At 73.9% G+C, this 54,656-nt stretch carries 50 protein-coding genes, 3 pseudogenes and 1 riboswitch (2 of these 54 only partly in view); of the genes and pseudogenes, 25 read left to right on the top strand and 28 right to left on the bottom strand.

Annotated elements, in window-relative coordinates; genetic code table 11:
- From pyrE to ACP7CD_RS10540, 5 genes are all read left to right on the top strand, one after another.
- Positions 1 to 485: the 3' portion of an orotate phosphoribosyltransferase gene (pyrE, locus tag ACP7CD_RS10560; protein WP_017833050.1), read on the top strand. 97 nt of this gene lie to the left of the window's left edge; 485 of the gene's 582 nt are visible here — the last part of the coding sequence; its start codon lies off the left edge, out of view; it ends in the stop codon at positions 483 to 485.
- Complete coding sequence (locus tag ACP7CD_RS10555) at positions 478 to 1,131, top strand: TrmH family RNA methyltransferase (RefSeq protein WP_109242990.1); 654 nt, start codon at positions 478 to 480, stop codon at positions 1,129 to 1,131. Before pyrE ends, ACP7CD_RS10555 begins: the two co-directional genes overlap by 8 nt.
- Positions 1,132 to 1,229: 98 nt before the next feature.
- Positions 1,230 to 2,252, top strand: a complete 1,023-nt coding sequence (gene fbaA, locus ACP7CD_RS10550) for a class II fructose-bisphosphate aldolase (RefSeq protein ID WP_426120163.1) — start codon at positions 1,230 to 1,232, stop codon at positions 2,250 to 2,252.
- 122 nt (positions 2,253 to 2,374) lie between these two features.
- Positions 2,375 to 2,794, top strand: a complete 420-nt coding sequence (locus tag ACP7CD_RS10545) for a DUF3151 domain-containing protein (RefSeq protein WP_126346908.1) — start codon at positions 2,375 to 2,377, stop codon at positions 2,792 to 2,794.
- A gap of 219 nt (positions 2,795 to 3,013) precedes the next feature.
- The gene (locus tag ACP7CD_RS10540) at positions 3,014 to 3,676 is read left to right on the top strand and encodes a GntR family transcriptional regulator (protein ID WP_035925743.1); all 663 of its coding nucleotides are present in this window, start codon (positions 3,014 to 3,016) and stop codon (positions 3,674 to 3,676) included.
- Positions 3,677 to 3,707: 31 nt separating this feature from the next.
- Here ACP7CD_RS10540 and ACP7CD_RS10535 read toward each other — a convergent pair whose 3' ends face one another.
- Positions 3,708 to 4,787 (bottom strand): trimeric intracellular cation channel family protein, encoded by a 1,080-nt coding sequence (locus ACP7CD_RS10535; RefSeq protein ID WP_241975618.1) that lies wholly within the window; start codon positions 4,785 to 4,787, stop codon positions 3,708 to 3,710.
- Positions 4,788 to 4,921: 134 nt separating this feature from the next.
- Here ACP7CD_RS10535 and ACP7CD_RS10530 point away from each other — a divergent pair.
- Positions 4,922 to 5,284: pseudogene (locus tag ACP7CD_RS10530) on the top strand (AI-2E family transporter); the annotation flags it as partial.
- A 306-nt stretch (positions 5,285 to 5,590) separates the two neighbouring features.
- Here the strand turns inward: ACP7CD_RS10530 and ACP7CD_RS10525 are convergent.
- The 3 genes from ACP7CD_RS10525 to ACP7CD_RS10515 are packed head-to-tail and all read right to left on the bottom strand — an operon-like array spanning position 5,591 to position 10,173.
- On the bottom strand, positions 5,591 to 6,841 hold the full coding sequence (locus ACP7CD_RS10525; protein ID WP_051063743.1) for a phospholipase D-like domain-containing protein: 1,251 nt from the start codon (positions 6,839 to 6,841) through the stop codon (positions 5,591 to 5,593).
- Positions 6,842 to 6,883: 42 nt separating this feature from the next.
- Positions 6,884 to 7,357, bottom strand: a complete 474-nt coding sequence (locus ACP7CD_RS10520; RefSeq protein WP_017833062.1) for an SHOCT domain-containing protein — start codon at positions 7,355 to 7,357, stop codon at positions 6,884 to 6,886.
- Complete coding sequence (locus tag ACP7CD_RS10515) at positions 7,354 to 10,173, bottom strand: LuxR C-terminal-related transcriptional regulator (RefSeq protein ID WP_426120162.1); 2,820 nt, start codon at positions 10,171 to 10,173, stop codon at positions 7,354 to 7,356. Before ACP7CD_RS10515 ends, ACP7CD_RS10520 begins: the two co-directional genes overlap by 4 nt.
- A 152-nt stretch (positions 10,174 to 10,325) precedes the next feature.
- Here ACP7CD_RS10515 and ACP7CD_RS10510 point away from each other — a divergent pair, with 152 nt between their 5' ends.
- Together ACP7CD_RS10510 and ACP7CD_RS10505 are read left to right on the top strand one after the other, a co-directional pair.
- On the top strand, positions 10,326 to 10,724 hold the full coding sequence (locus ACP7CD_RS10510; RefSeq protein ID WP_158279192.1) for a phage holin family protein: 399 nt from the start codon (positions 10,326 to 10,328) through the stop codon (positions 10,722 to 10,724).
- A gap of 44 nt (positions 10,725 to 10,768) precedes the next feature.
- Positions 10,769 to 12,484, top strand: a complete 1,716-nt coding sequence (locus ACP7CD_RS10505; RefSeq protein ID WP_426120161.1) for an alpha/beta-hydrolase family protein — start codon at positions 10,769 to 10,771, stop codon at positions 12,482 to 12,484.
- A 59-nt stretch (positions 12,485 to 12,543) separates the two neighbouring features.
- On the opposite strand, the gene ACP7CD_RS10500 is transcribed toward ACP7CD_RS10505, so the two are convergent.
- From ACP7CD_RS10500 to ACP7CD_RS10485, 4 genes are all read right to left on the bottom strand, one after another.
- Positions 12,544 to 13,839: a PLP-dependent aminotransferase family protein gene (locus ACP7CD_RS10500; RefSeq protein ID WP_241975615.1), complete on the bottom strand. Its 1,296-nt coding sequence runs from the start codon at positions 13,837 to 13,839 to the stop codon at positions 12,544 to 12,546.
- A 4-nt stretch (positions 13,840 to 13,843) separates the two neighbouring features.
- A complete protein-coding gene (locus tag ACP7CD_RS10495; RefSeq protein WP_017833067.1) occupies positions 13,844 to 15,058 on the bottom strand; it encodes a M24 family metallopeptidase in 1,215 nt (404 codons plus the stop codon).
- Positions 15,048 to 16,511, bottom strand: a complete 1,464-nt coding sequence (locus ACP7CD_RS10490; protein WP_176337434.1) for an NAD-dependent succinate-semialdehyde dehydrogenase — start codon at positions 16,509 to 16,511, stop codon at positions 15,048 to 15,050. The genes ACP7CD_RS10495 and ACP7CD_RS10490 overlap by 11 nt, the downstream gene beginning before the upstream one ends.
- 148 nt (positions 16,512 to 16,659) lie before the next feature.
- On the bottom strand, positions 16,660 to 17,931 hold the full coding sequence (locus ACP7CD_RS10485) for an aspartate aminotransferase family protein (protein WP_035925578.1): 1,272 nt from the start codon (positions 17,929 to 17,931) through the stop codon (positions 16,660 to 16,662).
- 64 nt (positions 17,932 to 17,995) lie between these two features.
- On the opposite strand from ACP7CD_RS10485, the gene ACP7CD_RS10480 reads away from it, so the two are divergent.
- A complete protein-coding gene (locus ACP7CD_RS10480; RefSeq protein ID WP_284563223.1) occupies positions 17,996 to 18,997 on the top strand; it encodes a D-2-hydroxyacid dehydrogenase in 1,002 nt (333 codons plus the stop codon).
- A 75-nt stretch (positions 18,998 to 19,072) separates the two neighbouring features.
- Entirely contained in the window at positions 19,073 to 20,167 is a 1,095-nt protein-coding gene (gene ald, locus ACP7CD_RS10475; RefSeq protein WP_095649823.1) for an alanine dehydrogenase, read from the top strand.
- Positions 20,168 to 20,192: 25 nt separating this feature from the next.
- Here ald and ACP7CD_RS10470 read toward each other — a convergent pair whose 3' ends face one another.
- Entirely contained in the window at positions 20,193 to 20,693 is a 501-nt protein-coding gene (locus ACP7CD_RS10470; protein WP_109268543.1) for a MarR family winged helix-turn-helix transcriptional regulator, read from the bottom strand.
- Between the two features lie 73 nt (positions 20,694 to 20,766).
- Here ACP7CD_RS10470 and ACP7CD_RS10465 point away from each other — a divergent pair, with 73 nt between their 5' ends.
- Entirely contained in the window at positions 20,767 to 22,701 is a 1,935-nt protein-coding gene (locus ACP7CD_RS10465; protein WP_109268542.1) for an ABC transporter ATP-binding protein, read from the top strand.
- 36 nt (positions 22,702 to 22,737) lie between these two features.
- Here ACP7CD_RS10465 and metE read toward each other — a convergent pair.
- Positions 22,738 to 25,104: pseudogene (gene metE / locus ACP7CD_RS10460) on the bottom strand (5-methyltetrahydropteroyltriglutamate--homocysteine S-methyltransferase); the annotation flags it as partial.
- A 56-nt stretch (positions 25,105 to 25,160) separates the two neighbouring features.
- Positions 25,161 to 26,087 (bottom strand): methylenetetrahydrofolate reductase, encoded by a 927-nt coding sequence (locus ACP7CD_RS10455; RefSeq protein WP_017833075.1) that lies wholly within the window; start codon positions 26,085 to 26,087, stop codon positions 25,161 to 25,163.
- Between the two features lie 70 nt (positions 26,088 to 26,157).
- Positions 26,158 to 26,264, bottom strand: a riboswitch (SAM riboswitch).
- A gap of 265 nt (positions 26,265 to 26,529) precedes the next feature.
- Here ACP7CD_RS10455 and ACP7CD_RS10450 point away from each other — a divergent pair.
- Genes ACP7CD_RS10450 through ACP7CD_RS10440 form a run of 3 tightly spaced genes read left to right on the top strand, consistent with a single transcriptional unit; the run spans position 26,530 to position 27,803 of the window.
- Positions 26,530 to 26,883, top strand: coding sequence for an ArsR/SmtB family transcription factor (locus ACP7CD_RS10450; RefSeq protein WP_095649820.1), 354 nt, complete (start codon positions 26,530 to 26,532; stop codon positions 26,881 to 26,883).
- Positions 26,884 to 26,886: 3 nt separating this feature from the next.
- Positions 26,887 to 27,384 carry an SRPBCC family protein gene (locus tag ACP7CD_RS10445; protein WP_095649819.1) on the top strand — a complete coding sequence of 166 codons (498 nt, stop codon included), beginning with the start codon at positions 26,887 to 26,889 and terminating at the stop codon, positions 27,382 to 27,384.
- 2 nt (positions 27,385 to 27,386) lie between these two features.
- Complete coding sequence (locus tag ACP7CD_RS10440) at positions 27,387 to 27,803, top strand: VOC family protein (RefSeq protein ID WP_017833078.1); 417 nt, start codon at positions 27,387 to 27,389, stop codon at positions 27,801 to 27,803.
- A gap of 82 nt (positions 27,804 to 27,885) precedes the next feature.
- On the opposite strand, the gene ACP7CD_RS10435 is transcribed toward ACP7CD_RS10440, so the two are convergent.
- Entirely contained in the window at positions 27,886 to 29,295 is a 1,410-nt protein-coding gene (locus ACP7CD_RS10435) for an amino acid permease (RefSeq protein ID WP_017833079.1), read from the bottom strand.
- 235 nt (positions 29,296 to 29,530) lie between these two features.
- Here ACP7CD_RS10435 and ACP7CD_RS10430 point away from each other — a divergent pair, with 235 nt between their 5' ends.
- Positions 29,531 to 30,817, top strand: a complete 1,287-nt coding sequence (locus tag ACP7CD_RS10430) for an adenylosuccinate synthase (RefSeq protein WP_031282833.1) — start codon at positions 29,531 to 29,533, stop codon at positions 30,815 to 30,817.
- A gap of 92 nt (positions 30,818 to 30,909) precedes the next feature.
- On the opposite strand, the gene ACP7CD_RS10425 is transcribed toward ACP7CD_RS10430, so the two are convergent.
- Both ACP7CD_RS10425 and ACP7CD_RS10420 read right to left on the bottom strand, forming a co-directional pair.
- On the bottom strand, positions 30,910 to 31,278 hold the full coding sequence (locus ACP7CD_RS10425; RefSeq protein ID WP_035927992.1) for a DUF202 domain-containing protein: 369 nt from the start codon (positions 31,276 to 31,278) through the stop codon (positions 30,910 to 30,912).
- A gap of 1 nt (position 31,279) precedes the next feature.
- Positions 31,280 to 31,666, bottom strand: coding sequence for a YidH family protein (locus ACP7CD_RS10420; protein ID WP_095649816.1), 387 nt, complete (start codon positions 31,664 to 31,666; stop codon positions 31,280 to 31,282).
- A 152-nt stretch (positions 31,667 to 31,818) separates the two neighbouring features.
- On the opposite strand from ACP7CD_RS10420, the gene ACP7CD_RS10415 reads away from it, so the two are divergent.
- Complete coding sequence (locus ACP7CD_RS10415) at positions 31,819 to 32,625, top strand: carbon-nitrogen hydrolase family protein (protein WP_284563230.1); 807 nt, start codon at positions 31,819 to 31,821, stop codon at positions 32,623 to 32,625.
- Between the two features lie 73 nt (positions 32,626 to 32,698).
- A complete protein-coding gene (locus tag ACP7CD_RS10410; RefSeq protein WP_017833084.1) occupies positions 32,699 to 33,055 on the top strand; it encodes a hypothetical protein in 357 nt (118 codons plus the stop codon).
- A 31-nt stretch (positions 33,056 to 33,086) separates the two neighbouring features.
- Here ACP7CD_RS10410 and ACP7CD_RS10405 read toward each other — a convergent pair whose 3' ends face one another.
- From ACP7CD_RS10405 to paaA, 7 genes are all read right to left on the bottom strand, one after another.
- Positions 33,087 to 35,057, bottom strand: a complete 1,971-nt coding sequence (locus ACP7CD_RS10405; protein WP_426120160.1) for a M13 family metallopeptidase — start codon at positions 35,055 to 35,057, stop codon at positions 33,087 to 33,089.
- Positions 35,058 to 35,193: 136 nt separating this feature from the next.
- Positions 35,194 to 35,970, bottom strand: coding sequence for an enoyl-CoA hydratase/isomerase family protein (locus ACP7CD_RS10400; protein ID WP_017833086.1), 777 nt, complete (start codon positions 35,968 to 35,970; stop codon positions 35,194 to 35,196).
- An 88-nt stretch (positions 35,971 to 36,058) separates the two neighbouring features.
- Positions 36,059 to 37,219 (bottom strand): 1,2-phenylacetyl-CoA epoxidase subunit PaaE, encoded by a 1,161-nt coding sequence (gene paaE / locus ACP7CD_RS10395; RefSeq protein WP_251355898.1) that lies wholly within the window; start codon positions 37,217 to 37,219, stop codon positions 36,059 to 36,061.
- Complete coding sequence (paaD, locus tag ACP7CD_RS10390) at positions 37,219 to 37,764, bottom strand: 1,2-phenylacetyl-CoA epoxidase subunit PaaD (protein WP_017833088.1); 546 nt, start codon at positions 37,762 to 37,764, stop codon at positions 37,219 to 37,221. Before paaD ends, paaE begins: the two co-directional genes overlap by 1 nt.
- 7 nt (positions 37,765 to 37,771) lie before the next feature.
- Positions 37,772 to 38,599 (bottom strand): 1,2-phenylacetyl-CoA epoxidase subunit PaaC, encoded by an 828-nt coding sequence (gene paaC / locus ACP7CD_RS10385; RefSeq protein ID WP_017833089.1) that lies wholly within the window; start codon positions 38,597 to 38,599, stop codon positions 37,772 to 37,774.
- Positions 38,596 to 38,913: a 1,2-phenylacetyl-CoA epoxidase subunit PaaB gene (gene paaB, locus ACP7CD_RS10380; RefSeq protein ID WP_017833090.1), complete on the bottom strand. Its 318-nt coding sequence runs from the start codon at positions 38,911 to 38,913 to the stop codon at positions 38,596 to 38,598. Before paaB ends, paaC begins: the two co-directional genes overlap by 4 nt.
- Before the next feature lie 2 nt (positions 38,914 to 38,915).
- A complete protein-coding gene (paaA, locus tag ACP7CD_RS10375; RefSeq protein ID WP_426120159.1) occupies positions 38,916 to 39,932 on the bottom strand; it encodes a 1,2-phenylacetyl-CoA epoxidase subunit PaaA in 1,017 nt (338 codons plus the stop codon).
- A 212-nt stretch (positions 39,933 to 40,144) separates the two neighbouring features.
- Here paaA and ACP7CD_RS10370 point away from each other — a divergent pair.
- From ACP7CD_RS10370 to ACP7CD_RS10360, 3 genes and pseudogenes are all read left to right on the top strand, one after another.
- A pseudogene (locus ACP7CD_RS10370) lies at positions 40,145 to 40,540 on the top strand (hotdog fold thioesterase); the annotation flags it as partial.
- Positions 40,541 to 40,661: 121 nt separating this feature from the next.
- Positions 40,662 to 42,005 carry a phenylacetate--CoA ligase family protein gene (locus ACP7CD_RS10365; protein ID WP_426120158.1) on the top strand — a complete coding sequence of 448 codons (1,344 nt, stop codon included), beginning with the start codon at positions 40,662 to 40,664 and terminating at the stop codon, positions 42,003 to 42,005.
- A gap of 58 nt (positions 42,006 to 42,063) precedes the next feature.
- Positions 42,064 to 42,687 carry a TetR/AcrR family transcriptional regulator gene (locus tag ACP7CD_RS10360; protein WP_426120157.1) on the top strand — a complete coding sequence of 208 codons (624 nt, stop codon included), beginning with the start codon at positions 42,064 to 42,066 and terminating at the stop codon, positions 42,685 to 42,687.
- A 144-nt stretch (positions 42,688 to 42,831) separates the two neighbouring features.
- On the opposite strand, the gene paaZ is transcribed toward ACP7CD_RS10360, so the two are convergent.
- Entirely contained in the window at positions 42,832 to 44,976 is a 2,145-nt protein-coding gene (paaZ, locus tag ACP7CD_RS10355; protein ID WP_109221761.1) for a phenylacetic acid degradation bifunctional protein PaaZ, read from the bottom strand.
- Positions 44,977 to 45,079: 103 nt separating this feature from the next.
- Between paaZ and ACP7CD_RS10350 the strand changes: the two genes are divergently transcribed.
- Entirely contained in the window at positions 45,080 to 45,517 is a 438-nt protein-coding gene (locus tag ACP7CD_RS10350; protein ID WP_017833096.1) for a PaaI family thioesterase, read from the top strand.
- A gap of 59 nt (positions 45,518 to 45,576) precedes the next feature.
- Here the strand turns inward: ACP7CD_RS10350 and ACP7CD_RS10345 are convergent, their stop codons facing one another.
- The 4 genes from ACP7CD_RS10345 to ACP7CD_RS10330 all read right to left on the bottom strand — a co-directional run bounded on the left by ACP7CD_RS10345 (position 45,577) and on the right by ACP7CD_RS10330 (position 49,242).
- The gene (locus tag ACP7CD_RS10345) at positions 45,577 to 46,287 is read right to left on the bottom strand and encodes a tyrosine-protein phosphatase (RefSeq protein ID WP_095649812.1); all 711 of its coding nucleotides are present in this window, start codon (positions 46,285 to 46,287) and stop codon (positions 45,577 to 45,579) included.
- 78 nt (positions 46,288 to 46,365) lie between these two features.
- On the bottom strand, positions 46,366 to 47,235 hold the full coding sequence (locus ACP7CD_RS10340) for a 3-hydroxyacyl-CoA dehydrogenase family protein (protein ID WP_426120156.1): 870 nt from the start codon (positions 47,233 to 47,235) through the stop codon (positions 46,366 to 46,368).
- 13 nt (positions 47,236 to 47,248) lie between these two features.
- Positions 47,249 to 48,034 (bottom strand): enoyl-CoA hydratase/isomerase family protein, encoded by a 786-nt coding sequence (locus tag ACP7CD_RS10335; RefSeq protein WP_109221759.1) that lies wholly within the window; start codon positions 48,032 to 48,034, stop codon positions 47,249 to 47,251.
- The gene (locus tag ACP7CD_RS10330) at positions 48,034 to 49,242 is read right to left on the bottom strand and encodes a thiolase family protein (protein ID WP_017833100.1); all 1,209 of its coding nucleotides are present in this window, start codon (positions 49,240 to 49,242) and stop codon (positions 48,034 to 48,036) included. The genes ACP7CD_RS10335 and ACP7CD_RS10330 overlap by 1 nt, the downstream gene beginning before the upstream one ends.
- A gap of 229 nt (positions 49,243 to 49,471) precedes the next feature.
- Between ACP7CD_RS10330 and ACP7CD_RS10325 the strand changes: the two genes are divergently transcribed.
- The 3 genes from ACP7CD_RS10325 to ACP7CD_RS10315 all read left to right on the top strand — a co-directional run bounded on the left by ACP7CD_RS10325 (position 49,472) and on the right by ACP7CD_RS10315 (position 52,652).
- Positions 49,472 to 50,440, top strand: a complete 969-nt coding sequence (locus ACP7CD_RS10325) for an MBL fold metallo-hydrolase (protein WP_017833101.1) — start codon at positions 49,472 to 49,474, stop codon at positions 50,438 to 50,440.
- A gap of 43 nt (positions 50,441 to 50,483) precedes the next feature.
- Positions 50,484 to 52,193 (top strand): FAD-dependent monooxygenase, encoded by a 1,710-nt coding sequence (locus ACP7CD_RS10320; protein ID WP_272027345.1) that lies wholly within the window; start codon positions 50,484 to 50,486, stop codon positions 52,191 to 52,193.
- Positions 52,194 to 52,271: 78 nt separating this feature from the next.
- Positions 52,272 to 52,652, top strand: coding sequence for a DUF1622 domain-containing protein (locus ACP7CD_RS10315; protein WP_035927946.1), 381 nt, complete (start codon positions 52,272 to 52,274; stop codon positions 52,650 to 52,652).
- 24 nt (positions 52,653 to 52,676) lie between these two features.
- Here the strand turns inward: ACP7CD_RS10315 and ACP7CD_RS10310 are convergent, their stop codons facing one another.
- Together ACP7CD_RS10310 and ACP7CD_RS10305 are read right to left on the bottom strand one after the other, a co-directional pair.
- Positions 52,677 to 52,949, bottom strand: coding sequence for a hypothetical protein (locus tag ACP7CD_RS10310; RefSeq protein ID WP_052132991.1), 273 nt, complete (start codon positions 52,947 to 52,949; stop codon positions 52,677 to 52,679).
- Between the two features lie 108 nt (positions 52,950 to 53,057).
- The gene (locus tag ACP7CD_RS10305; RefSeq protein WP_426120154.1) at positions 53,058 to 54,371 is read right to left on the bottom strand and encodes a condensation domain-containing protein; all 1,314 of its coding nucleotides are present in this window, start codon (positions 54,369 to 54,371) and stop codon (positions 53,058 to 53,060) included.
- Positions 54,372 to 54,457: 86 nt separating this feature from the next.
- Here ACP7CD_RS10305 and ACP7CD_RS10300 point away from each other — a divergent pair, with 86 nt between their 5' ends.
- On the top strand, positions 54,458 to 54,656 hold the 5' portion of the coding sequence (locus ACP7CD_RS10300) for an alpha/beta fold hydrolase (RefSeq protein WP_368827302.1). It continues 605 nt past the right edge of the window; the window shows 199 of its 804 coding nt (coding positions 1-199); it begins with the start codon at positions 54,458 to 54,460; its stop codon lies off the right edge, out of view.

The following is a 54,656-nucleotide window of genomic DNA, read 5'->3' as shown; positions in this document are numbered from 1 at the left end:
TCGCCAGCGGCATCGAGGCCGACTACTACGTGGACCTGCGCCGCGTGACCCTCCACCACGAGGCGTCGCGCTACGTGGGTCAGGTGATGCTGGCGCTGCTCGACGAGGCCGGGATCTCCTGCGCCGCCGTGGGCGGGCTGACCATGGGGGCGGACCCCGTGGGCCACGCGATCATGCGCACGGCGGGGGACCAGGGCCGGGCCGTCGACACGTTCGTGGTCCGCAAGGCCCAGAAGAGCTACGGGATGGGCCGCCAGGTCGAGGGCCCCCCGGTGCAGGGCCGCGACGTCGTCGTCGTGGAGGACACCTCCACGACCGGCGGGTCCGCGCTCACCGCGGTGGAGGCCCTGCAGCGGGCCGGCGCCAACGTGGTGGCCGTGGCGATCATCGTGGACCGGCGGACCGGCGCCAAGGAGCGCATCGAGGAGACGGCGGGCGTGCCGTGCCTCTACGCCTTCACGAAGGACGAGCTCGGGCTTGACTGACCCCGTCGACGGGACCGGCGCCGCGGGACCGGGCCCCGCGGTGGGCGTCGGCCCCTGGGCGGGCCCGTGGCCCGAGGGGGAGCAGTGGGATCCGGAGCTGCTCGAGCACGGGGACCGGCGCAACGTCGTGGACGCCTATAGGTACTGGACGATGGACGCGATCGTGGCCGATCTGGACACCCGCCGGCACGGGTTCCACGTGGCGGTCGAGAACTGGCAGCACGACCTGAACATCGGCTCGGTGGTGCGCACCGCCAACGCGTTTCTCGCCCGGGAGGTGCACATCGTCGGCAGACGGCGCTGGAACCGCAGGGGCGCGATGGTCACCGACCGGTACCAGCACCTGCGCCACCACGCGAGCGTCGAGGAGTTCGCCGCCTGGGCGGACGCCGAGGGCCTGCCCGTGATCGGGATCGACAACTTCCCCGACTCGCAGCGGCTCGAGACCTACGACCTGCCCGAGCGCTGCGTGCTGGTGCTCGGCCAGGAGGGGCCGGGGCTGAGCCCCGAGATGCACGCCGCGGCCGGGGCCACCCTGTCGATCGCCCAGTTCGGCTCGACCCGCTCCATCAACGCCTCCGCGGCGGCCGCGGTGGCGATGCACGCCTGGATCCGGCGCCACGTCTTCGGCCAGCCGGTCGCCTGACGGGCGACCCGCCGCGTCCACCCGCCGTCCCCCGTCGTCCCGCGGCGCGGCTTTGGCTAGAGTGGGAGCCAGGCCACACCCGAACCGAAGGAGCCAGCATGCCCATCGCAACCCCTGATGTCTACGCCGAGATGATCGACCGGGCCAAGGAGAAGGGTTTCGCCTACCCGGCGATCAACGTCACCTCCTCCCAGACCCTCAACGCCGCCATCCGCGGCTTCGCCGAGGCCGGCTCGGACGGCATCATCCAGGCCTCCACCGGCGGCGCCGCCTACTGGTCCGGGGCCTCCGTCAAGGACATGGTCAACGGCTCGCTCGCGATGGCCGCCTTCGCCCGCGAGGTCGCCAAGAACTACGACGTCAACATCGCCCTGCACACCGACCACTGCCCGCAGGACAAGCTCGAGGGCTTCGTGCTGCCGCTGCTCGAGGAGTCGGAGCGGGCCGTGGCCCGCGGGGAGGACCCGATCTTCCAGTCCCACATGTGGGACGGCTCCGCCATCGAGCTCGACGAGAACCTCAGGATCGCCCAGGACCTGCTGGCCCGCACGAACAAGGCCAAGATCATCCTCGAGGTCGAGATCGGCGCGGTCGGCGGCGAGGAGGACGGCGTCGAGAACGAGATCAACGAGAAGCTGTACTCCACCGTCGAGGACGGTCTCGCCACGGTCGAGGCCCTCGGCGCCGGCGAGAACGGCCGCTACCTCACCGCCCTGACCTTCGGCAACGTGCACGGCGTGTACAAGCCCGGCGGGGTCAAGCTGCGCCCCGAGCTGCTGCAGCAGATCCAGGCCGAGGTCGGCAAGAAGCTCGGCCAGGACCGCCCGTTCGACCTCGTCTTCCACGGCGGCTCCGGCTCCTCCGCCCAGGAGATCGCCGACGCCGTCTCCTACGGCGTGGTCAAGATGAACGTGGACACCGACACCCAGTACGCCTTCACCCGCCCCATCGCCGGGTTCATGTTCGCCAACTACGACGGCGTCCTGAAGATCGACGGCGAGGTCGGCAACAAGAAGAAGTACGACCCGCGCGTGTGGGGGGCCCTGGCCGAGGAGTCCATGGCCGCCCGCGTGGTCGAGGCCTGCCAGAACCTCGGCTCCGCCGGGACCTCCGTCAAGTAGCCGCCCCTCCGCGGCTGCGGAGCACGACGGCGGCGTCCTGCCCGAGCGGGGCGCCGCCGTCGTTCCCGCGCCCGTCCCGCACGCCCCCGAAGTCCCGCGCACCGAAAGGACCCCCGTCCCCCATGAGTCTCACCGGCAAGAACCTGCTCGGCGGCCCCGAGCCCACCTTCCTCACCGAGGACCCGGGCCTGGTCGAGCGCATCGAGGCGGGCGACGAGGCGGAGGACCTCGCCGCGCGCTTCCCGAAGGCATCCCTCGCGTGGGCCATGTGCGCCGAGGACGCCCTCGCCGAGGGCCGCGTCCTCGAGGGCTACGCCTTCGCCCGCGTGGGCTACCACCGTGGCCTCGACGCCCTGCGCGGCCACGGGTGGAAGGGCCACGGGCCCGTCCCGTTCTCCCACGAGCCCAACCGCGGCTTCCTGCGGGCGCTCGCGGCCCTGGGCCGGGCCGCCGCGGCCATCGGCGAGTTCGACGAGGCCGAGCGGATCCAGAAGTTCCTCAACGACTCGGACCCCACCGCCGCGGAGCAGCTGCAGCGCTGACCCGGCGGTCGCCAGGGCCCGGGGGACGTCGGAGGACGGCTCCCGGGCCCTCGTCGTGTCCGCGTCCTTCCCCGGAGGCCTCCGTCGAGCGCCGCCTCGGACCTGAGGAGTTGGATCTCGTCCGGCACCGGCTTACAGTTTGATTGTCGACAATCAAGCCGCACCGGGTCCACTCGCCCCGGGCCGGAGGAGAGACCCGGACGAGAGATGGAGAGCAGCATGGCAGCCCGGTCGGCCCTTCCCCCCGTGGTCCAGGAGTCGACCCCTGCGCTCATCGCCAGGATCCTGCGGGAGGCCATCGCCGACGGCCGCTTCCCGCCCGGGAGCCAGCTCGTGGAGCAGGAGCTGGCCAGGGAGCTCAACGTGAGCCGGGGACCCCTGCGCGAGGCCATGCAGCGGCTCACGCAGGAGGGCCTGCTCGTGGGCCACCGCAACCGCGGGCTGTTCGTGATGGAGCTGACCGAGGACGCGGTCCGGGACATGTACCTCGCCCGGGAGGCCGTGGAGTGCGCGGCCGTGCGCCGGATCGTGGCCACGGGCACCGGGCCCCGGGCCGCCGAGGCGCTGGCCGTGCCGCTGGCCGAGATGCGGGCCGCCGCCCCGGAGCCGAACGGGCGCGCGATGTCGGAGGCGGACCTGCACTTCCACGAGCTGCTCGTGGAGCTCGCCGGCAGCCCCCGGCTGCTCGGCATGCACCGGACGCTGCTCACCCAGATCCGGATGTCCCTGACCGGCATGCAGGGGACCTACGGGTCCGCCGACGCCCGCCTCCGGGAGCACACCGAGATCGCGGAGGCGCTCGACGCGCAGGACGCGGACCGTGCGGACACGCTGCTGCGGGCCCACATGCAGGACGGACTCGAGCGGGTCCTGGGCGCCTGACCGGGCCGCGCCCCTGCCCGCGCGCGGGGCGTCAGGACGCGCCGGGCTCCTCGCCGCGGCCGGGGCCGCCGGGCCGGCGCGGACGCCACATCGGGCGGGGCCAGTCCCTGCGGGGCAGGCGCACGTTCCACTCGCCCGCCCCGGGCAGCCGCCACCCCCGGCGCCGGGCCACCACGGTGACCGTGGCGGCGGTGAGGATCGCCGCGGCCATGCCCCAGTTGGGGTAGCCCAGGCCGTGCAGCACCGCCATCTCGGCGCTGCCGATCACTGCCCCGGTCGCGTAGAGGGTGTTGCCGCCGAAAATCATCGGCACCCGCCCCACCGCGATGTCGCGGATCATCCCGCCGCCCACGGCGGTGATCACCCCGATCATGACGGCCGGCAGCCAGGTCAGTCCCACGTCGAGGGCCTTGCCCGTGCCCGTCGCCGCCCAGCAGCCCAGGGCCAGGGCGTCGGCCACCACCAGCACGCGGTTGGTCCACTTCCCCCGGAACTGCAGGAAGAACGCGATGGTGGCGCCGGCGATCGCCGTGATCAGGTACGCGGGGTTGGTCAGGGCCACGGGGAAACCGACCTGCAGGAGGGTGTCGCGCAGCAGCCCCCCGCCGAGCGCGGAGACGACGGCCAGGAACGCGAAGCCGACGGGGTCCATCTTCAGCTGGCGCGCCACCACCCCGCCCAGGACGCCGTTGGTCAGCACGCCGAGCAGGTCGACGGCGTCGAAGGCCGCGCTCGGGTCGAGATCCTCCACGGCCACCACGACCACCACCGCCTCTCCCGCGTCACGCCGACGCCCGAGGGTAGCACCGTCTCCCGCGCCCCTGCTGGCCACCGCGGCGGCGTTCCTGGGCATCCTCGCTCTGGTGGGCGGGGTGGTGACGGGCATCGTGCTCGCGGTCCGCAGCGAGTGGGACAACCTCTCGGCCTCGGCCGTGGAGGGGTGGGAGGAGCTGCAGTGCGTGATCATGTCCGGGCCCCTGCCCGTGGACACCGCCTCCCTGGACGCGCTGCTCCAGCGGGCCACCGACTTCCTCACGTCCAGCGCGTTCGCCGGGGGAGCCATCAGCGGGCTCACGGCCGCCACCGAGTTCCTCGCCGGCGTGGTGCTCATGACCGTCGTCCTGTTCTTCTTCCTGAAGGACGGCGCGAAGATGTGGAACTTCACGCTGCGCTGGTTCCACGGCGGGACCCGGGCGCGGCTCGCCGAGTCCGGGGACCGGGCGGTCCAGGTGCCCGGCGGTCCAGGTGCTCGGCGGCTACGTGCGCGGCGGCTACGTGCGCGGCACCGCGGTCGTCGCCGCCGTCGACGCGGTGTTCATCGGGGTGCCCCTGGCCCTGCTCGGGGTGCCCTTGGCGCTGCCGCTGGCCGTCATCGTGTTCATCGGCGGGTTCGTCCCGATCGTCGGCGCCACGGCCGCGGGGATCCGGGCCGCCCTGGTCGCGCTCGTGACCAACGGCCCGTGGACCGCCCTGATCGTGGCCGGCGTCGTCGTCGTCAACCAGATCGAGGGCGACCTCCTCCAGCCCGTGGTGATGGGCCGGACCCTGAGCCTGCACGCGATCGTCGTGCTGCTGGCCCTCACGGTGGGCACCATCGTCGGCGGGATCTTCGGGGCCATCCTCGCCGTGCCGATCACCGCGGTGGGCTGGGCCGTGATCCAGGTGTGGAGCGACCGGTACCAGGCGGGGGAGGACCCGGTGCTGGGACCGGACCCGCTCGACCCCCAGGACACCGCCCGGTCCAAGGCGAGCATGGCGGAGCGGTGGAAGTACCAGCGGATGCGCTACCAGCACCGTCCCGGCGGCCGGCTCGGGGCCACGGGGCACGACGCCCGCGGGCGGCCGCACGACGGGCCCGCCCGGCCGGGGACGAGCCGGACGCGCAGGCCTGAGCGGCCCCGGAGGGCCACGGCGTCACAGGAAGGGGCGCAGCGGCACCAGGACGGTCTCGGCGAACCAGGCCGCGGGGGACCGCTCGTCCCACCGGCCCGCGGTCAGCTCCCGGCAGTTCTCGCTGTCGGCGGCGAAGACCGCCTCCATGTCCGCGGCGACGTCCCGGTCGTGGATCTCGAGGTTCGTCTCGTAGTTGAAGCCCAGGCTCAGCCGGTCGATGTTGGCGGTGCCGACGATCGACCACTGCCCGTCGATCGTCGCGGTCTTGGCGTGGATCATGGCGTGGCGGTAGAGCAGCACGGTGATGTCCGCGGCCAGCAGGGTCGAGTAGAAGCCGCGGGAGAGCCAGTCGGCGAGCACGTGGTTGGAGTCCTCGGGCAGGATGACGCGCACGTCCACGCCCCGCCGGGACGCCTCGATCAGGGCGGAGAGGATCTGCTGGTCGGGGATGAAGTAGGCGGTGGTCAGGTAGATGTGGTCCGTGGCCCGGTGGATCGCGTCGAGGTAGACGCTGCGGATCGGGTACACGAGGCTGGCCGGGATGTTGTTGATCGCGCGCACCCGCGAGTCCCAGGAGCCGGGGTTCACGTGCGGGAGCTTCGGCCGCCGCGCCGAGGGGTGGTTCCACACCGCGGCGAAGGAGTGGCCCAGCTCGAAGGCGGCGGGGCCGGTGAGCCGCACGTGGGTGTCCCGCCACTGCGTGGCGTAGAGCGAGCCGAGGTTGTAGCCGCCCACGAACCCGACCTCGTCGTCGACCACCAGCAGCTTGCGGTGGGTCAGCCCGGTCGCCTGCAGCGGGCTCAGCAGCAGGCGCGGGCGCAGGACGGGGAACCGGAAGACGTGCACGTCCGGGTGGAAGCGGTAGAAGCCGCGGGGCACCACGAGGTTGCCGAAGCCGTCGTACATGACGTGCACCTCGACACCGCGGGCGGCGGCGTCGTTGACGGCGTCCAGGAACTCGCGCCCGACCTCGTCGTCCTTCCAGATGAAGGTCTCCAGCAGCACCCGGTGCCGGGCGCCGCGGATCGCGGCGAGCATGTCCCGGTAGAGGTCCTCGCCGTAGGTGTAGATCGTGGTGCCGGTCTCCGCGACCGTGTGCTCGAACGTGCCCGGGCGGGGGAACCCGGAGCGCCTCGAGCGGCTCCGGCGCTTGATCGCGTCGGTGGCCACCAGGGTGGCCACCACCGCCGCCTGCACGGCCACCATGCCCAGGGCGGAGCGGACGGCGAACGAACGGAGCAGGCGGGGCCCGGAGGAACGAGGAATTCTCATCCGCGAAGCCTACCCGGGCGCCGCCGGCGGTGCGGGGCGGCCTCAGACCGTCCGCGCCGCCGCCCGGCCCGCGGCGTCGTCCTCCGCACCGTCCTCCGCGCCGCCACCCGTCGACGACGACGGTGCTGCGGTCGTGCCGCCGGCGGTCGGCCCGTCCGCGCCCGGGGAGCCGTCGCCCAGGAGCCGGGCCTTCTCGGCCTCGAACTCCCCGGCGGTCAGCGCGCCGCGGTCCCGGAGGTCCGCCAGGAGCGTCAGCTGGTGGGCACGGCCCCCGTCACCCGGCCCCGGACGCGACCGGGCCGCCGCGAGGCGCTGCTCCTCGGCGGCGCCGACGGACCGGGTGAGGAGATAGACCAGCGGTCCCACGAACGGCAGCAGGACGATCACGAGCGCCCACAGCACCTTCGTCCCGCCCCTGATGTCCTCACGGCGGGTGATGTCGACCAGCGCCACGCCCCAGAGCAGGGCCAGCGGCGTCCAGATCACCAGCAGCCACAGAAACTCCCAGAAGTTCATGAGGTCCTCCCCGGTCCGGCGGGGCTCTCGGCGTCCCCGGGTTCACCTCCAGGGTCCCGCTCCGCCGCGGGCCGGGCCTCACCCGGCGCGGGTGATCCGGGGGACCCGTCGAGGGTCGTGTGCTCCAGGAGGCCGAGCGTCCGGGCGCGGAGCACGGCCTCCCGCCGGGTGCTGACGCCGAGCTTGCGGTACAGGGACTTCAGGTGCGCCTTGATGGTGTTCACCGACAGGTACAGCTCGGCGCCGACCTCCGTGTTGCTCATCATCGTCGGCAGCAGCAGGAGCACGCTGCGCTCGCGGCTGGTCAGCGACTCCAGCACGGCCGGTGCGCGGGTGGGGGTGCTGCCGCCGAGGAGGTCCAGGACGGTCCCGACGAACTCCCGGTGCGTGCCCACGGCCCGCCGGTGCAGCTCCAGCAGTCTCCTGACCCGCTGCCCGTCCACGAGCAGGAAGGGGCGCACGATGTGCTCGGGGGCCGCCACGGCCAGACAACGCCCGAGGCAGGCGTGGGCCTGCACCTCGTCGCGGAGCCGGTCGTGGGCGAGGGCCGCCAGCAGCCAGGCCTCGACGGCGGGTCCTCCGTCCACCTCGGTCTCCCGGAACAGGTGCTGCAGCTGCCGCAGGCACTGCGCGGGGTCGTTGGTCTCCAGCAGGGCCCGGGCCCGCAGGACGATCCGGTGCCCGTGGGGCCGCCCCCGGGACGGGGCGGTGACGGGCGGGTCGCCGAGCAGCGCCGGGACGGCGGCGGGCCGTCCCTCCGCCAGGAGGATCTCGGCCCGGACCAGCTCGCACCACTGGGCGAGGAAGTCCGGCATCGCCCAGTCCTGCGTGCTCCCGCGCAGTCGCCCCAGGAGGTGCCGGGCCGCGGTCACGTCCCCCTTCGAGAGCTCGAGCCGCACGCCCACCAGGGCCAGGCCGGTCTCCGCGTAGCGGTCCGGCACCCGGCCCACGCACGCCCTCCCGCGGTCGAGGGCGGCGGCGCAGGCCCCGACGTCGTGCTCCAGGAGCCGGATCACCGCCTCCGCCAGGAACGCCGTGGCCGTCAGCGGGAGGAAGGTCCAGCCGGACTCCTCCGCGACGGCCAGTGCGACGTCCACCTCGCGGCGAGCCTCCCGCAGCTGGCCGCGCATCGCCTTCAGGGCGGCGAGGTTCCCGTGCAGGTGCAGCGCGAGCACCGGGGTCATGGCGGAGCGGTCCGCGAGAGCTGCCACCGTCCGGGTGAGGGTGGTCTCGGCGGCGCCGAGCTCACCGGTCCACAGGAGGCCCATGGCCAGCACCGTGGCGGTGGCGATGCGGTACACGGGGGCGGCCGGGAGCTCCTCGGGGAGCACCTCGTCCAGCTGCCGGATCGCGGTCCTGGAACGGCGGACCTGCTCGGTGGCGTCCGCGTGCATCCACGCCAGAACGGCGTCGAGCGTGGAGAGCACCACCGTGGTCAGCCGGGCGTCCTGCGCGGACAGCCGGAGCAGCAGCTCGCGGGCGCGCGCGGCGTGGGAGGCGACCCCCACCGGGTCGTAGGCGGCGTAGCGCACGGCGGCGACCGCGGCGGCCACCTCGCAGTCCCGGGCGACCAGCTCGTCCGGCACGCCGCTGAGCAGCGCGACGACGGCCGCGCGGTCCGTGCCCAGGACCTCCGCGCCGGCGCTGCGCAGGACGAACCGGGCCAGCGCCGGCCAGTCCTGCGCCGCGCGCAGGTGCCGGGCCGCTTCGAGCAGCTCCCCGTGGGCCGCGAACCAGCCCGCGGCGCGCCGGTGCAGGACGGCCTGCCGCGCGGGGTCCTCCGCCCTGAGCCGGTGGCGCAGCAGGTCGGCGAAGAGGTGGTGGTAGCGGTACCACTCCCGCCGGTCGTCGAGGGCGACCACGAAGAGGTTCTCGTGCTCGAGCCTGGCCAGCAGCCGCTGGCCGTCGCTGCGGCCCGTCAGGGTGTCGGCGAGCTCGCCCGAGACGCGCCGGACCACGCAGGTGTCGAGCAGGAACCGGGTCAGCGCGGGCTCCTGCTGCGCGAGGACCTCCTCGGTGAAGTAGTCGGCGGGACCGCGCTGGTCCCCGGCCAGTCCGCGGACGGCCGCGTCCACGTCCTCGGCGCCCTCGAGGGCCAGCGCGGCGAGACGGAGCCCTGCCGCCCAGCCCTCCGTCCTCGTCAGCAGCACGGCCAGCTGCGGCGGTGTGGGGGCGACCTCTTGGGCGGCGAGGAGCTCCAGGGCCTCCGCGGGGTCGAAGCGGAGGTCGTCGGCGCGGAGCTCCGTCAGCCGGCCGCTCAGCCGCAGCCGCTGCAGCGGCAGGTCCGGGTCGCTGCGGGTGGCGATCACCGGGCGGAGGGCGCCGAGGTCCTTCCGGGCCGCCCCGGCCAGGGTCTCCTCGGCGGGCGAGCCCGCGATGCGGTGCAGGTCGTCGAGCACGAGCACCCGCGGCGCCGGGAGCAGCCCGCAGGCCTCCACCAGGAGGTCGACGAAGCGGGGATCGTGGGTCGGCGGGGCGCGCAGACCGGCCAGGGCGCTCCCGGGGCCGACGTCGGGCGCGGCCTGCAGGGACGCCAGGACGCGGGCCCAGAGCTGCTGGGGGTCCCGGTCCTCGGGCTCCACCGACAGCCAGGCCACGGGCGGGCGGCGCGGTGCGGCCCACCCCGACACGAGCAGCGTCTTGCCCGCCCCCGCCGGGGCGGAGACGACCACGGTGCCGGCGGCCACCCCGGCGTCGAGCATCCGCTCGAGACGCGGGCGGCGCACCGTCCTGGCGGGCACCCGGGGGATCGAGGAGCGCGTGGCGGACAGCGGTTCCGGCGGCGGTGGACGAGCCCCGCTCCGTTCGCCCGTCATGCTTGGAGGCTACTCCAGGAGCCCGGATGCCGGAATTGTGTCCGGCCGGCCCGCCGCATCACCCGTCGCGGGTGATGCGGGGCCCGGCCGTGGGCGCGACAGTGGGAGCACCGTCCGGCAGGCAGCGGGGCGCAGCAGGACAGGAGACAGCCATGGTCGTGTCGCTTCTCGTGCGGTGGGCGGTGCTGGCGGGGGCGGTCGAGCTCACCGCGTGGTTGCTCCCGGGGTTCTCCATCCAGGGCGGTCTGCTCTCCCACCTGGTGGTGGCGCTGTTCATCGGCCTCTGCAACGTGCTCGTGCCGCTCGTCACCGCCCGGCTGCCCCAGCCGGGGTCGGTGGTGCTGCTGGCGCTGCTCACCCTGGCGGTGAACGCGGTGCTCATCTGGGTCTTCTCCGCCCTGACGGGCCTGCTGGCCGTCTCCGGGCTGCTCGTCGCCGCGCTGGCGGCGCTGCTCATCTCGGTCTTCGCCGCCGTGCTGTCCCTGGTGGCCGATCGGCTCCTGGCCGCGCGCGCCCAGCGCACCGGTCCGGCCCCCGCCACTCGCGGGTGAAGCGCCCCGCAGGCGCCGGGAGGGGCGGCGACTACGCTCGTGCCATGGACCCCGGTTCCAGCGCCCCCGCCGTGGCGCGCTCGATCGGCCTCGTGCTCGGGCTCGGCCTCTCCGTGACGGCGGTGACGCCCTCCCTGCTGCCGCGGCCGCCCGTCTTCCAGGGCTTTCTCGCCGGGGTCGGTTTCACGCTCGGCCACGGCCTGGGGGTCCTGCTCGTGGGGCTCGTGCTCCGGGCCGCTGCCGCCCGCCGCACCGGCGGACTCCCACCGGCCCGGGGCTCCGGGCGCGGCTCCCGCCGGACCGCCGTGCGGGAGTGGGCGGCGACCGCCGTCCTCGTGGTCCTGGGCTCGCTGGCCCTGTCCGCCCTGGTGGTCGAGTGGCAGAACGACGTCCGCGCGAACGTGGACATGCCCCCTCGGGCCGCCGCCGGGCTGGGCCCGTTCCTGCTGTCCTGGGCGCTGACCTCCGCGGCGGGACTGGGGCTCCTGGGCGCGCTGGGCGCCGTGCGGCGGCGCGCCCGCGACCTCGCCCGCCGTCGCGGCGCCGGCGCGGGCGCGGCCTCGGCCGTCTCCGTGGCCGCCGCGGGCACGGCCGTCCTCCTGGCCGTCCTGCTCGTGGTGCTCGGCGTGCTGGCCGCGGCGGACCGGGTCTACGCGGCACGGGACGCGACGACCCCCGAGGGCGTGGCCGAGCCCGGCTCCCGGTGGCGCTCGGCGGGCGGGGACTCGCCGGTGCGCTGGGAGGCGCTCGGCATGCAGGGCCGCGCCTTCGTCGGCGGCGGGCCCACCCCGGCGCAGATCGAGGAGGTCACGGGCCGTCCCGCGGCGGAGCCGGTGCGGGTCTACGTGGGGCTGGACCAGGCCGAGACGGCCGAGGAGCGCGCCGCCCTGGCCGTGGACGAGCTGCGCCGCACCGGCGGCTTCGAGCGGGAGGTGCTGGTGGTGGCCGCGCCCACCGGGTCGGGCTGGCTCGAGCGCCAGTCCGTGGACACCGTGGAGTACCTCAACGCGGGGCGCACGGCGATCGTGGCCACGCAGTACTCCTACCAGCCCAGCTGGGTCTCCTTCCTCTTCGCCCCGGAGCTGCCCCGCGCCTCGAGCCGGGCGCTGTTCGACGCCGTGCACGCCGAGTGGGCGCGGATGCCGGCGGGGGACCGTCCCCGGCTGGTGGTGTACGGGCTGAGCCTCGGCGCCTCCGGGATGCAGTCCGTGTTCGCCGACGTCCCGGAGATGACCCGCCGCACGGACGGCGCCGTGTTCACCGGCCCGCCGAACAACGCCCAGCCCTGGCGGAGCCTGCAGGAGGGCCGCGACCCCGGCAGCCCCGTGTGGCAGCCGGTCCTGGACCAGGGCCGGACCGTGCGCTGGCTCTCCGTCCCGGGGGACTTCGACGCCGTGCCCGGGCCGTGGGAGCGCCCGCGGATCGCCTACCTCCAGCACGCCACGGACCCCATCACCTGGCTGGACCCCGCCGTGATCTGGCAGCGGCCGGAGTGGCTGGCGGGATCGCAGGCCGAGGGCGGGCGCGCCGCGGACGTGAGCGACGCGATGGTGTGGATCCCGCTCCTGACCTACCTCCAGCTGGCCGTGGACATGGTCCTGGGCGAGGCCGTCCCGGCCGGCCACGGGCACAACTACGGGGACGTCGCCGTGGACGCGTGGGCCGCCGTCCTGCCGGAGCACGGCCTGGACGGGCCGGCCCTGGACCGCGTCCGGGAGGTCATCGCCGCCTACCCCTACGAGGACGCCGGGGCGGACTGAGGCCGGCGGCCGGGCGGGGCGCGGTCGTCCCGGCCGCCGGGTCCCGGGCCGGCCCGGTGCTACCGCCCCGTCAGCTCCGCCCGGGCGAGGTCCAGGGCCCGGGCCAGGCGCTGCACGCCCACCTCCGTGCGCTCCGGGCTGGTGGAGGCGAAGCACAGCCTGAAGGCGTCCTGGAACCGGCCCGAGGGGGACAGCGCGGGACCGGGGATGAAGGCGACCCCCTCGGCGAGGGCGATCTCGAACAGCCGGGGCGTGGCCACGGCCGCGTCGTCGCCCTGCAGGGTCACCCACAGGAAGAAGCCGCCCTCGGGGTCGGTCGTGACCACCCGGGAGCCCAGGTGACGGGCGATCGAGGCGTCCATGGCCTGTTTGCGCCGCCGGTACTCCGTGCGCAGGCCGGCCAGGTGGTCGTCGTAGCCGCCCTGGCGCACGAACCGCTCCACGATGTGCTGACCGGGGACGTTCGTGCAGGTGTCCATGGCCTGCTTGCCTGCGATCAGCAGCCTCCGCAGCCGAGGGTCGGCGTCCACCCACCCCACGCGCAGTCCCGGGGCGAGGACCTTGGAGAAGGTCCGCACCGAGAACACGAGCGGGTCGTCCGGGCTGATCTCCCGGAACCCGGGGACGTCCTCGCCGGCGAAGCGCAGGCCCCCGTACGGGTCGTCGTCGATGATCACGGAGCCCCACCGGTGCGCGAGGTCCAGGAGGCGCCGCCGGCGCGGCTCGCTCAGCGTGGTGCCGGAGGGGTTCTGGAAGTTCGGGATCGTGTAGACCGCCCGCGGGGTGCGCCCGGTCTCGGCGACCAGCGTCTCCAGCGCGTCCACGTCCATGCCGTCCTCGTCGACGGGGACCTCGAGCAGGTCCGCGCCGTAGCTGAGGGCGGTGCCGGAGCCGTTCGTGTAGGTGGGGGACTCGACCACCACGAGGTCGCCAGGGTCCACGAAGAGCTTGAACGCGAGGTCGAGGCCCTGCATGCCGCCGGAGGTGATGACGAGCCGTTCGGGCCGGGTCGGCTCCGGGGTCGTGGAGTGGTGGGCCACGACGGTCTCGAGCAGACCGGGCTCGCCCTCCGTGGCCCCGTACGTGAACGAGCCGGCGCCGAGGACCTCGGCGGCGATCCGCCGGAACTGCTCCGTGGGGATCACCTCGGCGGCCGGGGCGCCCATCGCGAAGCGGACGATGTCGTGGGTCTGGGCGGCGAGCAGGGACGTCGAGGAGTCGATGACCGACCCCACGAGCCCGTCCGCCCGGCGGGCCAGGGGCAGCAGGCCCCGGGCGGGGTCGCCGCCCACCCCCGCGGTGGGGGTGGTGCGCAGGCCGGCCACGGTGGTGAGGGAGGCGGCGGTGGTGGTCATGGGATCACTTCCTGATGAGGGCTCGGGGGAAGGAGGTCAGGGCCTCCGTCCCGGTGGCGGTGATGCGGATCGACTCGGAGACCTCGTAGCCGTACCCGGTCATCCACATGCCGCAGATGAGGTGGAACGTCATGTTCTCGGCGAGCACGCTCTCGTCCTCCGAGCGGATGCTGATGGTGCGCTCGCCCCAGTCGGGGGGATAGCCGATGCCCACGGAGTAGCCGAGCCGGCTGGGCTTCTCGAGCCCGAACTCCGCGAGCGCCCAGTTCCAGGTGCTCGCGAGCTCGCGCACCGGGACGCCCGCGGCGGTGACGTCGAGCACGGCCTCGAGCCCCGAGGCCACGGCCTCCTCGAGCAGGCCCAGCTCGGCCGTGGGCGGGCCGAGCATCACCGTGCGGGCCAGCGGCACGTGGTAGCGCCGGTGCACCCCGGCGAGCTCCACCACCACGGCGTCGCCCTCCCGCAGCACCCGGTCCGACCACGTGAGGTGCGGGGTGTCGGCGGAGGCCCCGGTGGGGAGCATCGGGACCATGGCCGGGAAGTCCCCCCACGCGTCGTCGACCCCCTCGACCTGGGCCCGGGCCACCTGCGCCGCGACGAGGTGCTGCGGGACCCCGGGCTCGATCGTGTCGATCGCGGCCTGCATCGCGGCCGTCGTGACGCGGGCGGCCGTGCGCAGGTACTGGATCTCCGCCGGGGACTTCACGGCGCGCACCCAGTTCACGAGGTCGAAGGCGTCCACGAGGGTCCACTCCGGGAGGGCGTTGACGAGCGAGCGGTAGCCCTTGGGGGAGAAGAAGTGGGAGTCCATCTCCAGGCCCACGCACCCCCGGGCGGCCGGGGCGACCCGGCCGCGGCGGCGCAGGGCGAAGGCCACCCAGTCGAAGGGGTGCAGGTGCGGGCGGTGCACGTAGCGCTCGGGGTAGCCGACGATCTGCCCGGGGTCCAGCCGGGCCGTGCGGAACGCGCCGTTGGCGTCCATCTCCCGCAGGAACAGCAGCAGCTCGCCCTCCGCCGGCACGAACAGCAGCTGCGGGGTGTAGAAGGACCAGGCGTCGTAGCCCGTCAGGTAGAACAGGTTCGCGGGGTCGGTCACCAGCAGCGCGCCCAGGCCCTGCTCCGCCATCCGCCCCCGCACCGCGCGCAGCCGGGCGGCGTACTCCGCGTCGGGGAACAGCGCGGGGCGGACGTCCGGACCGGCCACGGTGTCATCGGCCACGGGGCACCGCCGTGTACTTCGTCTCGAGGAACTCCTCGATCCCCGTGCGGCCGCCCTCGCGCCCGAGGCCCGAGGCCTTGACCCCGCCGAAGGGCGCCGCCGGGTTGGAGACCAGCCCCGTGTTGATCCCGACCATGCCGACCTCGAGGGCCTCGCTGACGCGGAAGCTGCGGTCCACGTCGCGGGTGAAGAGGTAGCCCACGAGCCCCCACGGGGTGTCGTTGGCCCACCCGAGCACCTGCTCCTCGGAGTCGAACGCCACCACGGGCGCCACCGGCCCGAAGATCTCCTGGGACATGAGCGCGGCCTCGGGGCTGACCCCGGACAGCACGGTGGGGGCGTAGAACCAGCCCCGGCCCCCGGCCCGGCGTCCCCCGCACAGCACGGACGCCCCCCGGGCCAGGGCGTCGTCCACGAGCTCCTCCACCTTGGCCAGAGCCTTCTCCTCGACGAGGGGGCCCACCTGGGTGCCCTGGGCCACGCCGTGGCCCACGGTGAGGGAGCCCATGCGCTCCGCGAGGCGTGCGGAGAACTCCCCGGCCACGGAGCGGTGGACGAACAGGCGGTTGGCCGCCGTGCAGGCCTCGCCCATGTTGCGCATCTTCGCGGTCATCGCGGCCTCGACCGCCACGTCGAGGTCGGCGTCCTCGAACACGATGAAGGGGGCGTTGCCGCCCAGCTCCATGGACGAGCGCATGACGTGCTGGGCCGCCTGCTCGAGCAGCCGCACCCCCACCTCGGTGGAGCCGGTGAAGGAGATCTTGCGGGCGATCCCCGAGGACATCCAGGGCCCGACCACCGAGGAGGCCCTCGAGGTGCACACGACGTTGAGCACCCCCGCCGGCAGTCCGGCCTCCACCAGGACGTCCACGAGGGCCAGGGAGGACAGCGGCGTGAGGTTCGCGGGCTTGAAGACCATCGTGCAGCCGGCCGCGACGGCCGGGCCGATCTTGCGGGTGCCCATGGCCAGCGGGAAGTTCCACGGGGTGACCAGCACGCAGGGTCCCACCGGCTCCTTGGAGACCAGGATCCGGGTCCTCCCGTCCCCCGAGAGGGTCATGTCCCCGCCGATCCGCACGGCCTCTTCGGAGAACCAGCGGAAGAACTCGGCGGCGTAGGCGACCTCCCCGCGGGCCTCGGCGAGGGGCTTGCCCATCTCCGTGGACATCACCAGCGCGAGCTCGTCCCGGCGGGCCATGATGAGGTCGTGGGAGCGGCGCAGGATCTCGCCGCGCTCGCGGGGCGCGGTCCGCGCCCAGTCCTTCTGGGCCCGCCCCGCGGCCTCGATCGCCCGGACGGCGTCCTCCGGGCCGCCGTCCGCCACCGTGGCGACGACCTCCTCGGTGGCCGGGTCCACCACGTCGAAGCGGCGCCCGGAGGCGGCCTCGGTCCACTCGCCGTCGACGAAGACCCCAGTGCTGACCCCGGCGACGGCCTCCCGGGACCGGCGCAGGACGTCCTCGGAGGCGGTGATGGGGGCGGTGGTGGGGGCGGCGGAGTCGGTCACGGGGTGTCCTTCCGGTCGGGATCGGCGCGGGATGCGGCGCGGGGTCCGAGGCGGGATCCGGTGCGTCCGGGCGCGGTGCGGGACGGGGCGGGGCTCATGCGGTCGCCGCCGCCCCGGCGAGGACCTCGGCCAGGGCGGCCTCGAAGCGCTCGAGGCCCGTGCGGATCTCCTGCTCGGAGACCACCAGCGCGGGGATCAGCCGGACCACGTTGCCGGCCGGCCCGCAGGTCAGGGTGAGCAGCCCGTGGCCGGTGGTGGCCTGCTGCACGGCGAGCGCGGCGGCGGCGTCCGGGGAGCCGTCCTCCTGTGCGAACTCGACGCCCTGCATCAGCCCGCGGCCGCGGACGTCGCTGATCCCGGGGTAGCGCTGCTGCAGGGGCCGCAGCCCCGCCTGCAGCTGGTCCCCGCGGACCCGCGCGTTCTCCACCAGGTGCTCGTCGCGGACCACGTCCAGGGTGGCGCAGGCCGCCGCGGCGGCCACGGCGTTGCCGCCGTAGGTCCCGCCCTGCGAGCCGGGCCAGCCCCGCTCCATCAGCGCGGTCGGCGCCGCGATCGCGGAGATCGGGAAGCCCGAGGCGAGGCCCTTCGCGGTGATCAGCACGTCCGGTACCACGTCCGCGAACTGGTGGCCCCAGAACCGCCCGGTCCGCCCCACCCCGGCCTGCACCTCGTCCAGCACCAGCAGGATCCCGTGCCGGTCCGCCCGCTCCCGCAGCCCCTCGAGGAAGGCCGGCGGGGTGGGCAGGTAGCCGCCGTCGCCGAGCACGGGCTCGATCAGGAGGGCCGCGGTGTCCTCGGGCGCCGTCCTGGTCACCAGGAGGTAGTCCAGCTCCCGCAGGGCGAAGTCGACCGCCGTCCGCTCGTCCCACCCGTAGCGGTGGGCGTAGGGGAACGGGGCCATGTGCACCCCGCCCATGAGCGGGGAGAAGCCGGCGGAGAACCGGGTGCCCGCTGTGGTGAGGGTCGCCGCGGCCACCGTGCGGCCGTGGAAGCCGCCCTGGAAGACCACCACGTTGGGCCGGCCCGTGGCCATCCGGGCCAGCCGCACCGCGGCCTCGACCGCCTCGGAGCCGGAGTTGGCGTAGAACACGGAGTCCAGGCCCGGCGGCAGGACCTCGCCCAGCTTCTCGGTGAGCTCGAGCAGCGGGGGGTGCAGCACGGTCGTGTACTGGGCGTGGATGACCCGGCCGACCTGCTCGCGGGCCGCCTCGACCACCCGGGGGTGGCAGTGGCCCGTGCTGGTCACCCCGATCCCGGTGGTGAAGTCCAGGTACTCGCGCCCGTCCGTGCCGGAGATCCAGCAGCCCCGGGCGGAGTCGACGACGACCGGGGTCGCCTGCTTCAGGAGCGGACTCAGTGAGGTCATGGCCCATCATGGGAACAGCCCGTGCAGATTGTCAACAATCGGACCGCCCCCGTAGGGTGGCCCCATGAGCACCGTGCGCGAGCCGCCCCGAGTCGTCGTGCTGACCGCCGAGGGCACGCCACCGCCCGGCAACGAGGACGCCCTCCGGGCCCTCGCCGACGTCACCGTGGTGACGCGCGAAGGCCTCGCCGACGCCCTCGCGGGGACCGGTGGGCGGCGCCCGGCGGAGGTGCTGCTGCTGTGGGACTTCTTCTCGGACGCGCTCGCCGGCGCGTGGGACGCCGCGACGGGGCTGCGCTGGGTGCACGTCGCGGCCGCCGGGGTGGACGCCGTGCTGTTCCCGGCGCTGCGCTCCTCGGCGGTGCTGGTGACCAACGCGCACGGCGTCTTCGACCGGCCCATCGCCGAGTTCGTCCTCGCCGCGGTCCTGGCCCAGGACAAGCAGCTGCACCGGAGCGCGCGGCTGCAGCGCGAGAACCGGTGGGTGCACCGCGAGCTGCGGCGCACCCAGGGCTCCACGGCCCTCGTCGTGGGCACCGGGGGGATCGGCCGCGCCACCGCCCGCCTGCTGCGGGCGGTGGGGGTGGAGGTCCGCGGCGCCGGGCGCACGGCGCGGGCGGAGGACCCGGACTTCGGGACCGTCGTCCCCGCCGCCGAGCTGGCCGAGCACGCCGGGTGGGCGGACCACGTGGTGCTGGCCGCCCCGCTGACCGGGCGGACGCACGGGATCGTGGGCCCCCGGGTGCTCGCGGCGATGTCCCCGCACGCCCACCTCGTGAACGTGGGCCGGGGCGCGCTGGTGGACGAGGACGCGCTGCTGGAGGCCCTCCGGGCGGGGCGTCCGGCCGCCGCGACCCTGGACGTCTTCGACACGGAGCCCCTTCCGCGGGACCACCCCTTCTGGGCGATGGACAATGTGCACGTGTCCGCGCACATGTGCGGGGACGTGGAGGGGTGGCGGGACGAGCTCGCCGCCCAGTTCGAGGACAACCTCCGGCGCTGGACGGCCGGGGAGCGGCTGGTCGACCAGGTGGACAAGAACGCCGGCTACGTCCGCTCCCGGTGAGGGGGCGGCGGGACCGCCGGCGACGGCGCCGCGGGTCCCGTGCCGGCGGGCCACGACGAGAGGAGAGCACGGACCATGCGCGTAGCAGTTCCCAGAGAGATCAAGCCGGCCGAGCGGCGGGTGGGCCTCGTGCCCGCCGGGGTGACCCAGCTCGTGCGGGACGGCCACGAGGTGCTCGTGGAGACCGGCGCGGGGGAGGGCTCCGGGTTCGACGACGACGCCTACACCGCCGCGGGGGCCGAGGTGGTCGACCGGTCCGCCGTGTGGGAGCGGGCGGAGCTGCTGGTCAAGGTGAAGGAGCCGGTGGCCGAGGAGTACGGCTTCCTGCGCCCCGACCTCACGCTCTTCGCGTACCTGCACCTGGCCGCCGACCGCCCGCTCACCGAGGCGCTGCTGGAGGCGGGCACCACCGCCGTGGCCTTCGAGACCGTCCGCGCCGGCCGGACCCTGCCCCTGCTCCAGCCGATGTCCGAGATCGCGGGCCGGCTCGCCGCGCAGTCCGCCGCCCACCACCTGCAGTCCAACGCCGGCGGCCCCGGGCTCCTGATGGGCGGGGTCCCCGGCGTCGCCGCGGCCAAGGTCGTGGTGGTCGGCGGCGGGGTCGTGGGCACGCAGGCCGCCCTGATGGCCTCGGGGCTGATGGCCGACGTCACGGTGCTCGACGCCAACGGCGTGCGGATCCGCGAGCTCACCGACCTGCTCGGGCACCGGGCCCGCGTGCTGATGAGCGACGAGCACGTGCTCGAGGAGGAGATCTCCGGGGCGGACGTGGTGATCGGGGCGGTGCTCGTCCCGGGGGCGGCGGCGCCCAAGCTCGTGCGCCGCGAGCACCTCGCGGTGCTGCACGACCACGCCCTGCTCGTGGACGTCGCCATCGACCAGGGCGGGTGCTTCGAGACCTCCCACCCGACCACCTACGACGACCCGACGTTCGAGGTGGACGGCATCACCCACTACTGCGTGGCGAACATGCCCGGCGCCGTGCCGCGCACCGCGACCCGGGCCCTCGCCAACGCCACCACGCCCTATCTGCGGCGCCTGGCCCGCGGCCCGGAGCAGGCCCTGGCCGCCGATCCGGAGTTCGCGGCCGGGCTCAACACGGCCGCCGGGCGGATCCGGCACGCCGGGGTGGCGGAGGCCTTCGCGGACCTGCCCGCGCAGCTGGACTGAGTCCCGGCGGACGTCCCGCCGGGGCTCAGTCCGGCGCCGGGCCGTCCGCCGTGAGCAGGCGGAGCAGCCGCTCCAGCTCGACCCGGTCCTCCGGGGCCAGCCGCGAGAAGTACTCCTCGGACTCCCGGCGCCGGTCCTCCCGGACCCGCTCGCGCAGACCGGTGCCCCGGGGCGTCAGCGCCACCAGTGTGGCCCGCCGGTCGGACGGGTCCGGGACCCGTTCCACGAGCCCCTTCTGCTCGAGCAGGTCCACCACCTCCGTGGCGGACCGCGGGGCGATGCGCAGGGCCTCGGCGAGGTCCTTCACCCGCAGGCTGGCGGACCCGCCGCCGTGGCGGCAGGTCCCGGCCGGGCCTTGCCGGTGCCCCGGCTCACCGGCACATCCGGCGAGGGCGTCGAGCGCCCGGAACTGGTGCGGGGTCAGTCCGAAGGGGGCCAGCTGCTCGGCCCACCGGCGGCGCAGCCGGCGGAAGACGGCGTGCAGCAGGTCCCCCAGGCGGGCCGGATCCGGAGCGTCGTTGGGCATGGCGTCATCCTATCCCCATTGCGGGTTACCTCATAGAGAGGTAACCTCCTTGATAGTTCCCGAGGAGGATCCCATGGCGACGACCCAGCACCCCGCGCGCGTCCGCACCCCGGCGCACGACGGCGGAGGCACCCCGGCCGACAGCCCGGGCGTCCTGCCCGGCGCCGGCCCCGGAGGCGGCGGGGGCGGAGGTCGGCCTGCGCGCCGGAACCCCGCGGACCGGACGCAGCTCGCCCGGCACCCCGTCAGCCCGCGCCGGATCGCGGCGCTGTTCGCCCCGCACCGGGGCACGATCGCGCTCGTCGTCGTGCTCATCACCGCGTCCTCGGTCGTCAACCTCGCCCAGCCGTTCCTGGTCCGCGGCGTGATCGACGACGCCCTGCCGGGCGGCGACACCCGCCTGCTGGTGCTGCTCACCGCCTCGATGGTCGGGGTCGCGGCGCTCACCTCCGTGATCGGCGTGGTCCAGACCTGGATGGCCACCGCCATGGGCCAGCAGGTGATGCACGCGCTGCGCGTGCAGCTCTTCACCCACCTGCAGGCCCAGTCGCTGGGGTTCTTCACCCGGACCCGGGGCGGGGAGGTGCAGTCGCGGCTCACGCACGACATCGCGGGGATGCAGTCCGTGGTCACCAGCTCCGCCACGGGCGTGGCGTCCAACCTCACCACCGCCGTGGCGACGGCCGTGGCCATGGTGGCGCTGTCCCCGGCGATGAGCCTCGTCTCCCTGGTGGTGCTGCCGCCGGCGATCTGGCTCTCCCGCCGCGTGGCCCTGATCCGCCGGGACGTCACCGACGAGCGCCAGCGGGAGCTCGCCGCGCTCCACACCCAGGTGGAGGAGGGGCTGTCCGTCTCGGGGGTCCGCCTGGCCAAGACCCTGGGCACCACCGCGCGGGACGCGGAGCGCTTCACCGAGCGCTCCGACCGGCTCGTGGGCCTGGAGCTGCGCAGCCAGCTGGCCGGGCGCTGGCGGATGGCCACCATGCAGATCGTCTTCGCCGCCATCCCCGCCGTGATCTACCTGGCCGCCGGCTTCCCGGCCACCAGCGGCGGCATGACCATCGGCACCCTCGTGGCATTCACCGCCCTGCAGGGGACCATCTTCCGGCCCGTCATGGGTCTGCTGAACATCGGCGTGCAGTGGGTGTCCGCGCTGGCCTTCTTCAGCAGGATCTTCGAGTACCTCGACCTCGAGCCGCAGATCGTCCCGCCCGCCGCGCCCGTCCGGCTGGACCCGGCCGCCGTGCGCGGCGAGGTCCGGTTCGAGGGCGTGCGCCACGCCTACGACGACGGGGCCGACGTCCTGCACGAGCTCGACCTGGTGCTGCCGGCGGGCACCACCACGGCGGTGGTCGGACCCACCGGCTCGGGCAAGAGCACCCTCGGCTCCCTGCTGCCGCGGCTCAACGACGTCGCCCGCGGCAGGGTGACGATCGACGGCGTCGACGTGCGGGAGATCGATCCGGCGGACCTCGCCCGGATCGTGGGCGTCGTCTCTCAGGAGACCTACCTGGTGCACGCCACGGTGCGCGCGAACCTGCTGCTGGCCGATCCGGACGCCTCCGACGCCGAGCTGTGGGCCGCCCTGGGCGCCGCGCGCGTCGCCGACACCGTCGCCGGGCTGCCGGATGGGCTGGACACCGTGGTCGGCGCGCGCGGCCACCGCTTCTCCGGCGGGGAGCAGCAGCGCCTGGCCATCGCCCGGACCGTGCTGCGCAACCCGCCCGTGCTGGTCCTCGACGAGGCCACCAGCGCGCTGGACAACACCACCGAGGCGCAGGTCCAGGAGGCCCTCGACCGGCTGGCCGCCGGCCGCACGACCCTGACCATCGCGCACCGGCTCTCCACGGTCGAGAACGCCGACCAGGTCGTGGTGCTCGAGGGCGGACGCATCGTCGAGCGGGGCGCGCCGCGGGAGCTGCGCGCGGCCGGCGGCCCGTTCGCCCGGCTGGCCGCCCGGACCGGCCCGGCCGGCGGCGCCGGCCCGCGCCCCGGCGCCGCCTCCTGACCCGCGGGTGCCGTGCTGGACGATCAGCGGCCGGCCGGCGGGCTGCGCCACCCGCTCGCGCGCCGTCCGGGCCGCCGCCACGAGGTGCTCCAGCGACGCCCTCGTCTCCTCGTAGCCGCGGGTCTTCAGGCCGCAGTCCGGGTTGACCCACAGGGTCCGCGCCGGGACGTGCTCGAGGGCCCGCTCGAGCAGCTGCTCGATCTCCTCCTGGGAGGGCACGCGCGGGGAGTGGATGTCCCACACGCCCGGCCCGATGCCCCGGGAGAAGCCGGCGGCCTCGAGGTCGGTCAGCACCTCCATCCGGGACCGGGCCGCCTCGATGCTCGTGACGTCGGCGTCCAGGCCGTCGATCGCCCCCACCACCTCGCCGAACTCCGAGTAGCACAGGTGGGTGTGGATCTGGGTCTCGTCCCGCACCCCCGAGGTGGCCAGGCGGAACGCGTCCACCGACCAGCCGAGGTAGGCGGGCTGGTCCGCGCGGCGCAGCGGCAGCAGCTCCCGCAGCGCCGGCTCGTCCACCTGGATGATCCCGATCCCGGCGGCCTCGAGGTCCGCGACCTCGTCCCGCAGCGCGAGCGCCACCTGGTTCGCCGTCTCGCCGAGCGGCTGGTCGTCGCGCACGAAGGACCACGCGAGGATCGTCACCGGGCCAGTCAGCATGCCCTTGACCGGCTTGTCGGTGAGGGACTGGGCGTGGCCGATCCACGGCACCGTGAACGCCTCGCCGCGCAGGCCCGGACCCTCCCGGCTGACGTCGCCCCACAGGATCGACGGGCGGGTGCAGCGGGAGCCGTAGGACTGGACCCAGCCGTGGACGGTGGTCGCGAAGCCGTCGAGGTGCTCGGCGAAGTACTGGACCATGTCGTTGCGCTCCGGCTCGCCGTGCACCAGCACGTCCAGGCCCAGCTCCTCCTGCAGCCGCACGACCCGCTCGATCTCCTCCCGCAGGAAGGCGTCGTACTGCGCGTCCGTCAGGGCGCCGGCGCGGTGCCGGGCGCGGGCGGCACGGACCTCGGCGGTCTGGGGGAAGGATCCGATCGTGGTGGTGGGCAGCGGGGGCAGGGGGCCGGAGGCCGTGAAGGCCCGGCCGTCCTGGGCGCTCCGGCGGACCTCCGCGGCAGACCGTCCGATGTCCGCGGCGGTCAGCGACCCGGCGCGCTCGCGCACGGCCGCGTCCCGGACCCCTGCGGCGTCCTGCCGGGTGCGGCGGGCCTCGGCGGCCTCGGCCAGCTCCGGCGCGACCGCCTCTGTCCCGGCGGCGAGACCGCGGGCCAGGGTGACGATCTCGCCGACCTTCTGGTCGGCGAAGGCGAGCCAGCTCCGCAGCTGCGGGTCCAGCCGGGTCTCCTCGGCCACGTCGTGCGGGACGTGGAACAGGGACGTGGAGGAGGCCACGGACACCTGGGCGCCCCCGCGGGCCAGCTCCGCGAGCTGGTCGAGCCGGCCGGCCAGGTCGGCCCGCCACACGTTGTGCCCGTCCACGGCGCCGGCCACGAGCACGGCGGAGTCCTCGCCCCGGAAGAGCTCCAGCTCCTCGGCGGTGGGGGCGGCGCCCTTGACGAGGTCGAGGTGCAGGGCCTCCACCCCGGAGCAGGCCAGCGGGTGCAGCAGCGGCCCGGGGGAGCCGTAGGACGTGGTGACGAACAGCTGCGGGCGCCCGGTCACGGCGGTCAGGCCCGTGTAGGCGTCCCACACGGACGAGGCGAGCTGCTCGCCGGGGACGTCCTGGTCCGCCACGAGGGCCGGCTCCTCCAGCTGCACCCAGTCCGCGCCGGCGGCGGCGAGCTCCTGGATCAGCCGCGCGTACACGGGCAGCAGCTCGGGGAGCCGCTGCAGCGGGTCGAAGCCCGCGGGGGCGTCGTCGTCGGCCTTGGCGAGGAGGAGGAAGGACACCGGGCCCACGAGGACCGGGCGGACGGTGAAGCCGTGTGCGGCGGCGCGGCGGACGTCGGCCACGAGCCGGTCGGCGGTGGCGCGGAGCGGGGTCTCCGGGCCGATCTCGGGCACGAGGTAGTGGTAGTTGGTGTCGAACCACTTGGTCAGCTCGAGGGGAGCGCGCCCGGCGTCGCCGCGGGCCAGCACGAAGCTCGCGTCGAGGCCGAGCCGGCCCTCGGCGTCGGCGAGATCGGCGAAGCGGGCCGGCACCGCCCCGAGGGCCACGGTGGTGTCCAGGACCTGGTCGTAGAGGGGGAACGCCGCGGGCAGGGACGAGTCCCGGGCGCCGAGGCCCAGCTCCACGAGCCGGCGGTGGGTCGCCAGCTGCAGGTCGGCGGCCGCAGACTCGAGCTCCTCGCGGGTCGAGCGCCCGGCCCAGTAGGCCTCCAGGGCCTTCTTCAGCTCGCGGCGGCGGCCGATCCGGGGGTAGCCGGTGATGGTGGCGGCGGGGAACGGGACAGTGGTCATGGTGGTCTCCTGAAGGGGTGTCGAGGGGTCGTGCGGAACGGTGGGTGGGCGCGTGCTCAGGCGGGGAGCAGAAGGTCCTCGAGCGCGACGGGCACGTGCGGGACGCGCGGGAGGTCCACGTGCTCCAGCAGGTCGAGCGCGGCCCCGTGCTCGTTGAAGGTGTAGAGGTGCAGCCCGGGGGCGCCGGCGTCCAGGGCGGCGCGGGCCAGCCGCGCCGCGAAGGCCACGCCGGCGCGGTGCCGCTCGGCAGGACCGGGCGCGTCCTCCAGCGCGGCGGCCAGGCCCGGGTGGGGCGCCAGGCCCGCCAGCCGGCACAGCGTCCGGAGCCGCCGCGGGTCGGTGACCGGCATGATCCCCGGGACGATCGGGATCGTCACCCCGGCCGCCCGCGCCGCCGCGACCAGGCGCTCGTAGCGCTGCGGGCGGAAGTAGACCTGCGTGATCGCGAAGTCCGCCCCGGAGCGCTGCTTGGCCAGCAGCACCTCGACGTCGTGCCGGAAGGACGGCGACTCCGGGTGCCGGGTCGGGTAGGCGGCCACGCCCACGGCGAGCCGGCCGGCCGCCAGGGCCGCGGTGTGGCGCTGCTCGACCTCGCGCACGAGCTCCACGAGCTCGCCGGCGTGCCGCAGCTCGCCCGGCTCGGCCCCCGGGTCGAGGTCGCCGCGCAGGGCCAGGACGCCCCGGACGCCGCGGCGGACCAGTGCGGCCACGGTCTGCTCCAGCTCGGCCCGAGTGCTGCCGACGCACGTCAGGTGGGCCAGGGGCCGCAGGCTCGTGCGCGCCAGGAGGTGGTCGAGCAGGGCGAGCGAGCTGTCCCGGCGCTGCTCGTCCCCGCTGTACGTCACCGAGACGTGGTCGGGACGGGTGGGCTCGAGCTCCTCGATGGTCCGCAGCAGCGTGTCGGCGCTCGCCGCGCTGCGCGGCGGATAGAGCTCGTAGGACAGGGACGGCGGCGCCGGCCGGGCGGTCGGGCGTGGTGTCACGTTCTTCCTCCAAGGGTCACCCCGAGGGAGGGCAGCAGCCGTCCCGGAGTGGACCCGGGAGGCTGCGACAGCTCCATCGGTCCTGGCGGGAGCACCGTTCCGCGCACCCCGTGGCGGGGGCGCGGATGGTTGCTGCGGCGTCGACGAGCCAGGTCTCTCGGCCGCTCTGGATAGATGCAGGACCCATTCCAGCGGCTGCCCCGCCGCGCTGCCAAGTGCGGGCGCCCAGAAGACGCCGGTGCGCCGACTGTGACGACCGCGGCGTCACAGGACGCAACACCGACGCGCGACGACGCACCGGCGACGACGCACCGGCGGCGAGGCCCATGAGGAGCGCAGGTCCGGGGCCGTCACGATCCGGTCTCGGGTCTTGCCGGGCCGGGGCGGGCGGCCTAGTCTTTGACAACCAACAGGTTGATCAAGGAATCAGTTGACAAACACCGTGGATCCCGGCGACGACGAGCTCGACAGGGCCTTCCTGGCCCTGGCCGACCCGGTCCGCCGCCGCATCGTCGCCCGGCTCAGCCGCGGACCGGCCACGGTCACCGAACTGGCGGAACCCTTCGCGATCTCCCTCCAGGCGGTCTCGAAGCACATCCAGGTCCTCGAGCAGGCGCAGCTCGTCACGCGCACCCGTGACGCCCAGCGCCGGCCCGTCCACCTGGACCCCGCACGGCTCGAGGCGCTCACCGCGTGGATCGACCGGTACCGGCTGGTCCGGGAGGAGCAGTTCCGCCGCCTCGACGCCGTGCTCGACACCCGAGCCGCGGACCGCGGCCAGCACACCCAGGACTGAACCATGGGACACGCACTGCACCTGACCGTCCCCGACGGCCTGCCCTTCATCGACTTCGAGCGCGAGTTCGACCACCCCGTGGCCGACGTCTTCCGCGCCCACGCCGACCCCGAGCTGTTCCGGCAGTGGATCGGGCCGCGCGGGCTGCGGACCCGGATCGACGGCTTCGAGTTCCGCCCCGGCGGCGCCTACCGGTTCGTCCAGCGCGGCGAGGACAGCACCGAGGAGTACGCCTTCCGCGGCGTCTTCCACACGGTGCGCGAGAACGAGCTCGTGGTCCAGACCTTCGAGTACGAGGACTGGCCCGACGCCGTGGACCTGGAGTACCTGCATTTCGAGGACCTGGGCGACGGCCGGTGCCGGCTGCGCGGGCACACCGTCCACGCGTCCCAGGAGGCCCGCGACGGGATGGTCGGATCCGGCATGGAGAAGGGCGTGGCCGAGGGCTACGAGCGGCTCGAGGAGCTGCTGGGCGGGCGGACCGCGCAGGGCGGGGTCTGACCGTGGACTGGACGCTCGAGGTGGTGCTGGTGCCGGTGCGCGACGTCGACCGGGCCGTGGAGTTCTACCGGGACCAGGTCGGCTTCCACCTCGACCACCACACCACCACCGAGCAGATGGACATCGCCCAGCTGACCCCGCCCGGGTCCGGCTGCTCGATCGTGGTGGGCAACCTCCCCGCCCACCGGGAGATGGCCCCCGGATCCCTGCGCGGGCTCCAGCTGGTGGTCGCGGACGCCCGGGCGGCCCGCGAGGAGCTGCTGTCCCGGGGCGTGGAGGTGAGCGGGATCACGGTGCTCGACGAGCGGGACGGCGGCACCGTCTTCGGCTTCAGCGACCCCGACGGCAACTCGTGGGCGGTCCAGGAGCTGCGGGTCCGCGCCGAGCGCCCGCTGATCCCGCCGGAGCACCGCCTCTGACACCGTCACCGGCGCCGGCGACGGCCGCGCACCGCGGCATGTCCTGTGCCCGTGGCCCCGGCGGAGCCGCGGCTCCGCCGGATCAGTCCTGCGGGGCGTGCTCGGCCCGGCGGCCGAGCACCTTCGAGGCCAGGGCGATGAGCGCCACCAGCCCGGCCGTGAGCAGGAGCTGGCCCCGCACGGCGCCGTCGAGCAGCCCGAGCAGGACGATCCCGGCGAGGAGCGCCAGCGCCAGGTACGACAGCCACGGGAAGGCCCACATCCGCAGGGGCAGCTCGGTGCCGTCCCGGTCCGCGCGGCGGCGCAGGACGATCTGCGAGACCAGCGCGAGCCCCCAGACGACCAGGCAGGTCGCGCCCACGGTGTTGAGCATCCACAGCAGCACGGTCTCGGGCCACAGGTAGTTCAGCACCACGGCGGCGAAGCCGAAGAGCACGGAGACGACCACCGCGCTCCGGGGGACCCCGCGGTCGGAGACGTCGGCGAAGGCCCGCGGCGCCGAGCCGCGGCGGGCCAGCGACCAGAGCATCCGGGACGCGCCGTAGATGTTCGCGTTGAGGGCCGAGAGCAGCGCCAGGATGATGACCACGGCCATCAGCACGTCCGCGCCGGGCACCCCGGCGGTCTCCAGCACGGCCACGAACGGGCTGACCGAGAGCTGCTCGTCGTTCCACGGCAGCACCAGGACCATGACGGTCACGGCGCCCACGTAGAAGACGAGGATCCGGACCAGGATGGTGCGCACGGCGCGGGCCACGTTGCGCTGCGGGTCCTCGGTCTCCGCGGCGGCGATGGTCACGAGCTCCGTGCCGCCGAACGCGAAGACCACCACGAGCAGCGCGGCGGCCACCCCGGTCGGGCCGTGGGGCAGGAAGCCGCCGTGGGCGGTGAGGTTCGCGAGCCCCGGGGAGGGCTCCTCGGTCAGGCCCAGGAGCACGGCGATCCCGACCGCGAGGAAGGCCAGCACCGCGAGCACCTTCATCAGCGCGAACCAGAACTCGGTCTCCCCGAGCGTGCGCACCCGCACCAGGTTGATCGCCGTGAACACCACCATGAACAGCAGCGCCAGCACCCACTGCTCGGCCACCGGCCACAGCTCCGCGAGCAGCTGGGCCGCGGCCGTGGCCTCCGCCGCGACCACCACCACGATCTGCGCCCACCACAGCCAGCCGAGGGTGCGTCCCACGGTGCGGCCCATGGCCTTCTCGGCGTAGGTGGAGAACGCGCCGGGGGACGGATCCGCGGCGGCCATCTCGCCCAGCGCCCGCATCACGAGCACGAGCAGCACGCACGCCACCAGGAAGGACAGCAGCACCGCCGGCCCGGCGGTGCGGATCGCGGCGCCCGTGCCGATGAACAGGCCGGTGCCGATCGCGCTGCCCAGGGCCATCATCACGAGGTGCCGGGCCTTGAGGTGGGTGCCCGGGGCGGCCGCGGGCGCGGAGGACGGGGACCCGCCCGGGGTCCACGTGGAAGGGGAACTCATGAGCATCGAGGGTATCGGACCGCGGTGGCCGCCGAACGGGGCGGCGGATGCCGGTCCCGGGTCACGGCCCGCTAGACTTGCACGGTACGAGCCCCTGGGTCTCCTCCTGCCGGCGTCGCGCCGTCCCGGTCGCGCGGGTGGGAGCGGGCCGACGCAGGGGCGTTGTCGTGCCCGGCCGGTGCGCGCCTCCGCCGGGGCCCGCGGGAGAAGTCCCGTTCCATCCAGGCAGGAGAGTCGTTCAATGCCAGCAATCGTGATCGTCGGCGCCCAGTGGGGCGACGAGGGCAAGGGCAAGGCCACCGACCTGCTGGGAGGCCGCGTGGACTACGTGGTCAAGCCCAACGGCGGCAACAACGCGGGGCACACCGTGGTGGTGGGCGGCGACAAGTTCGAGCTCAAGCTCCTGCCGGCGGGCATCCTGAGCCCCAACGCCGTCCCCGTGATCGGCAACGGCGTCGTCGTCAATCCCCAGGCCCTCTTCGAGGAGATCGACGGCCTCGAGGCGCGCGGGGCGGACACCTCCCGGCTGCGCGTCTCCGCGAACGCCCACCTGGTGGCCCCGTACCACCAGACGATGGACCAGGTCTCGGAGCGCTTCCTCGGCAAGCGGGCGATCGGCACCACGGGCCGCGGCATCGGGCCCGCCTACATGGACAAGGTCGGCCGGCTCGGCATCCGCGTCCAGGACGTCCTGGACGAGTCGATCCTGCGGCAGAAGATCGAGGGCGCGCTGCGGCAGAAGAACGAGCTGCTCGTGAAGCTCTACAACCGCCGGGACATCGACGTCGAGGAGGTCGTGCAGTACTTCCTGGGCTACGCCGACCGGCTCGCCCCGATGATCGTGGACTCGACCTACCTGCTCAACCAGGCCCTCGACGAGGACAAGGTGGTGCTCATGGAGGGCGGCCAGGCGACCTTCCTCGACGTCGACCACGGCACCTACCCGTTCGTGACGTCCTCCAACCCCACCGCGGGCGGCGCGTCCGTGGGCTCGGGCATCGGGCCGACCCGCATCACCCGGGCGATCGGCATCATCAAGGCCTACACCACCCGCGTGGGCGCCGGGCCGTTCCCCACCGAGCTCTTCGACGAGATGGGCGAGCAGCTGCGCACCACCGGCGGCGAGTTCGGCGTCAACACGGGCCGTCCCCGCCGCACCGGCTGGTACGACGCCGTGATGGCCCGCCACGCCTCCCGGATCAACGGCTTCACCGACTACTTCCTCACCAAGCTCGACGTCCTCACCGGCATCGAGCAGATCCCGGTGTGCGTGGCCTACGACGTCGACGGCGTCCGGCACGACGAGATGCCGATGACCCAGACCGAGTTCCACCACGCGAAGCCAATCTTCGAGCACTTCGCCGGGTGGGAGGAGAACATCACCGGCTGCCGCACCCTGGAGGACCTGCCGGCGAACGCCCGGGCCTACGTCGAGGCGCTCGAGTCGATGAGCGGCACCCGGATGTCCGCGATCGGCGTGGGCCCGGACCGCGACGACACCATCGTGGTGCGCGACCTCATCAACTGATCCCTCCTCTCCTCCGCGCGGTTGCACGCGTCGGCGACCTCGAGCGCCCCGGTCGCCGGCACGTGCGACCTCGCGGGCAGGCAGGGAAACGCTCAGACGAGGACCAGGACCACCCAGATGCCGAGGGCGCCGAGGGCGAGCATCGCGGCCGAGGTCGCCAGCACGGCGCCGACCTCCGGCTCCGTGCCCTCCTCGACGATGCCGCGGGCGCTGCGGACGTAGCGGGGGCGCTGCGTGACGTAGATCGCCGCCGCCGTGAGGACCGCCAGGCCGAACAGCACCAGCACGAACGGCCCGTGGTGCGGCAGCCAGCGCAGGAAGATCGCCGAGACCACCACGAAGGACATCAGGGTCCGGCCCCAGGCCATCGTGGTGCGCTCCGGCTGCAGCCCGGGGTCCCCGTGCGGCGGCCGAGGGGGGTCCGGGGGCCCCGGAGGGCGGCGGAGCTGCGGGCGGGGCATCTCAGCCCTGCAGGACGACGACGACGAGCACTCCCGCCGCGATCGCCCCGCCCACCGCGAGCACCGGTGCGATCAGGGGCAGCGGCAGCGGGGCCTGGCGCCGCATGCTCCGCTCCACCCCGATCCAGCGGAACGTGGCGCCCGCGCTGAGGAGCATGCTCAGCACCAGCAGCACGATCGCGAGGAACTTCCGCACGCCGTCGTCGAACAGGTCCGCGGTGAACGCCTCGATGGCGATCCCGCCGGCCAGGAACGCGAGCGCGGTCCGGATCCAGGCGAGGAACGTGCGCTCGTTGGCCAGCGTGAACCGGGGGTCGGGGGCGGTCCCGCCGCCGAGCACGCGCTCGGACAGCCGGCGTCGCCCCGGGGTCTCGGACTGCTCGCCCATCGCCTGCCCTTCGCTCGCGCGGTCGTGTCGGCCCCATCCTGCCACGGGCCGTGCCGCGAACTGTTCCACGGGCGGGGGCACAGGCCGGTCGCGGATGCACCGGTCGCGGATACAGTGGGAGCTTCAGCCGCGACCCGCCGAGGAGGACACCCGTGAAGATCGCCGTCGGACAGTTCGCACCCACCGCCGACACGGCCGAGAACCTGCGGACCATGCGCCGGCTCACCGAGCAGGCCGCGGCCGGCGGGGCGCAGCTGGTGGTGTTCCCGGAGGAGGCCATGTTCTCCGAGCGGCTCCTCGGGGAGGACTTCGAGGAGCTGGTCCTGCGCGGCTGGTCCGGGTTCGTCCAGCAGCTGTCCTTCCTGGCCGCGCAGACCGGCGTCGCCGTGATCGCGGGCGGCTACGAGGGCTCCGCCGACGGGCGCCCCTACAACACGCTCGTGGCCGTGGACGCGCAGGGCGCGATCCTCGGCACGTACCGCAAGCTCCACCTCTACGACGCCTTCAGCCACCGGGAGTCCGACCGGATCCGCCCGGGCGACAAGGGCGTCACGGTGGTGCGGATCGGGGAGCTCGCGGTCGGCATGATCACCTGCTACGACCTGCGCTTCCCCGAGATCTGCCGCGCCGTGGTCGACGCCGGGGCGGAGCTGCTCACCGTGCCCGCGGCCTGGTTCGCCGGCGAGCACAAGGTGGACCACTGGCAGGCGCTGCTCAAGGCCCGCGCGATCGAGAACACCGTCTGGGTCGCGGCCGCGGACACCTGCTCCGAGCACACGGTGGGCCGCTCCGCGGTGCTCGACCCGCTCGGCGTGGTGGTCGCCGAGGCGGGGGAGGACGAAACCGTGCTGACCGCCGACGTCACGCGCGAGCGCATCGCCGAGGTGCGCGAGACCGTGCCCGTGCTCGCGAACCGCCGGTTCGGCCCGGCGGAGCTGCTGCCCTCCGACGAGGGCTGAGGCGACCGCCGACCGACCGATTGAACCGACCGACCGGTCTGACCGACTGCACCGACGACCCCTGGAGGACCCCGTGGACGACGACCGCTCCGATGCCCCGCCGCGCCCGGACGGCCCCGGCGGGTCCGGGCACGCCGGCGGCGGCCCGACGACCCCGTGGGGCCCACCGCCGCCGTGGCAGGCGGAGCGCTTCGCCGTGGGCCGCAGCCACGCCGACACCGCGCTGATCCTCGGCATCCTGAGCGTGGTGGTGCTGCCCCTGCTGGGCCCCTTCGCGATCTGGCAGGCGCGGGAGGCCGAGAAGCTCGGCACCCCCGCCGTTCCTGGGCGGGTGCTCGGCTGGGTCGGCACCGTCCTGCTCGGCGTCCTGGTGCTGTTCCTCGTCCTGTGGCTGGTCGCCGTCGTGTTCCTGGTCAGCTCCGGCGGCTGAGCCGGGGGCTGGGACGGATCCCGGCCCCCGGTCACCAGATGCGCACGCGCTCCACCTCGGGCAGCCACAGCGCGTCCGTCTCCCGCACCCCGAACGCCTCGTAGAAGGCGGGGACGTTGCGGACCGTCTGGTTCGCCCGGAACTCGTTGGGGGAGTGCGGGTCGGTGGCGATGCGGTGGCGCAGCGCCTCGTCGCGGGACTTCTGCTGCCACACGTAGGCCCAGGACAGGAAGAGGCGCTGCTCGGGGCTGTAGCCGTCGATCAGCTCCCCGGGGCCGAAGGCGCTGCCGGTCTCCCGGGACATCCGCCACGCCTGGTGGGCGATCGTGAGCCCGCCCAGGTCCCCGATGTTCTCCCCGAGGGTGAGCTCGCCGTTGACGTGCGTGCCCTCCTCCGCGAGCTGCTCCGGGACCAGGCGGTCGTACTGGCGCACCAGCTCCGCCGTGCGCTCCTCGAAGGCCTGCCGGTCGGCGTCGGTCCACCAGTTGCGCAGCCGGCCGTCGCCGTCGCAGGTCGAGCCCTTGTCGTCGAAGCCGTGGCCGATCTCGTGGCCGATCACGGAGCCGATCGCGCCGTAGTTCACGGCGTCGTCGGCGTCCTCGTCGAAGAACGGGGGCTGCAGGATCGCGGCCGGGAAGACGATCTCGTTGCGCAGCGGGTGGTAGTAGGCGTTGACCGTCTGCGGGGTCATGAGCCACTCGTGCTTCTCCACCGGCTGGCCCGCCTTGCGGACGAGCTCGGCGAGCCGGAACTCCGTGGTGCGGATCCGGTTGCCCACCAGGTCCTCGGGGTCGATCCGCAGGGAGGAGTAGTCCTTCCACTTCTCGGGGTAGCCGATCTTCGGGGTGAACTGGGAGAGCTTCTTCAGCGCCTCCTGGCGGGTCTCCTCGGTCATCCAGTCCAGGCCCGTGATCGAGACGCGGTAGGCCTCCAGGAGGTTGGCCACGAGCTCGTCCATCCGCTCCTTGGCGGTGGGGGAGAAGTGCGCGGCGACGTAGAGCTCGCCCACGGCCTCGCCGAGGACCCCGTTGACGAGCTCGACCCCGCGCTTCCAGCGGTCCTTGAGCCGCGGGGTCCCCGAGAGCACGGTGCCGTAGAAGGCGAAGTCCTCCTCGACGAACGCGGACGACAGGTAGGAGGCGCGCGCGGAGACCAGGTGCCAGCGGGCCCAGGACCGCCAGGCCGGCAGCAGCTCGTCGACGAGCAGCTCCTCGACCCCGGTGAAGAAGCTCGGCTGGGCGTTGACCACGGTGCGCAGCGCCGTCGCGGGCAGCTCCGCGCCCTCGGCCAGGAGCCGCCAGTCGAGGACCGCGGCGGAGGCCGCGAGCTCCTCGAAGCCCATGGGGTTGTACATCTTGGTGAGGTCGCGGACCGTGACCTTGTCCCAGTGGTGGGCGGCGATCCGCGTCTCGAGGTCCACCACGGCGCGGGCCTGCTCCTCGGCGTCCTCGACCCCGGCCAGGGACAGCATGGTCCGCACGTGCTCCAGGTACTTCCCGCGGATCGCGGCGTGCTGGTCGTCCCGGTAGTACTCCTCGTCGGGCAGGCCCAGCCCCGACTGCCCCACGAACACGAGCTGGCGCTCGGGGTCGCCCGGGTCGGCGTCGACGTCCACGCCGACCAGGCCGCCCGCACCGCGGCGGATCATCCGGCCCAGGTGGCGCACCAGGCCGGGGACGTTCGCCACGGCGTCCACCTCCGCGAGATCCGGGGCGAGGGGGGAGGCGCCGAGCGCCTCGATCCGCTCCTCGTCCATGAAGGACGCGTAGAGGTTCGCGATCTTGGACTCCACGGCCTCCGGGTCCCCGGCGCGGGCCCGGGTGATGAGCTCGCGCACGGCGGCCTCCGCCTGGTCCCGCAGCTCGATGAACGCGCCCACGGACGGCTTGTCGTCGGGGATCTCGGTCCGGCGCTGCCAGGTGCCGTTGACGTGGCGGTAGAGGTCGTCCTGGGGGCGGACGGAGCGGTCGAAGCCGGAGAGGTCGAACACCGAAGAGGTCACCGTGGATGTCATGCCCACCACGTTAACCGGCTCCCGGCGGAGCGGGCGGGCTGTTCCCCGACCGCTTAACCCGGTTCGTCCCGGGTCCGGCCCGCGTGCGCCCCGGGGCCGGACCCGGCGGGACCGTCCTCCCGGGTCAGGACCGGCCGCCGGTGAACCGCGGCGGGCGCTTCTGCTGGAACGCGGCGAAGCCCTCGGCGTAGTCGGCGCTGCGGCACAGCTCGCCCTGCACCCGGTTCTCGTTCTCGACGGACTCCCACAGCCCCAGGCGCTCGTCGCGGATCTGGGCCACGAGCTCGCGGGAGGCGAGGAACGCGCCGGTCGCGCCCTCGGCCACGGCCGCCGCCTTGGCCCGGGTGAGCTCGAGCAGCTCGTCGGCGGGCACCGAACGGCTGAACAGCCCGGAGCGCACGGCCTCCTGGCCGCTCATCAGCTCGGCCGTGTAGATGAGGTCCAGGGTCCGGTGGGCGCCGAGCCGCTCGGTGAACAGGGCGTGCCCTCCCGAGTCGAGGGTCGCGCCCAGGTTCGCGAAGGGGGAGCCGATCTTGGCGCTGTCGGCGACGTAGACCACGTCCGTGGCGATCGCCAGGCCGAGCCCCACGCCCAGGCACGCGCCCTGCACGGCGGCGAACGTCGGGGCGGGGAACCGGGTCATGGCGCGCAGCAGCGGGGTGACCTTCCCGGCCAGGAAGCCGTGGGCGTCGTCGCTCGCGGGGTCCACCGCGGAGATGTCGCGGCCGGCGCAGAAGCCGCGGCCCTCGCCGCGCAGCACGAGGGCCCGGACGCCGGCCCTCGCCGCCTCGGCGTAGGCGTCGCCGAGCTCGGCGAGTGCCGCCTCGTCCAGGGCGTTCATCCTGCCGGGGGCGTTCAGCACCACTTCGGCCACGGATCCGTCGATGGTCAGGTCGATCACTGCTGCTCCTCGGTGAGGTCGGGACTGGGGGCGGGACGGCCCGGGGGGCCCGGCACCTGCACGGTGCCGGGCCCCCGGAGCGAGCGGCTCAGGCGTCGAAGTCGACGACGAGCTCCTTGGAGGTGGGGCGGGTCTGGCAGGTGAGCACGTAGCCCTTCTCGATCTCGTCCTTCTCGAGGGCGTAGTTCTCCTCCATCACGAACTCCCCGGAGACGACCTTCGCGCGGCACGTGCCGCACACCCCGCCGGCGCACGCGAACGGGACGTCGGGGCGGACCCGGAGCGCGGCGTTGAGGACCGTCTCCTGCGCGTTCTTCGGGGACTCGATCGAGCTGGACAGGCCGTCCAGGTTGAACGTGATGTCGTAGCTCTCGCCCGAGGGGTCGGCCTGGACCACGCGGCCCTGCTGGCCCTGGGGGTTCTCGGGGCGGCCGGTGCTGAAGAGCTCGAAGCGGATCTTGTCCTCGGCCACGCCGCGCTCGGCCAGGGTGTCCCGGCACAGCTGGACGAGCTCGAACGGCCCGCACAGGAACCACTCGTCCGTCCGGTCCACCTGGAGCACCTCGTCCAGGATGTCCTGGAGCTTGTCGGCGTCGATCCGTCCGGACATCAGCGGGCTGATCCGCTGCTCGCGGGAGAGCACGTGGTGGACCGCCAGGCGGGACGGGTACTTGTCCTTGAGGTCCCCGAGCTCCTCGGCGAACATGACCTCCATCGCGGAGCGGTTCGCGTAGACGAGGTCGAACGTGGAGGACTCCGAGGCGCGCAGCACGGCCTTGGCGATCGCCATGATCGGGGTGATCCCGGAGCCCGCGGCGAAGGCCACGAGGTGGACGGACGCGTTCTTGGCGACCTCCTCGGCGGCGAGCCGCTCGGGGTCGTTCATGCTGGTGAGCCCGAGCTTGGAGATGAACGCGCCCTGCGGGTTCATGACGTCGAGCGTGTCGCCGGCCCGCAGGGAGCTGTTGGCCCAGGTGGAGAAGACCCCGCCGATGTCCTGCTTGATCGCCACCCGGATCTCGCCCGGCCGCGGCTCCGCGCAGATCGAGTAGGACCGGCGGACCTCCTGCCCGTCGATGTGGGCGCGCAGCGCCACGTACTGCCCGGGCAGGTAGTCGTAGTCGTCCACGAGCTCCGGGGGCACCGTGAAGGCCACCTCGACGGAGTCCGCGGTGAGCTTGCGGACCTGGGAGACCTCGAGGGTGTTGAACGTGGCCCGGCGCCGGGCGGGGGTGGTGATCTCGGTCATCAGTGCACCTTGAAGTAGTCGAAGGGTTCCAGGCACTCGTTGCAGACGTGGAGCGCCTTGCAGGCGGTGGACCCGAAGCGGGTCAGCTCGCGGGTGTTCAGGGAGTGGCAGCGCGGGCACTTGACGGTGAGCCCCAGCCGGACGGGGCCGGCGGCGGCCCGGCCGCTGGGCGGGGCGATGCCGTACTCGTCGAGCTTGCGCCTGCCCTCGTCGCTCATCCAGTCCGTGGTCCACGCCGGCTGCAGCACGAGGTCGACCCGCACGTCGTCGTAGCCCTCGGCGTTGAGCGCCCGGGTGACGTCCGTGGTGATGGTCTCCATCGCGGGGCACCCGGAGTAGGTCGGGGTGATGACGACGACGGCGCGCGCGCCCTCCAGCCGGGCGTCCCGCAGGATGCCGAGGTCGGCGATGGAGAGCACGGGGACCTCGGGGTCGTTCACCGTGGCGGCGATGTCCCAGACGCGGCCGGCGGCCTCGTCCCGGGGGCGCAGCTCGCGGCCGGTCACCTGCGTGGCGCCCGTCTGCTCGGAGCCGGTCATCGTCATCGCCTCCTCACCAGGTGGCGCCGGGATGCCGGCGGGCCAGCACCTGCATCTCGGCGAGGATGTGGCCGCGCTGCTCGCTGAACTGCCCCGAGCGGTCGCCGCCCCAGGCACCCAGGACCTCGGGGACGGACAGCCCCGCCTCGTCGAGGATCGCGGTGATCCGGCGGTCGAAGTCGGCGCGCAGGGAGGACGGGAGCACGGCGACGTCCCCGAGGGACTCGACGAGCTCGTCGTCGTGGAACAGCTCGTCCACGTAGGGCCACATGTAGGTGAGGCCGGCCTGGACGCGGCGCTTGGACTCCTCCGTGCCGAGGCCCAGGCGCAGGATCCACTGGCTCGCGTGGTCCTGGTGGTACTCGACCTCCTTGAGCGCCTTGTCCGCGATGGCCGCGAGCGTCGGGTCGGTGGAGCGGACGAGGCGGCGGTAGAGCTCGTACTGGTAGTAGGAGAAGATCAGCTGCCGGGCGATGGTCTGCCCGAAGTCGCCGTTCTCCTGCTCCACGAGGCGGCAGGAGCGGAACTCCTCCTCGTCGCGGAAGTAGGCGAGGTCGTCCTCGGTCTTCCCCCACGCGGTGCCCGCGTAGGTGAGCAGGAAGCGGGCGTGCCCGAGCAGGTCCAGGGCGATGTTGGCCAGCGCGATGTCCTCCTCCAGCTCCGGGGCCCGGGCGATCCACCAGCCGAGGCGCTGGGCGAGCATCAGGGCGTCGTCGCCCAGGTACAGGGCGTAGCGGGCCACGTCCTCGGGGGCCTTCGCGCCGCCGGCCCGGATGTCCTCCGCGGTGATGGCGTCGCCCGCGCTCTGCCGGGTCGCGGACTCGTGGGATGCGAAGCTCACAGGTGCTTCACCCCTTCGCTCTTGGTGTAGTACGTGGCGTGGCGGTAGCTCTTGCCCTGGGCGGACTCGAAGAACCCGCCCTTGGAGTCGGGGTCCGAGGCGGTGATGGCCGCGGAGGGCACCACCCACACGGAGGTCCCCTCGTTGCGGCGGGTGTAGAGGTCCCGGGCGTTGCGCACGGCCATCGTGGCGTCCGGGGCGTGCAGGGATCCGGCGTGGACGTGGGAGAGCCCGCGCGAGGACCGCACGAACACCTCCCACAGGGGCCACTCGTCCGAGGGCGCGCCGATCGGGCTCACGGTGTTCTCGCTCATGCTCAGGCTCCGATGAGTTCGGCGGAGGCGCGCTCCGCGGCGGTCTTGCGGGCGTAGGCGGCGGCGGCCTCGCGGACCCAGGCGCCGTCCTCGTGCGCCGTGCGGCGGCGCTGCATGCGCTGGAGGTTGCACGGGCCCCGGCCGCCGACGACGGCCTTGAACTCGTCCCAGTCCAGCGGTCCGTAGTCGTAGTGGCCGCGCTCCTCGTTCCACTTGAGGTCCGGGTCCGGCAGGGTCAGGTCCAGTGCGGCGGCCTGCTCCACGATCATGTCCACGAAGCGCTGGCGCAGCTCGTCGTTGGAGAAGCGCTTGATGTTCCACGCCATGGACTGCTTCGAGTTGGGCGAGTCGTCGTCCGGGGGGCCGAACATCTGCAGGGACGGGCCGTAGAAGCGGTTCACGGCGTCCTGGGCCATCTGCTTCTGGGCGGGCGTGCCGTGGGAGAGCTCGTAGAGGATCTCCCAGCCCTGGCGCTGGTGGAAGGACTCCTCCTTGCAGATGCGGACCATGGCCCGGCCGTAGGGGCCGTAGGAGGCCCGGCACAGCGGGACCTGGTTGGCGATCGCCGCGCCGTCCACGAGCCAGCCGATGGCGCCCATGTCGGCCCAGGTGCGCGCGGGGTAGTTGAAGATCGAGGAGTACTTGGCCCGGCCGTCCAGCAGCTGCTGGTTGAGCTCGGAGCGGGGGGTGCCCAGGGTCTCGGCGGCGGAGTAGAGGTACAGCCCGTGGCCTGCCTCGTCCTGCACCTTGGCCATGAGGATGGCCTTGCGCTTGAGGGACGGCGCCCGGGAGATCCAGTTGCCCTCCGGCTGCATGCCGATGATCTCGGAGTGGGCGTGCTGCGAGACCTGGCGGACCAGGGTCTTGCGGTAGGCGGCGGGCATCCAGTCGCGCGGCTCGATCCGGGAGTCCTCGGCGATGATGCGGTCGAAGTGCTCCTCGCCCGCGCGGTCCAGCTCCGACTGCTCGGCCGCGTCCGCGGCGGGCACGGCGTGGAGCCCCGTGTTCTGCGTAGTCATGGTGTCCCTCTTCCGACGAGATGGCGCCGCGGGGCGGGAGGGCCGCACGCGACTAACTGACCGTTCGTTCAGAATATAAGCCCCCGGGGGCGGCGTCAACAGGTGGCGCCGATGGAGTGCTCCCGCGCTCCTCCGGGACGGTGCGGGTTGACACGGGCGGCGGAGTGGGATTGTCTACTGAACATTCGGTCGTGAACTGTGAGGAGAGTTACATGTCCCAGGGCCATCCGATCCTCGCGGGGGACCACACCTCGCGCTGGATGGGCATCACCGTGGACCGTGCCGAGTACGGCCACGCCCAGATCCGCATGACCCTGCGGGAGGAGATGCTCAACGGGTTCGGCATCGCCCACGGCGGCATGGTCTTCGCCTTCGCGGACACCTGCTTCGCCCTCGCCTGCAACGACCCCGCCGGGGACGGCACCACCATCACGGTGGCCGCGGGAGTGGACATCAACTTCCTCGCCTCGGCCTACCGCGGGCAGGAGCTCACCGCCGTGGGGACCGTGCGCGCCCAGGCGGGGCGCAGCGGCGTCTACGACATCCAGGTCCTGGCCGACGGCCGGCTCATCGCCGAGTTCCGGGGCCGCAGCCGCACCATCCCCAACCCCGCCCTCCGCGCGGTGAAGCCCGCGGAGCGCCCTGCCGAGGACTCTGCCGGGGACCCGGCCGCGCAGCCCGTCCTGCAGTCCGCCCAGCCGTCCGCCCCGCAGCCCGAGGAAGTCTGACATGACCGAGTGCTCCGTCCCGAACCCCTACACCCCCGCCCCCGCCCCGGCGGACCGGTCGCAGCCGGACCCCGAGGAGACGATGAGCCGGGACCAGATCGAGTCCCTGCAGGTCGAGCGGCTGCGCTGGACCCTGCACCACGCCTACGAGAACGTCGCCGCCTACACGGAGGTCTTCGACGCGCACGGCGTGCACCCCGCCGACTTCAAGGAGCTCGAGGACCTGCGGCTCTTCCCGTACACGGACAAGGAGTTCCTGCGGAAGGCGTATCCGTTCAAGTCCCTCGCGGTGCCGATGTCCGAGGTCCGGCGGATCCACGCCTCCTCCGGCACCACCGGGCAGCCCACCGTGGTGGCCTACACGCAGAACGACATCGACACCTGGGCGGGCCTCGTGGCCCGCTGCTTCCGGCTCTCGGGCGTGCGCCCCGGGGACAAGGTGCACAACGCCTACGGCTACGGTCTGTTCACGGGCGGGCTCGGTGCCCACTACGGCGCCGAGCGCCTGGGCTGCGCCGTCATCCCGATGTCCGGCGGGCAGACCGAGAAGCAGGTCCAGATGATCCGGGACTTCCAGCCCGAGGCCATCCTCTCGACCCCCACCTACCTGCTGACCATCGCCGACGGCTTCAGGAAGCTCGGCCTGGACCCGCGGGAGACGTCGCTGCGCACCGCGGTGCTCGGGGCGGAGCCCTGGACCGAGGAGATGCGCCGCGAGATCGAGACGGCCTTCGACGTCGACGCGTGCGACATCTACGGCCTCTCCGAGGTCATGGGCCCCGGCGTGGCCGGCGAGTCCGCCGCGTCCAAGGACGGCTCGCACATCTGGGAGGACCACTTCCGCCCCGAGATCATCGACCCGTTCACGGACGAGGTCCAGGACACCGGCCGGCCCGGCGAGCTCGTCTTCACGGCGCTCACCAAGGAGGCCCTGCCGATCATCCGCTACCGCACCCACGACCTGACCCGCCTGCTGCCCGGCACGGACCGGCCCGGGCACCGGCGGATGGGCCGGATCACGGGCCGCTCCGACGACATGATCATCCTGCGGGGGGTCAACCTGTTCCCCTCCCAGATCGAGGAGCTCGCCCTGCAGGTGCCGGAGCTGAGCCCGCACTTCACGCTCGAGATCACCCGTCCGCACCGGATGGACCAGATGACCATCAACATCGAGCGGCGCGAGCAGGTGACCGTCGAGGCCGCCGAGGCGGGCGGCCAGAAGCTCCTGCACGCCATCAAGACGAAGATCGGCTCCTCGGCCTCGATCCGGATCGCCGAGCCGGGGACCCTCGCCCGGTCCTCCGGCAAGCTGCGCCGCGTCTACGACCACCGCAAGGACGCGTGACGCCCCGCCGCGGCATAAGATCGTTGTCCTGCCCGTCCCCACCGAGATCGAGGTCCCCATGACGCACGCACCGGCGCCCGCCCCTCCGGACGGCGCGGCCCCGCGCCGGGGCCGGCCCGGCTACGACCGCGAGACGCTGCTCGCCGTGTGCGTGGAGGTCTTCAACGTGCACGGCTACGACGCCACGTCGATGGGAACGCTGTCCAAGCACCTGGGGATCTCCAAGTCCGCGATCTACCACCACGTGGAGTCCAAGGAGGAGATCCTCGAGCAGGCGCTGGGCCGGGCCCTCGACGCGCTCGAGGAGGTCCTGGCCGCCGCCGAGCGGACGCAGGTCCCGGCGGTCGAGCGGCTCGAGCAGGTGATCCGCGGGACCGTGCACGTGCTCGTGGAGCAGATGCCGTACGTGACCCTGCTGCTGCGGCTGCGGGGCAACTCGGAGGTCGAGACGAGGGCGCTCGAGCGCCGCCGCACGGTCACCCGCCGGGTCGGCGCGCTCATCGAGCAGGCGCAGGCGGAGGGCGACCTGCGCCGCGACCTCAGCGGCCGGTCCGCCTCGCGGCTGCTCCTGGGCATGATCAACTCGATCGTCGACTGGTACCGGCCGGACCCGGACAGGGCCGACGACGGGCTGGCCGACACCGTGGTCGCGCTCGCCTTCTCGGGGCTGCGGGTCTCCTGAGCCCTCGCCCGGTCGCTCCGCCGAGCCCCGACCGCGGAGGCCGCTCGCCGCCGGGTCCCCGAAGCACGCGATCCCCCACGCCCGGTGCGTGAGGGATCGCGTGCTTCGTGGGGACCCGACAGCCCGGGGCGGGTCTCGCCCGGGTCAGGCGGTGGGCCAGGTCTTCGCGACCAGGGTCAGCACGTCGTAGGTCGCCACGATCTCGTCGTGCTGGTTGTGCAGGATCGCGTCCCAGCAGACCTCGCCGTACTCGTCGGTGACCCGCGGGGTGATCTGCTTGGCGGTGAGGGTCACCCGGATGTGGTCGTCGTAGGTCACCGGCGTGATGAAGCGCAGGTTCTCCAGGCCGTAGTTCGCCAGGACGGGACCGGGGGCGGGCTCCACGAACAGCCCGGCGGCCCAGGAGACCAGCAGGTAGCCGTGGGCCACCCGGCGCGGGAAGAACGGGTTGGCCGTGGCGGCCTCCTCGTCGGTGTGCGCGTAGAAGGTGTCGCCGGTCTTCTCGGCGAACTCGGTGATGTCCTCGAGGGTCACGGTGCGCAGCTCGGAGGCGAACTGGTCGCCGATCCGCAGCGTCTCCAGGGACTTGCGGAACGGGTGCTCGCCGGTGCCGTTCTCGACCGCCTCGCGGGTCACGGTGTTCGCCGCGGCGCCCCGGTGCCAGACCCCGGTCACCGCCGTGAGGATGTCCGGGGGCCCCTGGATCGCGGTGCGCTGCATGTAGTGCTTGACGCCGCGCACGCCGCCCAGCTCCTCGCCGCCGCCGGCGCGGCCGGGGCCGCCGTGGACGAGGTGCGGCATGGGGGAGCCGTGGCCGGTGGAGGTCTTCGCGTCCTGGCGGTTGAGGAAGTGCACGCGCCCGTGGTGCGAGCCGATGCCCGCGGTGAACCGGGCGGCGGTCGCGCCGTCGTTCGTGCACACGGTCGCCACGAGCGAGCCGCCGCCGAGCGCGGCGAGCCGCACGGCGTCGTCGACGTCGGTGTAGCCGAGCACGGAGGTGACGGGGCCGAAGGCCTCGACGAAGTGCACCTCCGGGGTGTCCGGGTCGTCGAAGGACAGCACCGTGACGGGGAAGAAGGCGCCCGCCCCGGTGTCGGCGTCGCCGACGGAGGCGTCCGGGCCGCCCAGGCGGACGGTGCCGCCGGCGGCGACCAGGCGCTCCACGGCCTTGCGGACCTCGCCCTGCTGCTCCTTGGAGGCCAGGGCGCCCATGGTGACGCCCTCGGTGCGCGGGTCGCCGATGACCACGCGCTGCTGCACGCGCTCGGCGACGGCGGCCACGACGTCCTCCACGCGGTCCTGCGGGACGATGACGCGCCGGATGGCCGTGCACTTCTGCCCGGCCTTGGAGGTGATCTCGACGAACACCGCCTTCACGAAGGCGTCGAACTCCGGGGTCTCCGGGGTGGCGTCGGGGCCGAGGATCGCGGCGTTGAGGGAGTCCGTCTCGGCGGTGAAGCGCACTCCGCCGTCGATGACGTTCTCGTGGTGGCGCAGCGACTGCGCGGTGCCGGCGGAGCCGGTGAAGGCCACGTGGTCGCGGTAGTCCAGGTGGTCGAGCAGGTCCCGGGCGGAGCCGGAGACCAGCTGCAGGGAGCCCTCCGGCAGGATGCCGGAGTCGATCATCAGGCGCACGCAGGCGGCCGTGACGTAGCCGGTCGGCGTGGCCGGCTTCACCAGGGTCGGCATGCCGGCGATGAAGGCGGGGGCGAACTTCTCGAGCATGCCCCACACCGGGAAGTTGAACGCGTTGATCTGCACGGCGACGCCGGGCATGCGGGTGTAGATGTGCTCGCCCAGGAAGGACCCGTCCTTGGAGAGCTGCTCCACCGCCCCGTCCACGACGACGTTGGCGTTGGGCAGCTCGCGCCGGCCCTTGGAGGAGAACGTGAAGAGGGTGCCGATGCCGCCGTCCACGTCGAAGAAGTGGTCCTTCAGCGTGGCCCCGGTCGAGTAGGAGACGTCGTAGAGCTCCTGCTTGTGCTCGGTGAGGTACTGGGCGAGCTCCTTGAGCTTGAGCGCCCGCTCGTGGATGGTGAGCTCCCCGAGGGAGCGCTGCCCCACGGTCCGGCCGTAGTCCACGGCGGAGGCGATGTCGATGCCGTCCGTGGACACGCGCGCCACGACCTCGCCGGTCGAGGCGTCGGCCACCTCCGTCACCTTCTGCGGGTTCTCCGGCGACCACCACCGGCCCCTCAGGTAGCTGGGGAGGATGGTCTGGGTCTGTGCTGCCACGGTGCGTGGTCCTTTCGCTCGGGTGTGCGCGGGCGGCCGGTCCGTCGCCCGCATCCTGACCGATCGTTCGGTATTATGACCACGATAACCTACGTCACACCCCGGGACCACTGCCCCACGGTGGTCCTGCCCCGTCGCCGAGCGCCCGAGGAGTGCCATGACCACGACCGAGACCCACGAGCCCTGGCGCATCGTCCTGGGCGAGCTCGACGAGAAGATGGGCGTCACCGTCCTCGAGGAGTCGGCGGAGCGCGTGGTCGCCTCCATGCCCGTCGAGGGCAACCGCCAGTCGCTGGGCCTGCTCCACGGCGGCGCCATGGTGGCCCTCGGCGAGGCCGTCGGTTCCTGGGCCGCGGTGATCCACGCCTCCACGATGGGCAAGGTCGCCGTGGGCGTGGACGTCAACGCCACCCACCACCGGTCGTCCCGCACGGGCACCGTGACCGCCACGGCCACCGCCCTGCAGCTCGGACGCTCCCTCACGTGCCACGAGGTGGTCCTCGAGCACGAGGACGGCGCCCGGCTGTGCACCGTGCGGATCACCAACTTCCTCAAGGACAAGCCGCAGCAGGCCACGAACCCCGCCGAGGGCTAGACCGGGAACCAGGCCTGGGGTCCGCCGGCCAGCGGGTCAGGACGCCGGACGGGAGCGGATCAGGACGGGCCGTGGAGCCGCCGGCGCAGGGCGGCCAGCTCCTCGGGCGACAGTCCGGCGTCGACGAGCCAGCGCTCGGCGTCGAACCCGTCCAGCAGCTCCTCGAGGGCCGCGCGACGCCCCGCGAGCAGCGGGGCGAGCTCGTGCTCGGGGTGGTGGCGCTCGACCGGGTGGGGGACGGGCGAGACGCGGTGCCACTCGTTGATCCCGCGCGCGGCGGCCTCGTCCTCCGCGACGAGGCGCTCCGGGGGCGCTCCGGCCAGCCCCAGGAGCAGCAGCGCGAGCACCCCCGTGCGGTCGCGGCCGGCCGAGCAGTGCACCACCACGGCGCCCTCGGCGGTCGCCACCGCCCGCACCGCCTCGGCCAGGAAGGCCGGGAACAGCCGCAGGTAGTCGCGGTAGCCGCGCGGGTGGTGCAGATAGGGCGTGCCCACCAGCGGGAACTGCGGATGGGCGGGGTCCTCGGTGGGGCGGTGCAGCACCGTGATGCCGGCGCGGGCGGCCGGGTCGTCCGCGGGGTCCGTGGGCCGGCGCCGCCGCTCGTCCGCGTTGCGCAGGTCCACGACCGTGCGCACCCCGTCCGCCGCGGCGGCGCGCCACCCCGAGGGGCTCAGCCGCTCGGAGCGGCCCATCCGCCACACGTCGCCGGCCAGGCGCCGGGCGTTGAGCGCGCCGTCCCACGCGGCGGGGGTCCCGGGCTGTGCGTGCATGCCCCCACCCTAGGACCCGCGTCCGACGGCGCGTCCCGCCGCCCGCGCCCAGGAGGGCGGGACGGCAGGGGGCGGGTGCTACTGGTCGTAGTCGAAGAAGCCCTTGCCGGTCTTGCGGCCGAGCTCGCCGCGGGACACCATGTCCCGCATCAGCTGCGGGGGGGCGAAGCGCGGGCCGAGCTGCGACTCGAGGTACTCGGCGATGCCCAGGCGCACGTCCAGGCCCACGATGTCCGTCAGGGCCAGGGGGCCGACCGGGAACCTGTAGCCCAGGACCATGGCGTTGTCGATGTCGGCGGGAGAGGCCACGCCCTCCTCGACCATCCGGATGGCCTCGAGGGCGATCGCCACGCCCAGCCGCGACGAGGCGAAGCCGGGGGCGTCGTTGACGACCACCGGGGTCTTGCCGAGGCCCTCGACCCACTGCACCGAGAGCCGCCTGAGCTCCTCGCCGGTGTGCTTCGAGTTCACGACCTCCACGAGCTTCGAGGCCGGCACGGGGTTGAAGAAGTGCAGCCCGCAGAACCGCTCGGGGCGTCCCAGCTGCTCGGCCAGCCCGTCCACGGACAGCGAGGAGGTGTTGGTGGCCAGCCACGCGGTCTCGGCGAGGTGGCGCTCGACCTCCTGCAGGGCCGTGACCTTCAGGTCCCACGCCTCGGGGACGGCCTCGACGACGAGCTCGCAGTCCGCGAAGTCGGCGTGGTCGAGGGAGACGGTCAGGTTCTCGGCCCACTCGTCCAGGTTGCCGTCCACGCCCCCGCGCTCCAGGGACTTGGCGAGGTCCCGCTCGATCCGCTCGCGGGCGGCCTCCGCTGCCTGCCCGTCCCGCTCCACCACGGTCACCCTCGCCCCGGCGAGCAGGAAGGCGTGGGCGATGCCCGCGCCCATGCGGCCTCCCCCCAGGACGCCGACGACGGCGGGAACGGCCAGTGCGTGCTTCTCGGTCATGGTCGGGGTGCTCCTACTTCTTGTTCTTCTTGCGGTCCAGGAAGGCCTGCATGCGGTCGAACTTCGCCTCCGACTCGAAGAGCACGGCCTGGGCCAGCTCGTCGATGTGCGGGTGGGCGGACGGGGGCGCCGCGAAGACCCGCTTGGAGATCCGCACGGCGAGGGGGTCCTGGGCGCCGATCCGGTCGGCGAGCGCGTGCGCGGCGCCGACGAGCTCTGCGGGCTCGTGCAGCTCGGTGACGAGGTGCAGGGCCAGGGCCTCGTCCGCGCCGAGGATCCGGCCGGCGAGCAGGATGTCCAGGGCGATCGCCTCGCCGACCAGCTCCTTGAGCCGCCACAGCCCGCCGGCGGCGGCGATGATGCCCAGGTTCGTCTCCGGCTGGCCGATCGTGAGGTGCGGGGTGGCGATGCGGAAGTCCGCGGCGTAGGCCAGCTCCGCGCCGCCGCCCAGGGCGTAGCCGTCGATCGCGGCGATCACCGGCATGGGCAGCTTGTGGATCCGGTCGAAGATCCGGGAGTTGATCCCGGCCAGGGCGTCGTCGCGGCGGCGCTCGCGCAGCTGCGCGATGTCGGCGCCGGAGGCGAAGACCCCCCGGCCGTTCACCTCGGTGCCGGAGAGGATCAGGATCTTCGGGTGCCGCTCGAGGTGGCCGCACACGGTGTGCAGCTCCTCGACCATGGTCGCGTCGATGGCGTTGCGCACGGCGGGGCGGTCCAGGACCACGTGCAGGCGGTCCTCGCGCTCCTCGAGCCGCAGGGCGGTGAACTCCGCGCCGAGGATCTCGCTGGGCCCGACCATCAGAGCTTCTCCACGAGCATCGCGGTGCCCTGGCCCACGCCCACGCACATGGTGGCCAGGCCGCGGTCGGCGCCCTCGCGCTCCATCCGGCCCAGCAGCGTCACCACGAGCCGGGAGCCGGAGGAGCCCAGGGGGTGGCCGAGCGCGATCGCCCCGCCGTCGTTGTTGACGGTGCCGGCGTCGAGGCCGAGGCGGCGGATGCAGGCCAGGGACTGGGAGGCGAAGGCCTCGTTGAGCTCGACCGCCCCGAGGTCGCCGATGCCCCACCCGGTGCGCCCGAGCACCTTCTGGGTGGCGGGGACGGGGCCGATGCCCATGATCTCCGGGGCCACGCCGGCGGAGGCGCCGTCGACGATCCGGGCCCGGGCGGCCAGCCCGTACTTCTCGGCCGCGCGCTCGGAGACCACGAGGATCGCCGAGGCGCCGTCGTTGAGGGAGGAGGCGTTGCCGGCGGTGACGACCGTCCCGTGGTCCACCACGGGGCGCAGCTTCGCGAGGGCGTCCATCGTGGTGCCCGGGCGGGGGCCCTCGTCCGTGTCGACGACGGTCGTCGCACCCTTGCGGCCCGTGACGGTCACCGGGACGATCTCGGGGGCGAAGCGCCCGGCGTCGATCGCGGCGATCGCCTTCTCGTGGGAGGCCACGGCGAAGGCGTCGGCGTCCTCGCGCGAGATCCCGTCGACGATCGCGACCTCCTCGGCCGTCTCCGGCATCGAGTAGGTCATCTTGTCCTGCTTCTTGAACTCGGGGTTGGTGAAGCGCCAGCCGATGGAGGTGTCGAAGACGTCGCCGGGCTTCGCGAACGCCTTGGCCGGCTTCTCCATCACCCAGGGGGCGCGGGACATGGACTCCACGCCGCCGGCGACGACGATGTCGGCGGCGCCGGCCTTGATCATGTGGGAGGCCATGATGATGGCCGAGAGCCCGGAGGCGCAGAGCCGGTTGACGGTGATGCCGGGGACGGTGTCGGGGAAGCCGGCGAGCAGCCAGGCCATGCGGGCGACGTTGCGGTTCTCCTCGCCGGCGCCGTTGGCGTTGCCGAGGATCACCTCGTCGACGTCGTGCGGGTCGATCCCGGCGTCGGTCACCGCGTGCCTGACCACGAGGGCGGCGAGGTCGTCGGGGCGCACGCTCGCCAGCGCGCCGCCGTAGCGGCCCACCGGGGTGCGGGCCCCGCCGACGAGGAGGGCCTGAGGGGTTGCGGGCATGGGTGGGCTCCTGTCGCGACGGGGTGCGGCCGGCATCCGGGCATCGTCGCCCGAATTTACCGACCGATCGTTCATCAAACCTTCCCACGCGTGCGCCCGCGGGGTCAACAGCGCCGCGGCCGCGATCGGCTGTGGTCTGCTTCACAAATCAAGGTCCGGGGGCTACCGTGGAACTAATACAGCATTTGACTATCCCGGGCCCTGCGCGGCCCCACGAAGGAGACGGCACATGGGCACCACCAAGTCGTTCGCGTCCTCGGCGGACCTCGGCGAGAAGCAGAAGACCCTCGAGATCCTGGCCGAGGGCGTCTACGCCCTCACGGCCGAGGGGGACCCGAACATCGGGGCGATCGAGGGGGAGGACTTCCTGGTCTGCTTCGAGGCCCTGGCCACCCCCGTGGTGGCCGCCGAGTGGCTGGCGGAGCTGCGGAAGCACACCGACAAGCCGATCCGCTACCTGGTGCTCTCCCACTACCACGCGGTGCGCGTGCTCGGCGCCTCGGCCTTCCACGCCGAGACGATCGTCGCCCACGAGAACACCTACGACCTCATCGTGGAGCGCGGCAAGGAGGACTGGGCCTCCGAGTTCGGCCGCATGCCGCGCCTGGCCAAGGGCGCGGACACCGTCCCGGGCCTGACCTGGCCCACGGTGACCTTCCGGGACAAGCTGACCATCGACCTCGGCGGGGACCGCGGGGACCTCGTGCTCCAGCACTTCGGCCGCGGCCACACCGAGGGCGACATCGTCGCCTGGCTGCCCCAGCAGAAGATCCTCTTCGCCGGGGACCTGGTCGAGGCCGAGGCCGCCCTCTACACCGGGGACGCCTTCCACCGCGACTGGGCGAGCCACACCCTCGACGCCGTCAAGGCGCTGGGTGCGGAGCAGCTCGTGGGCGGGCGCGGGGCGGTCTCGAGGGGCCGGGAGGCCGTGGACGCGGCGATCGAGCAGACCCGCCGCTTCCTGGACGTCATGATCGAGGAGGTCGGCACCGTCCAGAAGAACGGCGGGACGCTCAAGGACGCCTTCGAGGCCGTGCACACCGCCCTCTACGACGACTTCGGCCACTGGCCGATCTTCGAGCACTGCCTGCCCTTCGACGTCTCCCGGCTGTGGGACGAGCTCTCGGGCATCGAGCGGCCCGTCATCTGGACCGCCGAGCGCGACCGCGAGGTCTGGGACCAGCTCCAGAACGGCTGACCCGGTCCCCACGAGCAGCGACACGAGAACGAGGAGGGCGACAGTGAGACGATTCGACTCCGGCAAGGTGCTGGTGCTCGGCAACGGGCCCGTGGGCCAGACCGCGGCGCTGCTGCTGGCGCGGTGGGGCATCCCCGTCACGGTCCTGGACGCCCGCGCCGAGCGGGACCCCATCGGGTCCAAGGCGATCTGCCAGCAGCGCGACGTCCTGGAGGTCTGGGAGGCCGTGGGCGTGGGCCGGCAGGTGGCCGCCGAGGGCGTCACATGGGACACCGCGCGCACCTTCTACCGGGAGAAGGAGCTGTTCGCCCAGCCCTTCCGGGACAGGGGGCAGTCCCCGTTCCCGCCGTTCGTGAACATCTCCCAGACCCGCACCGAGGAGCTGCTCGCGCAGAAGATCGCCGCCGAGCCGCTGATCGAGGAGGTCTGGGGCCACGAGATCGTCTCGATCACCCAGGACGAGCGCTCCGTGACCGTGGTGTGCTCCTGCCGCGACGGGGGCCGGGCCGAGATCGTGGCCGACTACGCGATCGCCGCGCTCGGCTCGAAGGCGCGGTGGCTGCGCGACCAGCTCGGGGTGAGCTTCGACGGCCGCTCGTTCGAGGACAAGTTCCTGATCTGCGACATCCGGGCCGACATCCCCGGCTGGGCCACCGAGCGCCGCTTCTACTTCGACCCCGAGTGGAACCCCGGCCGGCAGGTGCTCATCCACCCGTGCCCGGACTCGACCTTCCGGATCGACTGGCAGGTGCCCGGCGACTACGACCTCGACGCCGAGGAGGCCTCCGGGGCCCTCGACGCGAGGATCCGCCAGATCATCGGGGACACGGACTACGAGATCGTCTGGAAGTCCGTCTACCGCTTCCACGCCCGGCTGGCCTCCCGGATGCGGGTGGGCCGGGTGCTGCTGGCCGGGGACTGCGCGCACATCGTCTCCCCGTTCGGCGCCCGCGGGCTCAACTCGGGCGTGGGCGACGCCGAGAACGCCGCCTGGAAGCTGACCTCGGTGCTGCGCGGCAACGCCGATCCGGCGCTGCTGGAGTCCTACGACGTCGAGCGCCGCGCCGCCGCCGTCGAGAACCTCGAGGTCACCGAGGCCACCATGGACTTCCTCGTGCCCCGCACCGAGGAGCAGCTGGCCGAGCGGCTCGCCAAGCTCGAGCGGGCGATCGGCGACCCGGCCGCGTCCACCTATGTGGACTCCGGGCGCCTGGCCGAGCCCTTCTGGTACGTCGACTCCCCGCTCACCACCCCGCACCCCACCCGGACCTTCGCCGGACGCCCGCCCAAGGGGGAGGTCCCCGACCCCGTCCCCGGGGTGCTGCTGCCGGACGTCCCGGTCGCCGTCCCGGGCATCGCCGCCGACCGCGTCCGCGAGCTCGCCCGCTTCGGGATCCTGCTCCTCACCGGCCCGGCGGTCGACCAGGAGCTCGTGCGCGGGACCGCGCTCGCCGCCATCCGGTCCCCGCTGCGCCTGCACGCCATCGCGGACATCGACACCACCGGCAAGCTCGCCGAGGCGCTGAAGCCGGAGCCGACCGACGTGTGGGTGATCCGCCCCGACTCGCACATCGCGGCCGTGGTGGACGGCACGGACCCCCGGGCGCTGAGCCGGGCCCTGCAGAACACCGTCGCCGCCCCCGGTTCGGAGGCGGCCCGGGTCCTCGCCGAGCGCGAGCGGCCGTCGGGACCCCCCAGGCGGCGGGGCTCCGCGCCGGAGACCGTGCCCCAGGAGGTCGCCGCCGCCGGCTGACGGCGGACCCGTGAGATCCTGGCGTCCTCATCGCAGACTCGAGCCGGCGCGTCCCGCCGGGGTCACCGGAGGTGCAGGATGTCGTTCCAGGAGTCCATGGAGCTCGTCGGGGAGGCCGTCGACGTCGCCGGCGTGGTCGCCATCGTCGTCGGGACGGTGGTGGCGACCCTCCTGGCCGGGCGGGACCTGCTGGGGCGGGGGAGCGGGGAGCGCGACACCTACGAGAGCTACCGGCAGCGGCTCGGCCGTTCGATCCTGCTGGGCCTGGAGCTGCTCGTGGCCGCGGACATCATCAAGACCGTCGCCATCACCCCCACGTTCGAGTCGGTGGGGGTGCTGGCGCTCATCGTGGTCGTGCGGACCTTCCTCAGCTGGTCCCTCGAGCTCGAGATCAGCGGGCGGTGGCCGTGGCAGAAGAAGCAGGACGAGGCGGCGCCCCTGCCCGAGCGCGCCGCGTAGGCCCGCCGGGCCCCGGCCGGGCGCTCAGGCCTCGGGCGGGTACTCCTCCGGGCGCAGGTCCCGGCTGCACGGGACCCGGTGGCCGGGCACCAGCTGGTTGGCGGCCCGCGCCAGGCTGTCCCGGTGCCGGGGCGGCAGGTACAGGGCGTGGTGCAGGTAGGCGTCGAGCTCCAGCTCCCCGACCTCTCCGCCCAGGTGGACGTACCGCAGCCACAGGTCGCGCGCACCCAGCCCGGTGCTCGTCAGCGCGGTGCGGATCAACCTGGCCTGCGTCCTGGCGATCGTCCGGTCGTCCATCTGACCCCTTCTGCCCGCTGCCATCAGGATAGTCGGCGGACCGGACCGGGGCGGGGGCAGGGCGCACGGGTACCCGGACCGGGCCCTCGGGGGCGTCCGGGCCCGCGGCTATCCGCGGTCCGGTTCCGGGCGCGCCTGCGCGCGCAGCCCCGCGCCGACGGCGCCCAGCCACGCCTCCACCGACGAGCGGGCCTGCCCGGTGCCCGGGTAGCGCGCCCGCAGGTGCAGGCCGCCCTCGCCCACCACGAACCACACCTGCACCCCGGTGGTCGGCGCCGACGCGGAGATGTGCTGCGCCCGCAGCTCCGGCGCCAGGGTGGCGGGCAGCCGCCGGTAGTCGAGGTAGGACAGCATGAACATCCCCGGCGGGACGGGCATGCCGCCGTGGGGCCGCAGGATCGGCTCCAGGGCGTGCGAGCCCAGCTCCAGCGTCTCGCGCACGGCAGCGCGGCAGGCCTGCGGATCGGGGTCCGAGCACTCGAGCACCGAGTTGGTGATGAACCAGCCCACGGCGTCGCGCCAGTGCGGCTCGGTGCGGCTGTGCACGGGCAGGACCGCGCGCAGGGGCCGGCCGGCCAGCTCGGCGGTCGCCCGGGTCAGCACCGAGACCACCAGGACCAGCAGCCGGACGTGCAGCCCGTCGGCGCGCGCCTCCAGGCGGGCCAGGCCCTCGGCGTCGAGGACGTCGTGCGTGGTCACCGTCTCGGGTGCCGGGGCGCTGGGCTCCCCCAGCGGCAGGGGGAAGACGGGCAGGGCGCCGTCGCCGTCCGCGAGGATCCGCGCCCACCGCCGCACCACGTGCGGCGGTGCCGGGGGGCGGGCGGCGAGCTCCCGCGTGTGCTCGGCGAAGGACGCCGCGGGCGCCCGGCCCGCGCCGGCCGGGCGGCCGGCGCGGAGATCGTCCAGCCCGTCGAGCAGGTCCCGGGCGAGCAGGGGCAGGGACCAGGCGTCCACGTGCGCGTGGTCGGCGGCGAGCACGACGACGGCGGGCCCGGCCGCGGGCTCGATCAGGCACAGCCGGTGCGAGGGCCGGGCCAGCGGGGAGCAGGCGGCGTCGGCCACCGCCTGCAGGGCCGCCCGCGTCCCGGCGGCGCCGACCTCGTGCCGGGTCCACACGGGCCGCACGGCGTCGGCGATCTCGTGCAGCCGGACGCGGCCGTCGTCGTCGGCGGAGAAGACGGTGCGCAGCGTGTGGTGCCGCCGCACGACACCCGCCCAGGCCTCGCCCAGGTGCGCGGCGTCCACCGGCGCGGGAAGCTCCACGGCCACGGCCATCCAGGACCCCGGGCGGGGACCGGCTCCGACGTGCATGCCCTGGTCGAAGGACACCGGCAGCGGCCGGCCGGCGCCCTCGGCGGGGACGGTGCAGCTGGACAGGCGGCCCTCGGGCAGCCGGGCGTGCGTGATGCTGGTCAGCCGCATGCGCACCTCCTGGTCGGGCCGGGGGGCCGGCCGCCGAGGACGCGTCCGGTCCACGGGTGGTCACAATCTACGCGTACCGTGGCGGCATGCCGACGCTCGAGCTCCCCCGCTGCCGCCTGACCTACGACGTGACCGGCTCCGGCCCGCCTGCCGTCCAGCTGCACGGGCTGCTGTCCGACCGGGCCACCAACACCGCGGGCGGTCTGGACCTGGCGGCCGGGCTGAGCGGGCACCGGACGGTGCGCTACGACGCCCGGGGCCACGGCGGCTCCGCCGCGGAGCCCG

Source organism: Kocuria sp. LHG3120 (genome assembly GCF_049897445.1).
Classification (GTDB): domain Bacteria; phylum Actinomycetota; class Actinomycetes; order Actinomycetales; family Micrococcaceae; genus Kocuria; species Kocuria rosea.
The sequence above is the reverse complement of the archived record's forward strand: the minus strand, read 5'-3'. Positions and strand labels throughout refer to the sequence as shown.

What these genes read in the sequence shown, in the direction of transcription:
- fbaA (WP_426120163.1), top strand. Translation starts at nt 1,230, where the DNA reads ATGCCCATCGCAACCCCTGATGTCTACGCCGAGATGATCGACCGGGCC.
- ACP7CD_RS10545 (WP_126346908.1), top strand. Translation starts at nt 2,375, where the DNA reads ATGAGTCTCACCGGCAAGAACCTGCTCGGCGGCCCCGAGCCCACCTTC.
- ACP7CD_RS10540 (WP_035925743.1), top strand. Translation starts at nt 3,014, where the DNA reads ATGGCAGCCCGGTCGGCCCTTCCCCCCGTGGTCCAGGAGTCGACCCCT.
- ACP7CD_RS10535 (WP_241975618.1), bottom strand. Translation starts at nt 4,787, where the DNA reads ATGAGCACCACGCCGGCGAGGAACTCGGTGGCGGCCGTGAGCCCGCTG.
- ACP7CD_RS10525 (WP_051063743.1), bottom strand. Translation starts at nt 6,841, where the DNA reads ATGAGAATTCCTCGTTCCTCCGGGCCCCGCCTGCTCCGTTCGTTCGCC.
- ACP7CD_RS10520 (WP_017833062.1), bottom strand. Translation starts at nt 7,357, where the DNA reads ATGAACTTCTGGGAGTTTCTGTGGCTGCTGGTGATCTGGACGCCGCTG.
- ACP7CD_RS10515 (WP_426120162.1), bottom strand. Translation starts at nt 10,173, where the DNA reads ATGACGGGCGAACGGAGCGGGGCTCGTCCACCGCCGCCGGAACCGCTG.
- ACP7CD_RS10510 (WP_158279192.1), top strand. Translation starts at nt 10,326, where the DNA reads ATGGTCGTGTCGCTTCTCGTGCGGTGGGCGGTGCTGGCGGGGGCGGTC.
- ACP7CD_RS10505 (WP_426120161.1), top strand. Translation starts at nt 10,769, where the DNA reads ATGGACCCCGGTTCCAGCGCCCCCGCCGTGGCGCGCTCGATCGGCCTC.
- ACP7CD_RS10500 (WP_241975615.1), bottom strand. Translation starts at nt 13,839, where the DNA reads ATGACCACCACCGCCGCCTCCCTCACCACCGTGGCCGGCCTGCGCACC.
- ACP7CD_RS10485 (WP_035925578.1), bottom strand. Translation starts at nt 17,931, where the DNA reads ATGACCTCACTGAGTCCGCTCCTGAAGCAGGCGACCCCGGTCGTCGTC.
- ACP7CD_RS10480 (WP_284563223.1), top strand. Translation starts at nt 17,996, where the DNA reads ATGAGCACCGTGCGCGAGCCGCCCCGAGTCGTCGTGCTGACCGCCGAG.
- ald (WP_095649823.1), top strand. Translation starts at nt 19,073, where the DNA reads ATGCGCGTAGCAGTTCCCAGAGAGATCAAGCCGGCCGAGCGGCGGGTG.
- ACP7CD_RS10470 (WP_109268543.1), bottom strand. Translation starts at nt 20,693, where the DNA reads ATGCCCAACGACGCTCCGGATCCGGCCCGCCTGGGGGACCTGCTGCAC.
- ACP7CD_RS10465 (WP_109268542.1), top strand. Translation starts at nt 20,767, where the DNA reads ATGGCGACGACCCAGCACCCCGCGCGCGTCCGCACCCCGGCGCACGAC.
- ACP7CD_RS10445 (WP_095649819.1), top strand. Translation starts at nt 26,887, where the DNA reads ATGGGACACGCACTGCACCTGACCGTCCCCGACGGCCTGCCCTTCATC.
- ACP7CD_RS10435 (WP_017833079.1), bottom strand. Translation starts at nt 29,295, where the DNA reads ATGCTCATGAGTTCCCCTTCCACGTGGACCCCGGGCGGGTCCCCGTCC.
- ACP7CD_RS10430 (WP_031282833.1), top strand. Translation starts at nt 29,531, where the DNA reads ATGCCAGCAATCGTGATCGTCGGCGCCCAGTGGGGCGACGAGGGCAAG.
- ACP7CD_RS10425 (WP_035927992.1), bottom strand. Translation starts at nt 31,278, where the DNA reads ATGCCCCGCCCGCAGCTCCGCCGCCCTCCGGGGCCCCCGGACCCCCCT.
- ACP7CD_RS10420 (WP_095649816.1), bottom strand. Translation starts at nt 31,666, where the DNA reads ATGGGCGAGCAGTCCGAGACCCCGGGGCGACGCCGGCTGTCCGAGCGC.
- paaE (WP_251355898.1), bottom strand. Translation starts at nt 37,219, where the DNA reads ATGACCGAGATCACCACCCCCGCCCGGCGCCGGGCCACGTTCAACACC.
- paaD (WP_017833088.1), bottom strand. Translation starts at nt 37,764, where the DNA reads ATGACGATGACCGGCTCCGAGCAGACGGGCGCCACGCAGGTGACCGGC.
- paaB (WP_017833090.1), bottom strand. Translation starts at nt 38,913, where the DNA reads ATGAGCGAGAACACCGTGAGCCCGATCGGCGCGCCCTCGGACGAGTGG.
- paaA (WP_426120159.1), bottom strand. Translation starts at nt 39,932, where the DNA reads ATGACTACGCAGAACACGGGGCTCCACGCCGTGCCCGCCGCGGACGCG.
- ACP7CD_RS10365 (WP_426120158.1), top strand. Translation starts at nt 40,662, where the DNA reads ATGACCGAGTGCTCCGTCCCGAACCCCTACACCCCCGCCCCCGCCCCG.
- ACP7CD_RS10360 (WP_426120157.1), top strand. Translation starts at nt 42,064, where the DNA reads ATGACGCACGCACCGGCGCCCGCCCCTCCGGACGGCGCGGCCCCGCGC.
- paaZ (WP_109221761.1), bottom strand. Translation starts at nt 44,976, where the DNA reads ATGCGGGCGACGGACCGGCCGCCCGCGCACACCCGAGCGAAAGGACCA.
- ACP7CD_RS10350 (WP_017833096.1), top strand. Translation starts at nt 45,080, where the DNA reads ATGACCACGACCGAGACCCACGAGCCCTGGCGCATCGTCCTGGGCGAG.
- ACP7CD_RS10345 (WP_095649812.1), bottom strand. Translation starts at nt 46,287, where the DNA reads ATGCACGCACAGCCCGGGACCCCCGCCGCGTGGGACGGCGCGCTCAAC.
- ACP7CD_RS10340 (WP_426120156.1), bottom strand. Translation starts at nt 47,235, where the DNA reads ATGACCGAGAAGCACGCACTGGCCGTTCCCGCCGTCGTCGGCGTCCTG.
- ACP7CD_RS10335 (WP_109221759.1), bottom strand. Translation starts at nt 48,034, where the DNA reads ATGGTCGGGCCCAGCGAGATCCTCGGCGCGGAGTTCACCGCCCTGCGG.
- ACP7CD_RS10330 (WP_017833100.1), bottom strand. Translation starts at nt 49,242, where the DNA reads ATGCCCGCAACCCCTCAGGCCCTCCTCGTCGGCGGGGCCCGCACCCCG.
- ACP7CD_RS10325 (WP_017833101.1), top strand. Translation starts at nt 49,472, where the DNA reads ATGGGCACCACCAAGTCGTTCGCGTCCTCGGCGGACCTCGGCGAGAAG.
- ACP7CD_RS10315 (WP_035927946.1), top strand. Translation starts at nt 52,272, where the DNA reads ATGTCGTTCCAGGAGTCCATGGAGCTCGTCGGGGAGGCCGTCGACGTC.
- ACP7CD_RS10310 (WP_052132991.1), bottom strand. Translation starts at nt 52,949, where the DNA reads ATGGACGACCGGACGATCGCCAGGACGCAGGCCAGGTTGATCCGCACC.
- ACP7CD_RS10305 (WP_426120154.1), bottom strand. Translation starts at nt 54,371, where the DNA reads ATGCGGCTGACCAGCATCACGCACGCCCGGCTGCCCGAGGGCCGCCTG.